General features: G+C 38.6%; 59 protein-coding genes (2 of these 59 running past the window's edge). 1 reads left to right on the top strand and 58 read right to left on the bottom strand.

What is annotated here, in order from left to right:
* The 53 genes from pnp to ACY3XC_RS08875 all read right to left on the bottom strand — a co-directional run.
* Positions 1–1,509: the 5' portion of a polyribonucleotide nucleotidyltransferase gene (gene pnp / locus ACY3XC_RS09135; RefSeq protein WP_464868250.1), read on the bottom strand. Its footprint begins 615 nt before the window's first position; the window shows 1,509 of its 2,124 coding nt (coding positions 1–1,509); it begins with the start codon at positions 1,507–1,509; the stop codon falls past the left edge of the window.
* Between the two features lie 229 nt (positions 1,510–1,738).
* On the bottom strand, positions 1,739–2,008 hold the full coding sequence (rpsO, locus tag ACY3XC_RS09130) for a 30S ribosomal protein S15 (protein WP_179161203.1): 270 nt from the start codon (positions 2,006–2,008) through the stop codon (positions 1,739–1,741).
* 143 nt (positions 2,009–2,151) lie between these two features.
* Positions 2,152–3,120: a bifunctional riboflavin kinase/FAD synthetase gene (ribF, locus tag ACY3XC_RS09125; protein WP_464868249.1), complete on the bottom strand. Its 969-nt coding sequence runs from the start codon at positions 3,118–3,120 to the stop codon at positions 2,152–2,154.
* Positions 3,121–3,152: 32 nt separating this feature from the next.
* Complete coding sequence (truB, locus tag ACY3XC_RS09120; protein ID WP_464868248.1) at positions 3,153–4,073, bottom strand: tRNA pseudouridine(55) synthase TruB; 921 nt, start codon at positions 4,071–4,073, stop codon at positions 3,153–3,155.
* Between the two features lie 60 nt (positions 4,074–4,133).
* Complete coding sequence (rbfA, locus tag ACY3XC_RS09115; protein ID WP_179161206.1) at positions 4,134–4,505, bottom strand: 30S ribosome-binding factor RbfA; 372 nt, start codon at positions 4,503–4,505, stop codon at positions 4,134–4,136.
* A 16-nt stretch (positions 4,506–4,521) separates the two neighbouring features.
* The gene (locus ACY3XC_RS09110) at positions 4,522–4,803 is read right to left on the bottom strand and encodes a DUF503 domain-containing protein (protein ID WP_179161207.1); all 282 of its coding nucleotides are present in this window, start codon (positions 4,801–4,803) and stop codon (positions 4,522–4,524) included.
* Entirely contained in the window at positions 4,800–7,073 is a 2,274-nt protein-coding gene (gene infB / locus ACY3XC_RS09105; RefSeq protein ID WP_464868247.1) for a translation initiation factor IF-2, read from the bottom strand. Before infB ends, ACY3XC_RS09110 begins: the two co-directional genes overlap by 4 nt.
* Before the next feature lie 19 nt (positions 7,074–7,092).
* Positions 7,093–7,395 (bottom strand): YlxQ family RNA-binding protein, encoded by a 303-nt coding sequence (locus ACY3XC_RS09100; RefSeq protein ID WP_095247649.1) that lies wholly within the window; start codon positions 7,393–7,395, stop codon positions 7,093–7,095.
* A complete protein-coding gene (rnpM, locus tag ACY3XC_RS09095; RefSeq protein ID WP_179161209.1) occupies positions 7,392–7,676 on the bottom strand; it encodes an RNase P modulator RnpM in 285 nt (94 codons plus the stop codon). Before rnpM ends, ACY3XC_RS09100 begins: the two co-directional genes overlap by 4 nt.
* A gap of 17 nt (positions 7,677–7,693) precedes the next feature.
* Positions 7,694–8,815 carry a transcription termination factor NusA gene (nusA, locus tag ACY3XC_RS09090; protein ID WP_464868246.1) on the bottom strand — a complete coding sequence of 374 codons (1,122 nt, stop codon included), beginning with the start codon at positions 8,813–8,815 and terminating at the stop codon, positions 7,694–7,696.
* 39 nt (positions 8,816–8,854) lie between these two features.
* Positions 8,855–9,325, bottom strand: coding sequence for a ribosome maturation factor RimP (rimP, locus tag ACY3XC_RS09085; RefSeq protein ID WP_464868245.1), 471 nt, complete (start codon positions 9,323–9,325; stop codon positions 8,855–8,857).
* A gap of 213 nt (positions 9,326–9,538) precedes the next feature.
* Positions 9,539–13,861 (bottom strand): PolC-type DNA polymerase III, encoded by a 4,323-nt coding sequence (locus ACY3XC_RS09080; protein WP_464868431.1) that lies wholly within the window; start codon positions 13,859–13,861, stop codon positions 9,539–9,541.
* A gap of 157 nt (positions 13,862–14,018) precedes the next feature.
* A complete protein-coding gene (gene rseP, locus ACY3XC_RS09075; protein WP_464868244.1) occupies positions 14,019–15,278 on the bottom strand; it encodes an RIP metalloprotease RseP in 1,260 nt (419 codons plus the stop codon).
* Positions 15,279–15,295: 17 nt separating this feature from the next.
* A complete protein-coding gene (gene dxr / locus ACY3XC_RS09070) occupies positions 15,296–16,438 on the bottom strand; it encodes a 1-deoxy-D-xylulose-5-phosphate reductoisomerase (protein WP_464868243.1) in 1,143 nt (380 codons plus the stop codon).
* Between the two features lie 149 nt (positions 16,439–16,587).
* A complete protein-coding gene (locus tag ACY3XC_RS09065) occupies positions 16,588–17,376 on the bottom strand; it encodes a phosphatidate cytidylyltransferase (RefSeq protein WP_464868242.1) in 789 nt (262 codons plus the stop codon).
* 44 nt (positions 17,377–17,420) lie between these two features.
* Positions 17,421–18,200, bottom strand: a complete 780-nt coding sequence (locus ACY3XC_RS09060; protein ID WP_464868241.1) for an isoprenyl transferase — start codon at positions 18,198–18,200, stop codon at positions 17,421–17,423.
* Between the two features lie 218 nt (positions 18,201–18,418).
* Positions 18,419–18,976 carry a ribosome recycling factor gene (frr, locus tag ACY3XC_RS09055; RefSeq protein WP_179161217.1) on the bottom strand — a complete coding sequence of 186 codons (558 nt, stop codon included), beginning with the start codon at positions 18,974–18,976 and terminating at the stop codon, positions 18,419–18,421.
* On the bottom strand, positions 18,976–19,701 hold the full coding sequence (gene pyrH, locus ACY3XC_RS09050; RefSeq protein WP_179161218.1) for a UMP kinase: 726 nt from the start codon (positions 19,699–19,701) through the stop codon (positions 18,976–18,978). Before pyrH ends, frr begins: the two co-directional genes overlap by 1 nt.
* Positions 19,702–19,811: 110 nt before the next feature.
* Positions 19,812–20,693, bottom strand: a complete 882-nt coding sequence (gene tsf, locus ACY3XC_RS09045; protein WP_464868240.1) for a translation elongation factor Ts — start codon at positions 20,691–20,693, stop codon at positions 19,812–19,814.
* Positions 20,694–20,946: 253 nt separating this feature from the next.
* Positions 20,947–21,651 carry a 30S ribosomal protein S2 gene (gene rpsB / locus ACY3XC_RS09040; protein ID WP_179161220.1) on the bottom strand — a complete coding sequence of 235 codons (705 nt, stop codon included), beginning with the start codon at positions 21,649–21,651 and terminating at the stop codon, positions 20,947–20,949.
* A 191-nt stretch (positions 21,652–21,842) separates the two neighbouring features.
* Positions 21,843–22,622 carry a GTP-sensing pleiotropic transcriptional regulator CodY gene (codY, locus tag ACY3XC_RS09035; RefSeq protein ID WP_179161221.1) on the bottom strand — a complete coding sequence of 260 codons (780 nt, stop codon included), beginning with the start codon at positions 22,620–22,622 and terminating at the stop codon, positions 21,843–21,845.
* 54 nt (positions 22,623–22,676) lie between these two features.
* Entirely contained in the window at positions 22,677–24,080 is a 1,404-nt protein-coding gene (hslU, locus tag ACY3XC_RS09030) for an HslU--HslV peptidase ATPase subunit (protein ID WP_464868239.1), read from the bottom strand.
* Between the two features lie 16 nt (positions 24,081–24,096).
* On the bottom strand, positions 24,097–24,639 hold the full coding sequence (gene hslV / locus ACY3XC_RS09025; RefSeq protein ID WP_179161223.1) for an ATP-dependent protease subunit HslV: 543 nt from the start codon (positions 24,637–24,639) through the stop codon (positions 24,097–24,099).
* 250 nt (positions 24,640–24,889) lie between these two features.
* Positions 24,890–25,078 (bottom strand): hypothetical protein, encoded by a 189-nt coding sequence (locus tag ACY3XC_RS09020; RefSeq protein WP_464868238.1) that lies wholly within the window; start codon positions 25,076–25,078, stop codon positions 24,890–24,892.
* A gap of 25 nt (positions 25,079–25,103) precedes the next feature.
* Positions 25,104–26,411, bottom strand: coding sequence for an FADH(2)-oxidizing methylenetetrahydrofolate--tRNA-(uracil(54)-C(5))-methyltransferase TrmFO (gene trmFO / locus ACY3XC_RS09015; RefSeq protein ID WP_464868237.1), 1,308 nt, complete (start codon positions 26,409–26,411; stop codon positions 25,104–25,106).
* Positions 26,412–26,610: 199 nt separating this feature from the next.
* Complete coding sequence (gene topA / locus ACY3XC_RS09010; protein ID WP_179160859.1) at positions 26,611–28,689, bottom strand: type I DNA topoisomerase; 2,079 nt, start codon at positions 28,687–28,689, stop codon at positions 26,611–26,613.
* 341 nt (positions 28,690–29,030) lie between these two features.
* Positions 29,031–29,897: a DNA-processing protein DprA gene (dprA, locus tag ACY3XC_RS09005; RefSeq protein WP_464868236.1), complete on the bottom strand. Its 867-nt coding sequence runs from the start codon at positions 29,895–29,897 to the stop codon at positions 29,031–29,033.
* 69 nt (positions 29,898–29,966) lie between these two features.
* Positions 29,967–30,869 (bottom strand): succinate--CoA ligase subunit alpha, encoded by a 903-nt coding sequence (gene sucD / locus ACY3XC_RS09000; RefSeq protein WP_179160861.1) that lies wholly within the window; start codon positions 30,867–30,869, stop codon positions 29,967–29,969.
* Positions 30,870–30,892: 23 nt separating this feature from the next.
* Entirely contained in the window at positions 30,893–32,053 is a 1,161-nt protein-coding gene (sucC, locus tag ACY3XC_RS08995) for an ADP-forming succinate--CoA ligase subunit beta (RefSeq protein WP_464868235.1), read from the bottom strand.
* 221 nt (positions 32,054–32,274) lie between these two features.
* A complete protein-coding gene (locus tag ACY3XC_RS08990; RefSeq protein ID WP_464868234.1) occupies positions 32,275–33,051 on the bottom strand; it encodes a ribonuclease HII in 777 nt (258 codons plus the stop codon).
* Positions 33,052–33,144: 93 nt separating this feature from the next.
* Complete coding sequence (gene ylqF, locus ACY3XC_RS08985; RefSeq protein WP_464868233.1) at positions 33,145–34,020, bottom strand: ribosome biogenesis GTPase YlqF; 876 nt, start codon at positions 34,018–34,020, stop codon at positions 33,145–33,147.
* An 18-nt stretch (positions 34,021–34,038) separates the two neighbouring features.
* On the bottom strand, positions 34,039–34,590 hold the full coding sequence (gene lepB, locus ACY3XC_RS08980; protein ID WP_464868232.1) for a signal peptidase I: 552 nt from the start codon (positions 34,588–34,590) through the stop codon (positions 34,039–34,041).
* Between the two features lie 82 nt (positions 34,591–34,672).
* Entirely contained in the window at positions 34,673–35,017 is a 345-nt protein-coding gene (rplS, locus tag ACY3XC_RS08975; protein ID WP_095247673.1) for a 50S ribosomal protein L19, read from the bottom strand.
* A 147-nt stretch (positions 35,018–35,164) separates the two neighbouring features.
* Entirely contained in the window at positions 35,165–35,905 is a 741-nt protein-coding gene (gene trmD, locus ACY3XC_RS08970) for a tRNA (guanosine(37)-N1)-methyltransferase TrmD (protein ID WP_464868430.1), read from the bottom strand.
* Positions 35,905–36,423, bottom strand: coding sequence for a ribosome maturation factor RimM (rimM, locus tag ACY3XC_RS08965; protein WP_179160866.1), 519 nt, complete (start codon positions 36,421–36,423; stop codon positions 35,905–35,907). The genes trmD and rimM overlap by 1 nt, the downstream gene beginning before the upstream one ends.
* A 14-nt stretch (positions 36,424–36,437) precedes the next feature.
* Positions 36,438–36,824 carry a YlqD family protein gene (locus ACY3XC_RS08960; RefSeq protein ID WP_464868231.1) on the bottom strand — a complete coding sequence of 129 codons (387 nt, stop codon included), beginning with the start codon at positions 36,822–36,824 and terminating at the stop codon, positions 36,438–36,440.
* An 86-nt stretch (positions 36,825–36,910) separates the two neighbouring features.
* Positions 36,911–37,141 (bottom strand): KH domain-containing protein, encoded by a 231-nt coding sequence (locus ACY3XC_RS08955; protein WP_464868230.1) that lies wholly within the window; start codon positions 37,139–37,141, stop codon positions 36,911–36,913.
* 5 nt (positions 37,142–37,146) lie between these two features.
* Complete coding sequence (gene rpsP / locus ACY3XC_RS08950; RefSeq protein WP_179160869.1) at positions 37,147–37,419, bottom strand: 30S ribosomal protein S16; 273 nt, start codon at positions 37,417–37,419, stop codon at positions 37,147–37,149.
* A gap of 108 nt (positions 37,420–37,527) precedes the next feature.
* Entirely contained in the window at positions 37,528–38,880 is a 1,353-nt protein-coding gene (gene ffh / locus ACY3XC_RS08945; RefSeq protein WP_464868229.1) for a signal recognition particle protein, read from the bottom strand.
* A gap of 12 nt (positions 38,881–38,892) precedes the next feature.
* On the bottom strand, positions 38,893–39,225 hold the full coding sequence (locus ACY3XC_RS08940; RefSeq protein WP_179160871.1) for a putative DNA-binding protein: 333 nt from the start codon (positions 39,223–39,225) through the stop codon (positions 38,893–38,895).
* Positions 39,226–39,310: 85 nt separating this feature from the next.
* Positions 39,311–40,300 (bottom strand): signal recognition particle-docking protein FtsY, encoded by a 990-nt coding sequence (gene ftsY, locus ACY3XC_RS08935; RefSeq protein WP_179160872.1) that lies wholly within the window; start codon positions 40,298–40,300, stop codon positions 39,311–39,313.
* A gap of 20 nt (positions 40,301–40,320) precedes the next feature.
* Positions 40,321–43,887, bottom strand: coding sequence for a chromosome segregation protein SMC (smc, locus tag ACY3XC_RS08930; RefSeq protein WP_464868228.1), 3,567 nt, complete (start codon positions 43,885–43,887; stop codon positions 40,321–40,323).
* Positions 43,888–43,941: 54 nt separating this feature from the next.
* The gene (gene rnc / locus ACY3XC_RS08925) at positions 43,942–44,685 is read right to left on the bottom strand and encodes a ribonuclease III (protein WP_133369426.1); all 744 of its coding nucleotides are present in this window, start codon (positions 44,683–44,685) and stop codon (positions 43,942–43,944) included.
* Between the two features lie 166 nt (positions 44,686–44,851).
* A complete protein-coding gene (locus ACY3XC_RS08920) occupies positions 44,852–45,085 on the bottom strand; it encodes an acyl carrier protein (protein ID WP_095247684.1) in 234 nt (77 codons plus the stop codon).
* A gap of 69 nt (positions 45,086–45,154) precedes the next feature.
* Positions 45,155–45,898, bottom strand: a complete 744-nt coding sequence (gene fabG, locus ACY3XC_RS08915; RefSeq protein ID WP_179160874.1) for a 3-oxoacyl-[acyl-carrier-protein] reductase — start codon at positions 45,896–45,898, stop codon at positions 45,155–45,157.
* Positions 45,895–46,842: an ACP S-malonyltransferase gene (gene fabD / locus ACY3XC_RS08910; RefSeq protein ID WP_464868227.1), complete on the bottom strand. Its 948-nt coding sequence runs from the start codon at positions 46,840–46,842 to the stop codon at positions 45,895–45,897. Before fabD ends, fabG begins: the two co-directional genes overlap by 4 nt.
* A gap of 14 nt (positions 46,843–46,856) precedes the next feature.
* Positions 46,857–47,861, bottom strand: coding sequence for a phosphate acyltransferase PlsX (gene plsX / locus ACY3XC_RS08905; RefSeq protein WP_464868226.1), 1,005 nt, complete (start codon positions 47,859–47,861; stop codon positions 46,857–46,859).
* Positions 47,858–48,442, bottom strand: a complete 585-nt coding sequence (gene fapR / locus ACY3XC_RS08900) for a transcription factor FapR (protein WP_179160877.1) — start codon at positions 48,440–48,442, stop codon at positions 47,858–47,860. Before fapR ends, plsX begins: the two co-directional genes overlap by 4 nt.
* Positions 48,443–48,559: 117 nt before the next feature.
* Positions 48,560–50,608 (bottom strand): ATP-dependent DNA helicase RecG, encoded by a 2,049-nt coding sequence (recG, locus tag ACY3XC_RS08895; protein WP_464868225.1) that lies wholly within the window; start codon positions 50,606–50,608, stop codon positions 48,560–48,562.
* A gap of 1 nt (position 50,609) precedes the next feature.
* The gene (gene sdaAA / locus ACY3XC_RS08890) at positions 50,610–51,488 is read right to left on the bottom strand and encodes an L-serine ammonia-lyase, iron-sulfur-dependent, subunit alpha (protein WP_464868224.1); all 879 of its coding nucleotides are present in this window, start codon (positions 51,486–51,488) and stop codon (positions 50,610–50,612) included.
* A gap of 31 nt (positions 51,489–51,519) precedes the next feature.
* Complete coding sequence (gene sdaAB / locus ACY3XC_RS08885; RefSeq protein WP_464868223.1) at positions 51,520–52,182, bottom strand: L-serine ammonia-lyase, iron-sulfur-dependent subunit beta; 663 nt, start codon at positions 52,180–52,182, stop codon at positions 51,520–51,522.
* A 95-nt stretch (positions 52,183–52,277) separates the two neighbouring features.
* On the bottom strand, positions 52,278–53,960 hold the full coding sequence (locus ACY3XC_RS08880; protein WP_464868222.1) for a DAK2 domain-containing protein: 1,683 nt from the start codon (positions 53,958–53,960) through the stop codon (positions 52,278–52,280).
* 36 nt (positions 53,961–53,996) lie between these two features.
* Complete coding sequence (locus ACY3XC_RS08875; RefSeq protein ID WP_179160882.1) at positions 53,997–54,359, bottom strand: Asp23/Gls24 family envelope stress response protein; 363 nt, start codon at positions 54,357–54,359, stop codon at positions 53,997–53,999.
* A 360-nt stretch (positions 54,360–54,719) separates the two neighbouring features.
* On the opposite strand from ACY3XC_RS08875, the gene rpmB reads away from it, so the two are divergent.
* The gene (rpmB, locus tag ACY3XC_RS08870) at positions 54,720–54,908 is read left to right on the top strand and encodes a 50S ribosomal protein L28 (RefSeq protein WP_095247692.1); all 189 of its coding nucleotides are present in this window, start codon (positions 54,720–54,722) and stop codon (positions 54,906–54,908) included.
* 98 nt (positions 54,909–55,006) lie between these two features.
* Here the strand turns inward: rpmB and spoVM are convergent, their stop codons facing one another.
* The 5 genes from spoVM to pknB all read right to left on the bottom strand — a co-directional run.
* On the bottom strand, positions 55,007–55,090 hold the full coding sequence (gene spoVM, locus ACY3XC_RS08865; RefSeq protein ID WP_035445740.1) for a stage V sporulation protein SpoVM: 84 nt from the start codon (positions 55,088–55,090) through the stop codon (positions 55,007–55,009).
* Between the two features lie 94 nt (positions 55,091–55,184).
* Entirely contained in the window at positions 55,185–55,832 is a 648-nt protein-coding gene (locus tag ACY3XC_RS08860; protein ID WP_464868221.1) for a thiamine diphosphokinase, read from the bottom strand.
* Between the two features lie 58 nt (positions 55,833–55,890).
* Entirely contained in the window at positions 55,891–56,535 is a 645-nt protein-coding gene (rpe, locus tag ACY3XC_RS08855) for a ribulose-phosphate 3-epimerase (protein WP_464868429.1), read from the bottom strand.
* A 2-nt stretch (positions 56,536–56,537) separates the two neighbouring features.
* Positions 56,538–57,419 carry a ribosome small subunit-dependent GTPase A gene (rsgA, locus tag ACY3XC_RS08850; RefSeq protein ID WP_464868220.1) on the bottom strand — a complete coding sequence of 294 codons (882 nt, stop codon included), beginning with the start codon at positions 57,417–57,419 and terminating at the stop codon, positions 56,538–56,540.
* A gap of 18 nt (positions 57,420–57,437) precedes the next feature.
* Positions 57,438–57,671: the final stretch of a Stk1 family PASTA domain-containing Ser/Thr kinase gene (gene pknB / locus ACY3XC_RS08845; RefSeq protein WP_464868219.1), read on the bottom strand. The gene runs 1,728 nt beyond the window's last position; only the last 234 of its 1,962 coding nucleotides appear in the window; its start codon lies beyond the right edge, outside the window; the stop codon is at positions 57,438–57,440.

The raw sequence follows: 57,671 nt of genomic DNA, 5'->3' as shown, positions 1-57,671 counted from the left end.
TACTCCCTTAGCCGTTCCTGCAACTTTAAAATCCATATCGCCAAGGTGGTCTTCCATTCCTTGAATATCGGATAAAACAGTGTAATATTCACCTGAAGCTACAAGGCCCATTGCAATACCTGCAACTGGTGCTTTAATTGGAACACCTGCATCCATCATCGCTAATGTACTTGCACATATACTTGCTTGAGAAGTAGAACCATTTGATTCTAGAACTTCAGAAACAAGGCGAATCGTATATGGGAAGTCCTTTTCATTTGGTATTATTGGTTCTAATGCCCGCTCACCAAGAGCCCCGTGTCCTATTTCACGACGGCCTGGTCCACGGATTGGTCCAGTTTCACCAACGCTAAATAAAGGGAAGTTGTAATGGTGCATAAAACGCTTTTCTTCTTCGATACCCAAACCATCAAGAATTTGAACATCACCCATTGCACCTAAAGTACAAATACTTAAAGCCTGCGTTTGTCCACGTGTAAACAATCCTGAACCGTGAGTCCGTGGTAAAATACTGACTTGTGAAGATAATGGTCGTATTTCATCAATTTTTCTGCCATCAGGACGTACCTTTTCAACAGTAATTAAACGGCGGACTTCACCTTTAACAATCTTATCCAAAATTTGTTTTACTTGCTTCAGATCATCGTCTGTTGCCTCGTTCTCTTGGAACTTAGCCATAACTCGATTTTTAACTTCTTTAATGGCATCTTCACGTGCATGCTTTTCTTGAACCTGAATGGCAGTTACCATTTCAGCTTCGCACATTTCTCTAACTTCAGCTTCTAAATCTTTATCAAGTTCATAAAGAATAACTTCTCTTTTTTCCTTGCCAGCTTCAGCCATAATTTTTTCTTGGAATTCAATGAGACGTTTGATTTCTTCATGTCCATACATGATAGCTTCTAGCATTACTTCCTCAGAAACTTCATCTGCGCCAGCTTCAACCATGTTAATCGCATCTTTAGTACCTGCAACGGTTAAATGAATGTCACTTTTTTCAGCTTGTTCTACGGTTGGATTAATGACAAACTCTCCGCCAACTCTACCAACGATTACACCAGCAATTGGTCCCTCGAATGGAATGTCAGATGTACAAAGTGCTAAAGAAGATCCAAACATTGCTGCCATCTCTGACGAACAATCCTGATCCACACTCATGACAATACTGATAACTTGGACATCATTACGGAACCCATCAGCAAAAAGCGGACGAATTGGGCGGTCAATTAAGCGGCTAGCTAGAATAGCTTTTTCACTCGGACGGCCTTCCCGTTTAATAAAACCTCCAGGTATTTTCCCCACCGCATATAATCGTTCCTCATAGTTACATGTTAATGGAAAAAAGTCTAAGTTTTTTGGTTCTTTTGAAGCAGTAGCTGTACTTAAAACTGCGGTATCTCCATAACGGACCATCACGGCTCCATTTGCTTGTTTAGCTAGTTGTCCAATTTCAACGGTTAATTTGCGTCCAGCCCAATCCATGGAATACTCATGTTTCGTTTGTTCCATATCCTTACCCCTCTCTATCTAAATCACTTTAGAGGATAATGCGAAATAATATCGCTCTAATCATCTAATATAAAAAAAGCGTTTAACGCTTATGTTATCAATACAAATATACTAATAGTATGCACAATTTTTCCGCGACTTAAAATATGTATATAAGATTTTGTGTTGCTCTTATGATTTTTCTTTTTTTAACCTAACAAAAAAGCGGGAAAAATCCCGCTTCTTTTGATTATCGACGAAGTCCAAGCTTATTGATTAATACACGGTAACGTTGAACATCTTTATTACGTAGGTACGTTAAAAGATTACGACGCTTACCAACCATTTTCAACAGACCGCGACGTGAGTGGTGGTCCTTCTTATGAGTACGTAAGTGCTCATTCAAATTGTTGATTGATTCAGTAAGGACAGCGATTTGAACCTCTGCAGATCCAGTATCGGCTTCATGAGTTTTATACTCATTGATAAGTTCGTTTTTACGTTCTTGAGTGATTGCCATCCTATTCACCTCCTAAATTTACTATCCCCTGTTACTGAGCAAGCGTCGGTGACTCGACTTGCCAAGCAAAGGTTATTTTTAGTACGTTAATAAGAATACAACGTTTCACGTCAAAATGCAAGTTATAACCTAAGAAAAGGCTATTATTCGCAATTATTCGGTAAGTGTTTGTCGATTTTATTAAAATAATTAATAGCATTCTGTTTGTCTTTTTGGATTTGGGAGACTAGTTCTTCGATTCCGGAGAATTTTTGTTCTTTTCGCAGGTATTGATGCCATTCGACCGTTACTTGTTCACCATAAATATCTTTGTTAAAGTCAAACACATGGACTTCAACTGACACCTTTAAAGCTTCCTTATTAAAGGTTGGTTTATAGCCTACATTGCATACACCTTCGTACCAGTCTTCACCTATCTTGATTTTCACAGCGTAAACACCAAGCGGGGGTAAAATATATTCATCCTTTGTTTCAACATTTGCGGTTGGGAATCCAATCGTTCTGCCTCTTTTATCTCCATGGACAACTATACCTGCTGTCAAATAAAATCTTCCTAGTAATTCTGGCAGCTCTGCTGTTCTTCCATCTTTTATATATTGACGAATTCGCGTTGAACTAACCTTTTCATTTCCACTGGTGAATTTTTCAACAACCGTGAAAGTAAACTCTTCTCTTGAATGAAAAGGCAGTACCTCCATGGTGCCCTTTCCCATCCGACCGTATGAGAAATCAAATCCTGCAACCACATGCTTTACATTTAAATCAATTACATACTGATCGATAAATTCTTGTGGCAGCAGGTTAGCAAATTCTGTTGTAAAATGGACAATGAAAAGATAATCAATGCCTAATTCCTCAATGATTTTTATTTTCTCAGCTAAGGGTGTTATGTATTGAACATGCTTGTCATTTTTCCCTAGGACTACCGATGGGTGAGGGTCAAAGGTCATAACTGCAGAGTTTAGTCCTTTTTGATGTGCTTGTTTTTTCGCCTCAAGTATTACCTTTTGATGACCAAGATGAACACCGTCAAAATAACCAAGTGCCATGGATAATGGAGGTATCTCAGTTTTATCTATATTAAATGGGAATTTTAGCTTTATTACTTCCAATTGAAACTCACCTTTTCTTAACAGTAACCTTTTTAACCCTGATCATTACGCAAAACTTTAACTGGTTTTAAGAGCCCTGGCTTGTTCGGATGTTCCGAATAAATGGCAAGAGCATTCCCCTCTTCCGTTTGAGCGATAATAGGTCCGTTACTATTTATTAAATAATCTGGTATTGGTAAAAGTGCACCATTTTTCACTTTCTCTGCTACTTTATCATTTATTATGTATTTCGGCAAATGAGAAAGTGCCATTTCTAAAGGTCTTAAACAGGTTGAAATTGTACTTGTTTCCATTAACTTTTCTATTTGTTCAAACGTCAGGCAATCATCAATTGTAAATGCTGCTGATTGGACTCTAATTAAATTTGACATATGTGCCGGATATCCAAGACTTTCGCCAATCATTACGGCTAATGTCCTAATATAAGTTCCCTTACTGCAGCTTACTCTAAATCGAAAAGAAATGGTTTCCCCTGAAAACTCTTCTCTCTCATCAAGCAGCTCTATTGAATAAATGGTCACCTTTCTTGTAGGACGTTCCACTTCAATTCCTTTGCGAGCATATTCGTAAAGCCTTGTTCCATTCACTTTTACTGCAGAATACATTGGAGGCGTTTGCTCGATTTCACCAGTAAATGATTCAAGAACCTTAAGAATATCTTTCCTGCTGAAGGTATCAACAACCTTTTTCTCCTCAACCTTTTCTCCGGAAGCATCTTCGGTTGTAGTGGAATAACCAAGGGTTACTTCGCCTTCATAGCTCTTTCCGGCGTCAGTTATGTATTCAGCTACTTTAGTTGCTTTCCCTATACAGATAGGAAGCACTCCAGTTACATCTGGGTCAAGCGTTCCTGTATGACCTACTTTTTTTGTTTTTAATATTTTTCTTAATCTAAATACACAATCATGCGACGTTAGCCCAGCCGGTTTAAATAAAGGTATGATTCCTTCCACCCTTGGTCACTCCAATTCTATTTTGTTTCGAAAAAAAAGGATAGACATTTGTCTATCCATTTATTCTTCTTCATTTTTTTCCATGCTTCTTTCTTCATGGTGCAATTGGTGAATAAGAGAGTTAATTCGATTTCCGTAATCCATTGACTCATCCCATTCAAAAAGGATTTCAGGTGTTTTGCGCAAGCGAATACGATGTCCAATTTCGGTTCGGATAAATCCTTTCGCCTTTGCAAGACCTTTTAGTGTGTTTTCCTTTTGTTCCTCATCGCCCAAAACAGAAATATATACTTTTGCTTGTTGTAGATCTCCTGTTACTTGAACATCAGTAACCGTCACAAATCCGATCCGGGGATCTTTAATTTTTCGACCGATGATGTCACTTAGTTCTTTCTTCATTTGTTCTCCAACACGATTTGCTCTGTGGCTCATTACTTCACCTCTTAATTTAAAGCCATTCTATATCGGTGATTGTTCTTTCTATTTCAGGGAAAGAATCAATTAATTTAAGTGCATTTTGCAGCTCTAGTTCAGTCATTACCCGGTTGGATGTTACTGCAGCAATTGCTATTTTTGTTCTCTGCCACATATCCTGATAATCAACCTCTGAGACAGACACGTTAAATTTTTGTTTTAACCTTGTGAGAATACGCTGCAGTACAGCACGTTTCTCTTTTAGAGAATGAGCATCGTAGATGATACATTCACAAAGTGCTAAACCTACAATCATTTACGTTCAATTTCTTCCATTACGTATGCTTCAATAATATCTCCTTCTTTAACATCATTGAAGTTTTTAATGGTAATACCACATTCATAACCTTGTGCGACTTCTTTGGCATCATCTTTAAAACGTTTTAATGCATCGATATTTCCTTCAAAAATGACAACACCATTACGAATTAAACGAATTCCGCTATCACGAGTAATTTTCCCGTCTGTCACATAAGAACCTGCAATGGTTCCAACCTTTGAAACTTTAAAGGTTTGACGAATTTCTGCTTGACCAATTACTTTTTCTTTAAATTCAGGGTCAAGCATACCTTTCATAGCAGCTTCAATTTCTTCGATTACCTTGTAAATAATGCTGTGAAGTCGAACATCAACCTTTTCTTGCTCAGCTGCGCGCTTTGCATTTACATCAGGACGAACGTTAAAGCCAATCACAATCGCATTTGAAGCAGAGGCAAGAGTAATATCTGATTCATTAATGGCACCAGCACCACTATGAATAATTCTGATATTAACACCTTCAACGTCAATTTTTTGCAGTGAAGCGGCAACAGCTTCAGCGGAACCTTGAACGTCAGCTTTTAGAATGATATTTAAATCCTTCATCTCACCCTGCTTTAACTGTTCAAATAAATTATCAAGGCTGACAATTGATTTCTCACCACGCTGTGCTGCCAATGCTTGCTGTGCACGTGCTTCACCGACTTGACGAGCTGTTTTCTCATCGTCAAATACAACGAAACGGTCACCAGCTTGTGGAACATCACTTAACCCTGTGATTTCTACAGGTGTAGACGGTCCAGCCTCTTTCACACGGCGTCCTAGGTCATTTACCATTGCACGAACACGACCATATGTGTTTCCTACAACAATAGGGTCACCTATTTTTAGTGTACCATTCTGAACGAGCAAGGTAGCCACTGATCCACGGCCTTTATCTAATTGTGCTTCAATTACTGTTCCAACTGCTTTACGATTAGGGTTTGCTTTCCATTCTTCTACTTCACCAACAAGAAGAATCATTTCCAACAAATTATCGATTCCTTCTCCTGTTTTCGCGGATAGTGGAACAAAGATTGTATCTCCGCCCCAAGCTTCTGAAACTAAACCATGCTCGGTAAGCTCCTGCATAACACGATCGGCGTTAGCAGCTTCTTTATCCATTTTATTAACCGCAACGATAATTGGAACCTCGGCAGCCTTTGCATGGTTAATAGCTTCAACTGTTTGTGGCATTACACCATCATCAGCTGCTACCACAAGGATGGTGATATCCGTGATTTTCGCACCACGTGCACGCATCGTAGTAAAGGCAGCATGTCCCGGTGTATCAAGGAATGTTATCTTTTTACCATTTTCAACAACCTGGTAAGCACCTATATGCTGAGTAATTCCCCCTGCTTCACCTTCTGTTACCTTTGTATGACGAATGGAATCAAGCAAAGTGGTTTTACCATGGTCAACGTGACCCATAATCGTAACTACAGATGGTCTTTCTACAAGGTTTTCAGATTCATCTTCTGTAAAATAAACTTCAAGGTCAGTTGTATCGATTTTAATTTCCTCTTCAACCTCAACCCCGTATTCGCTCGCAATTAATTCAATCGCATCTTTATCTAATACCTGATTAATGGTCGCCATAACTCCCAGTAAAAACAGCTTCTTGATAATTTCAGAAGGTTCACGGTAGATTTTTTTTGCCAGTTCTCCAACAGTCAATGAATCGCTAAAAGTTATTTTAGCAGGAAGCTCTTTCACTTTCCTTACTTGTTGCTGTGTCTGTTGAACCGGTGTATGGTTCTTTTTCCGGTTGTTATTATTATTGCGATTTTGGTTATTATTATTAAAAGGTTTTTTATTCCCTTTTCCAGCGCTGAAAACTTTATTTTCCTTAGACTGGAATTGTTGATTTTGCTTTTTAGTGTCAGCCGTTTTTGGTGGAGAGGCCACTTTCACCTTGCTTGGTGTAGAAGTTTTTGCGTCGTCATCCTCAAAAGCTTTTGGACTTGTTTTACTTTGCACTTGTGGTTTAACTCCCTGCTGCTGTGGATTCTGATTCTGGCGATTTTGTTGTTGTGGTCTAGCTTGCTTTTGCCCAGGATTGCTTTGGTTTTTATTATAAGTTGCGTCTAGCTTTACAACTGCAGCATCCTCAATTGTTGCCATATGATTTGAAACTTCTATGTTCATTTCTTTCAATTTAGTGATTACATCTTTACTAGAAATATTGTGTTTCTTTGCATACTCATAAACACGTATTTTACTCATATTTTCACCCCCGCTAGAATTAATCGAGCAACGTCATCAGTTTTTTCGCAAATCCATTATCCAGTACAGCTACAACTACGCGGGCTTCTTTGCCAATCGCTTGGCCTAGAAGGTGGCGATCTTCCACTAGTTTATAGGGAACTTCGTATGACTTACATTTATCTGTAATTTTTTTTGTCGTATTTGCAGATGCATCTGCCGATAATAAAACGAGTTTTGCTTTTCCGCTGCGTATCTCCTTAACAGAAAGCTCCTCACCCGAAATGATTTTCCGTGCTCGATTGGCTAAGCCAAGTAACGACATCCATTGATTTGTATTCATATAGACTGCCTGTTTTCCTTTTCTATCAATTCCAATAGTTCTTCATATAATGATTCTTCGATAGTAACCTGTAAATGATTAGATAAGGTATTTTTCTTCTTGGCTAGTAGGACTGCTTCTTTGTCCTTAGAAAGATATGCACCTCTGCCCGACTTTTTCCCAGTTAAGTCGATAGATACTTCTCCTTCTTTAGAGCGAACGATGCGAACGAGTTCTTTTTTCGGCTTCATTTCACCGGTTGCGACACACTTACGCATAGGAACTTTTTTACGATTGTTCACGATCATTCACCTCACTATTATTCCTTTTCTTCTTCTTCGTTAAAGTCAACATCAACCTGATCATCAAAAAGTCGAATCATTTCTTCACGTGGATAGATTCCTAGTTCACGTGCTTCTGTTTCAGATTTGATATCTATTTTCCAACCTGTTAACTTTGCTGCAAGGCGGGCATTTTGACCGCGTTTTCCAATAGCTAGAGAAAGCTGATAATCTGGAACAACAACCGTTGTCGCTTTTTCAGATTCATTTACCATAACATCTAAAACCTTAGATGGGCTTAAGGAATTTGCAACAAAAATCACAGGATTATCGGACCATTTAACAATATCAATTTTCTCACCTTTTAATTCATTTACAACGGCTTGTACCCTTGTACCTTTTGGACCTACACATGATCCAACCGGGTCTACCTCATTGTTATCTGAATGGACAGATATTTTTGAACGGTCACCAGCTTCACGGGCAACTGATTTTATCTCAACCGTACCATCATAAATTTCTGGTACTTCGATTTCAAATAATCTTTTTAGCAATCCAGGATGGGTACGAGAAACAAAGATCTGTGGACCTTTGGTTGTCTTCTCTACCTTTGTAATAAATACCTTTATACGGTCATGAGGCTTGTAACGCTCATTTGGCATTTGTTCATTTACTGGCAGCAGAGCTTCAATTTTCCCAAGGCTGACATAAATAAATTTCGAGTCAAGTCTTTGAACAATTCCTGTCATGATATCTTCTTCACGATCAATAAACTCGGAATAAATGATACCTCTTTCTGCTTCTCTAACTCTTTGTGTCACGACTTGCTTGGCCGTTTGGGCAGCAATTCTGCCGAAGTCCTTAGGTGTTACTTCCATTTCAACTACATCTTCAACAACATAGTTTGGATTTATGTTTCTTGCATCTGCTATGGATATTTCAAGTCGAGGATCAAAAACCTGATCCACTACTTCTTTCCTTGCAAATACTCTCATTGAGCCAGATTGCAAATTTAAATCAATCCGAACATTTTGGGCTTGGTTGAAATTACGTCGATATGCCGATACAAGTGCAGCTTCAATCGCGTCAATTAAAACATCTCTAGAAATGCCCTTTTCTCTTTCTAGTATCGTAAGAGCATCTAATAATTCGCTGCTCATTTGATTATATCCCCCTATCCATTATATATTTATCTTTCATTATGAAAAAATAACTGCTAGTCTTGCACTAGCCACTTTTTCAACCGGAATTTCAATTACTTTTTTACGGGTTTTGATTTTCATCTCTACTTTTACTGTCTGCCCGTCATACTCAAGTAATTTCCCTTCAAAACCTTTTTCACCGTCAATCGGCTCGTATGTTTTTATGAACACATTTTTACCAATTGCCTTTTCAAAATCTTTTGCTTTTTTAAGCGGTCGCTCTGCACCTGGAGAAGATACCTCAAGAAAATAATTTTGGGTTATCGGGTCAAGCTCATCGAGTTTTTCACTAAGCCGTTCACTGACAATGCCACAGTCCTCTATATCAACACCGTTTTCTTTATCAATATATACGCGCAGAAACCAGTTTTTCCCTTCTTTTACAAACTCGATTTCCACCAATTCTAATCCTAGCTCCTGGATAATTGGCTGCGTTAGCTCTTCTACTACTTCCGTTACTTTGCTCATGTTTAACCTCCTTTACCGACATTCTCACCCATATTATTGGTAATTCACGGAAAGTTTTATAAATAACTCTTCAAAAAAAACTGTATACAAAAACGAAAGAGCGGGTTTCCCCACTCTTGAACACGAGAGTATTTCTTAGTATTTCCAATAAAACTATACCATAACCAAATTTTATATGCAAACAGCAACGCATTCTATATAGGTTTTCACTATCTAGAATAGCGATAGCTGATTTTGTTCTGGTAATGATCCTAGGCAGCCTTGCTTGTCTAAATATTCTAGTATAGTTTTTGACACTTTACCACGTTGCTGCAAATCTTCTTTAGAAAGAAACTCTCCATCTTGTCTTGCCTTTACAATATTATAAGCGGCATTTGTTCCAAGACCTGGTATGGAGTTAAATGGAGGTATCAATGTATTTCCTTCAATGATGAACTCAGAAGCATCCGATTTATATAAATCGTAATTTTGGAAAGAATAACCCCTTTCCACCATTTCAAGTGCTAGTTCGAGAACTGTTAGTAAGTTCTTTTCCTTGTTTGACGACTCAAGTCCCTTTGCATTAATTTCTTCAATTATTGCCCGAATAGATTCAGAACCACGGGACATTGCACCAATATCAAAGTCTTCGGCACGAACTGTAAAATACGCTGCATAGTATATCAACGGAAGATGTACCTTGAAATAAGCAATTCTAACTGCCATTAACACGTACGCGGCTGCGTGGGCCTTTGGAAACATATATTTAATCTTTTTACAAGAATCTATATACCATTCAGGCACTTCATTTTTACGCATTTCTGCTTCCATTTCGTCATTGAGGCCTTTCCCTTTACGGACAGATTCCATTATTTTAAAGGCAAAAGATGGATCTAGTCCTTGGTATATCAGATAGACCATAATATCATCCCGACATCCAATAACTTCACTTAGGTTACAGGTTCGGTTATGAATTAATTCTTGTGCATTTCCCAGCCATACATCTGTTCCATGTGATAAACCTGAAATTTGAACTAATTCAGAAAAAGTCGTAGGTTTTGTGTCCTCTAGCATTTGACGGACAAAGCGTGTACCAAATTCTGGTATCCCAAGGGTACCGGTTTTACACATAATTTGCTGTTCAGTAACACCTAATGATTCGGTGCCGCTAAAAATTTTCATTACTTCTGGATCATCCGTAGGAATGGTTTTTGGATCCATCCCACTTAGGTCTTGAAGCATTCTGATGACAGTTGGATCGTCGTGACCAAGTATATCTAGCTTTAAGACATTATCATGTATAGAATGGAAATCAAAATGAGTCGTCTTCCATTCCGAATTTCTATCATCAGCAGGAAATTGAATCGGTGAAAAGTCATAGACATCCATATAATCAGGGATAACAATGATTCCGCCAGGATGCTGACCCGTCGTTCTCTTTACACCGGTACAGCCCGTGGCAAGTCTTTCAATTTCTGCTTGGCGTAATTGTAAATTATTGTCCTGCTGATATGCTTTAACATAGCCGAATGCCGTTTTATCTGCAACAGTACCAATCGTACCCGCACGAAAAACATTATCTTCTCCGAAAAGAACCTTTGTGTAGTTATGTGCCCGCGGCTGATACTCTCCGGAAAAATTCAAATCAATGTCGGGAACCTTGTCCCCTTTGAAGCCCAGGAAGGTTTCAAACGGAATATCGTGTCCGTCTTTTTTGTACTTTCCGCCACATTGCGGGCAGTCTTTATCAGGTAAATCAAAACCAGATCCAACCGAACCATCATTGAAGAATTCTGAATGTTTACAGGTTGGGCAGACATAATGAGGAGGTAAAGGATTTACCTCGGTAATCTCTGTCATAGTGGCAACTAAGGAAGAACCTACTGAACCACGCGAACCAACAAGGTACCCATCATCTAATGATTTTTTTACAAGCTTATGGGAGATTAAGTAGATTACCGCAAATCCATGACCAATAATACTCTTCAATTCTTTTTCAAGGCGTGCCTCAACGATTTCCGGAAGTTGTTCTCCGTATATCTTCTTTGCCATTGAATAACTCATTTCTCGCATTTCTTCATCGGCGCCTTCAATTTTCGGGGTGTATAAATCATCTTTAATCGGCTTAATGACATCAATCATATCTGCTATTTTGTTCGTATTGTCTATAACAATTTCTTTCGCTTTTTCTCCACCAAGGAATGAAAAAGCTGCAAGCATTTCATTTGTTGTCCTGAAATGGACATCAGGGAGTTTGTGGCGATTTAGCGGGTTCGCTCCACCTTGGGAGTTAACTAAGATTTTACGATAAATCTTATCGTTCTCATTTAAATAATGGACATTACCCGTTGCAACAACAGGAATCCCTAATTTATCGCCAAGCTTTACAATATTACCAATAATATCTTCTAGTGCCTTTTCATCACGAACGAGTTCCATCTCAAGCAATGGAGCATTGACTTCCTTCGGCATTACCTCAAGGTAATCATAGAATTGCGCAAATGCTTCCACCTCATCTGGAGATTTTTGCATCATCCCCTCGAATACCTCTCCTTTATTACAGCCGGAGCCAACAAGAATTCCTTCTCTGTATTTTTGAAGAATGGACCTTGGCAGCCTTGGTACCCTATAGAAGTATTCAATATGAGCAATGGATACAAGTTTAAATAAATTCTTCAAACCCGCTTCCGTTTGTGCGAGTATAGTACAATGATAAGGACGTGCCCGCTGATATGCATTTCCTTTTCCCATGTTATCGTTAAATTGATCATGGTACTCTATTCCTTTTTCAGAAGCATCCTTTAGCATTTTTAACAGTAAATATCCAGTCGCCTCTGCGTCATATATGGCTCTATGGTGCTGGGTTAATTCGATATCAAATTTCTTCGTTAATGTGTTTAAACGATGATTTTTCATTTCGGGGTAAAGGAATCTACCTAGTTCAAGCGTATCAATAACTGGATTTTTTGCCTTTTCAAGGCCAATGTTTTTATACCCTACATTTAGAAACCCCATATCGAAGGATGCATTATGTGCAACCAGGACACCGTCTCCTGCCCAATCATAAAACCTTTGGATTACCTCTCCAACTTCTGGAGCATTTTGTACCAAATCGTCTGTAATCCCTGTTAAATTGATGGTTGTTGCTGATAGTCGATGATGCGGGTTAGCAAATGATTCAAACCGGTCAATAATTTCCCCATCTCGTATTTTTACTGCCGCTAGTTCAATAATCGTGTCATATACGGCTGAAAGACCTGTCGTTTCAACGTCGAATACAACAAATGTATCTTCTGCCAATAAACGATGGGCGTCATTATAGGTAATCGGAACACCATCATCCACAAGATTTACTTCAACACCATAAAGAATTTTAATATCATTTTTCTTTCCAGCGCTATACGCCTCTGGAAAGGATTGAGCAACAGCATGATCCGTAACCGCAATCGCTTTATGGCCCCATTTCTTTGCTTGAGCAATGAGCGCTCCTACAGGAGTGACAGCATCCATTGAGCTCATTGGCGTGTGTAGGTGCAGTTCTACTCGTTTTTGATTTTCAGGCGCCGTATCCTTACGGCCAGCAGGCTTAATTTCATTTATATCATTACCAATCATAACTAAATCACGTACAAATGTATCATTTTGGATACTGCCTCTAACTCTTACCCACATTCCTTTTTTGATGAGCTGGTAAAGGGCTGCATCTTCTTTGTCGCGAGAGAACATCTTAACCATAAGTGAGCTGGTGTAATCGGTAATCTTAAACGTTAATAGCGTACGGCCACTTCTTAGTTCCCTTGTCTCCGCATCAAAAATAAACCCTTCAACAGTGACTCTGCGTTCTTCATCTACAATCTCAATCATACTTCTTAGGTCTTGATCATCCTTAATGGTTAGCCCGATTGTGAGAGGCCCTTCTGGAGCAGCTCCACCAGCATCTTTCTCAGCTTCTTTCTTTTGTAAATCAGCTAAGGCCATCAGTCCGCGTTCCTGATCTTCTTTTTGTTTCGCTAATAAGAATTGTTGATATTCGTCATTCTTTTCTCCGCTCTGAATATCAGTTTCAACACTTAAGCTGGGAAATCCATATGATTGATAAAGACTAGTAATCAGCCCTCCATATTTCCTTTTTAAGGCCATTCCTTCTGTCTCATTACGTACTGATACCGTCAGTTTATTCCCGCTAAGTACCGGCATCTGTTCATTTAGTAATTTTAACATTGGCGGTGAGATGCCATCGATTTGCTGAATACTGTAATTCCAATACTCCAGAAGCAATTCAGGTTGGAAGCTTGGATTTTCGACTTTTAATTCATAGGAAATCTTTGCGATACTAGAAAACTTTCTTTCAAGCTGCGTAGTAAAACGAAGATATAAACTAAAAGGAAGAATTTTTTCTAGTAAAAATTGAAAATGCCATTTACGTGTCTTTTTTTCTACAATAAATCTTTCAATTTGTGCATTTTGAAATTGTGCTACTACAGCGTCCTCTTTTAATTCTAGTTGCTGGAGCAAGAGTAAGAATCGCTCTTTTTTGCCAGAGGCATGTTCGCTCATCATTCCCTCTCCCATCTATATAAAATCTTTCTAATCATCTCAGTTTCAAAAGCTAATTATAACATATTTTACTTTCTTATTCGGGTTTATTCGACAGAAAACTATATCCAAAACAGTAAAAAAAAAGGGTTCATAAACTGAACCCTTTTTAATGAATTTACAAGAAAAATCTTTGGATATCATTCCATGTAACAACCAGCATGAGGAGCATTAAGAGTGCAAATCCAATAAAGTGGACCATTCCTTCCTTATGTCGATCTATTGGCTTTCCTCTTACAGCTTCAACTGCAAAGAACATTAGCCTTCCGCCATCAAGTGCTGGTATTGGCAGGAGATTCATGATTCCTAGGTTAATACTTAAAATAGCTGCCCACTTCATCACATAGTAAATTCCTGATTGAACTACTGTATCAGTGGAAGCATATATTCCAACAGGTCCAGAAAGCATGTCAATTGAGAACTGACCCGTAACTAGCTGTCCAAGCATGACAAAAATTTGTTTTGTCCAAAAATATGTTTCAGTAAAACCAGCAGTAATAGCTTTTAATGGAGATTTTTCTATTGGACTGTATACGCCAATTAGACCTATCTTTTCTCCTTCAACACTCTGCTCTTTCGGAGTTACAGTGATTTCCTGATCTTTACCATCACGGCTTATAGAGAAATCAAGTTTTTCATTAGGATTTTCTCTGATAATTTCTACGACATCAGACCAACTGGAGATTTCAGCGCCATTAATACTTTGAACAATATCTCCTTCTAATAATCCAGCTGCATTTGCAGCACCATCAGGCGTAATGACACCTAATTTAGGCTCGTTAGTAGGAACACCTTGTAAAAAGGCAATAATAATGAACAAAAAGAATGCCAAGACGAAATTCATCATCGGACCAGCAAAAATGGCCATAGTTCTCTGAGGCAGCGTTTTTGAAGCAAATTGACGATCATAAGGGGCCAATTGTGTTTCTATCCCATTTTCTACCGTAACAGCTGTCGGACTTATAGGAAAGGTTTGCAAGCTTTCTTCCTCGTCCTCTGGATATCCCTTAATGAACAGCTTATGTTCAATATCAGCATACTCCACTTCCACAATTCGACAATCAGGATACTTTTCTTTATTGTTCAAAATAATTTTATTTACGTTATTATCTTTGTCAAACAAGAGCCCAATCCTATAACCAGGTTTTAGTTCAACACCCTCTGGGTCTTCACCAGCCATCCGAACAAACCCGCCAATTGGCAGTAACCTAATTGTATACGTAGTTTCCCCTTTTTTATGAGTGAAAACCTTTGGACCAAAGCCGATTGCAAATTCGCGGCACAAAATGCCAGCTCGTTTCGCAAAAACCAAATGGCCTAATTCATGGAAAAATACTAAAGCACCAAAGATAACGATAAAGGCAATAACTGTAGTCAAACTAAAAACCACCTTTTTTATAGAAGTGAATTTACATATTGTCTTGTTTCTTTGTCCACCTCTTGAATAATGGATAAGTCAGGATTTTTTATTAATTCGTGCTTGTTTAATGCCTTCTCAATCATATCCTCAATTTGTAAGAAACTAATCTTTTCATTTAAAAAAGCAGCTACAGCAACTTCATTTGCTGCATTCAAAACTGTAGGCATTGTTCCGCCTTGTTTGCCAGCCTCGTAGGCAAATTGCATACAGCGAAAACGATTTACGTCCATTTCCTGGAAATGCAATAGACCAATTTTAGCTAAATCCAGCCTTTGAGAAGTAGGTAGAGGCAGCCGGTCTGGATAGGAGAGTGCATATTGAATCGGTACTCTCATATCTGGTGTTCCAAGCTGTGCTATTATGCTGCTGTCATGAAATTCTACCATAGAATGAATAATGCTTTCTTTATGGAGCAGCACATCAATTTTTTCATAAGGCATGTTGTACAGCCAATGAGCCTCAATCACCTCAAGCCCTTTATTCATCATCGTTGCAGAATCTATTGTTATTTTTGCTCCCATTGACCAATTGGGATGATTTAAGGCTTCTCTGATCGTAACTCCTTCTAACTCATTACGTGTACGGTCACGGAAGCTGCCACCAGATGCCGTCAAAATCAATCTTTCTACATTCTTTTCCTTTTCACCCTGTAAGCACTGAAAAATTGCAGAATGTTCACTATCCACAGGAAGTAATGCCACGCCATTTTTCTCCACAGCCTCCATAACAAGATGACCAGCCGTAACAAGTGTCTCTTTGTTGGCAATCGCAATGGTTTTACCCGCCTCAATTGCATGTAAGGTAGGGTTTAAACCAACACTTCCAATTACAGCATTTACTAAGATATCAGCTGAAGGATATACTGCAGCTTCTACGAGACCCTCTTCACCAAAGGTGAACTTAGTATTAGGAAATTCTGCTTTTAATGTATTACAGTCTTGGTACACTTGTACAGAAACTAGCTCTGGCTGAAATTCATGAATCATTTTTCTTGCTAAATCTAAATTTTTCCCTATCGAGATGGCAACTAATTTAAATTCAGATGGATGTTCACGAAGTATATCTAAAGTTTGGGTGCCAATCGAGCCAGTAGCACCCAGAATGCTAATCTTTTTCAAAAAAAATTCAACTCCCTAACTTAGAAAAGCGGAAGCGCCTTGTCCAGGGGCGACAGGCATAAGACAAGCGCTGACAGAAGGCGTTTTTTGCCTTCCGAAGTGATTGGCTTATGCCCCCGAGCCCCTAGGCGCTGCAGCTAGACAGTAATCTACCACAAGTGAAAAAAGTGTAATAATGGCAGTACAAATAATAAACTATCGAAACGGTCAAGGATTCCACCGTGTCCTGGTAATATATTTCCTGAATCCTTTACATTAAAATGTCGTTTAAAAGCTGATTGGACAAGATCCCCTATTTGTCCAAAGATAGACAGGACAACCGTTACTCCCATTAATGTAAGGATTGTAGCATTGATTTCAGAAAATACTGCAAACAATACAGCAACAATTAAGGCTGAAACCACTCCACCTATAGATCCCTCAACCGTTTTATTCGGACTTATTTCCGGCCATAGTTTGTTTTTTCCAGTGGCTTTACCGATAAAATAAGCACCTGAATCAGTAGCCCATATCATAAATAATGAGTAGAAGATATAGACTATACCCGCATCACGAGTTTCAATAAAGAAGTAAAATCCAATTCCCACATAAATGGCTGATAAAACAGAAAAACCTGCATCTTCGAAGGTAAATCGATTCTTTGTTATCACGGTATTGGCCAATAACAAAAGGATAAAAGCAATACCCAGTTCTGTTTTTGTATAATTAAAAGTATTTACTATATCATAATACTGCTCTGGAAAAAGAATAACCCAGAGAAATAAAACAGTCAGCAGTCCATGAACAGAAAAAATACTAAGTTTTTTCATTTTTAATAACTCATACAATCCCACAGTTGCGAGGAAATATGTTAGGAGGACAAAAGGCAGTCCACCATAAAAAACAATAGGTAAAAATAAAGCAGCTGCTACAACTCCTGTAATGATTCTTTGCTTCATCTAAGATTTCAACACCTTTATAGTACTTGAGAGAGAGATACTTTTTAGATTCCGCCAAAACGACGTTGACGGTTTTGATATACTTCAATTGCTTCAATCAGATGTTTTTCTCTGAAATCTGGCCATAATACATCCGTAAACCAAAATTCCGAATATGCTAATTGCCATAACATAAAATTACTTAGCCTGATTTCGCCACTGGTACGAATCAACAAGTCCGGGTCATTGAGGTTAGAAGTCATCAGATACGAAGAGAAAATCTCTTCATTTAACTCGCCTTCTTTTAGTATTCCACTTTTATAATCATTTAAGACTTTTTTAGTGGCATCAATAATTTCGGATCGACTGCCATAGTTAAGTGCAAAGTTTAATACAAGTCCATCATTATTCTTTGTATCCTCAATCGCTCTTTGAATTGCGTTTAATGTATGTACCGGAAGTTGGTCTTTATACCCCATCATCGTTACTTGAACATTTTCTTCAATTAATTCAGGCAAAAAGGTTCCTAAAAATTCTTCTGGAAGCTTCATTAAATAATCCACTTCGTTTTTTGGACGCTTCCAATTTTCAGTTGAAAAAGCATATAACGTAAGTGTTTTGATTCCAAGATTGTTGGCTAACTTCGTTATCTTACGCACGACCTTCATACCTTCATGATGTCCGGCAATTCGTGGCAAGGCTCTCTTCTTAGCCCAACGTCCATTGCCATCCATAATAATCGCAACATGTTCCGGTACCGGCAATTTTTTAACCTTTTCTATATTTTCTCGGAGTATGGAAGAGTTATTGTTTTGATTCTTCCAAAGCCTTATTTTATTAAACATAACATTGCTCCTCCAAATTAAGATAATCATTTCCTCCGATAATAGATCATGCCCACAGAGACTGTGTTGAAATATATGAAGAATGCTGATTTTTGCATGCTTTTATCATACCAAAAAAGTAAAAATATATCTTCTACTAAATAAGTTATGTACTTGTACAAGAAATAAGAATGCCGAATAGTTAAAAAACCCCCTAAAAAAGAGGGTTCTCACAATAATTAAACTTCCAAGATTTCTTTTTCTTTGTCTTTTGTTATTTGGTCAATCTTACTTATGTGCTCGTCTGTTAGTTTTTGGATATCATCTGAATAACCTCTAAGGGCGTCTTCCGTAATTTCTCCGTTTTTCTCTAGCTTTTTCAAATCATCGTTACCGTCACGTCGAATATTACGAATCGCTACTTTTGCCTCTTCGGATTCTTTCTTCACTAATTTCACTAGTTCTTTTCGGCGTTCTTCAGTCAATTGGGGGATGGCCAGTCTAATGACCACACCATCATTTGATGGATTTAACCCTAAATCAGATTTTAGTATCGCCTTTTCAATATCACCAAGAATAGATTTATCATAAGGCTGGATGACAAGGAGTCTCGCTTCTGGAGTAGAAATTCCAGCCATTTGATTCACTGGTGTCGGTGCTCCATAATAATCAATTGTAATTCTATCTAGTAAAGAAGCACTCGCTCTCCCTGCACGAATACTAGCAAGCTCACGGGAATATGCTTGAATTGCTTTAAGCATTCTATCCTTCGTTGCTGAAACCACTTGTTTTGGCATTAATTTTTCCCCCTAACAATCGTTCCAATTTTTTCACCCATTACTGCACGTTTAATATTTCCTTGTTCCATTATCGAGAAAACAATTAGTGGAATATCATTATCCATACATAATGAAGATGCAGTTGAATCCATAACAGCTAATCCTTCTTTGAGTACATCAAGGAAAGAGAGGTCGTCATACTTGGTTGCATTAGGATCAATGCGCGGGTCTGCAGAATACACACCATCAACATTATTTTTTGCCATTAAGATGACTTCTGCGTCGATTTCAGCTGCACGTAAAGCCGCAGTTGTATCGGTTGAGAAATACGGATTTCCTGTTCCGGCTGCAAAAATAACCACTCTCTTTTTTTCTAAATGTCTCATTGCTCGACGTCTAATATATGGTTCTGCAACTTGACGCATTTCAATTGAAGTTTGTACTCTTGATTCAATTCCCAGGTGTTCTAAACTGTCCTGAAGTGCTAAAGAATTCATTACAGTGGCTAGCATCCCCATATAATCAGCAGTTGCTCTGTCCATTCCCATCTCACTGCCTATTTTACCACGCCAAATATTACCTCCGCCAACAACAACTGCCACCTCAACACCAAGTTCTGCAATTTCCTTTACTTGTCCAGCGATTGATTTAATTACGGATGGTTTAATACCAAAGCTTGATTCTCCAGCAAGTGCTTCCCCGCTTAATTTTAGAACGACGCGTTTGTACTTAGGACCGCTCATATGAACCTCCTTATTATGTATATTATTATAAAAACCCTTTAAAAATAGGGAACACATCGTGTTCCCTATTCAAAACATATTTTGCGTATCGTACCTTATAACCAAACCTATTACTTTTTATTAACTTGGTTCATAACTTCTTCAGCGAAGTTGTCTTCACGCTTTTCAATACCTTCGCCCACTTCATAGCGTACGAATTCACGTACAGAAGCGCCTTTTGACTCAACGAACTGACGAACTTTTTGGTCAGGATTTTTAACAAAAGTCTGGTCAAGTAGGCAAACATCTTCAAAATATTTTCCAAGACGGCCTTCTACCATTTTTTCTACGATTTTTTCTGGTTTTCCTTCGTTAAGAGCTTGTGTAGTTAAAACTTGACGCTCACGCTCAACTTCTTCTTGAGAAACTTGATCACGAGAAACATATAAAGGTCTTAGAGCAGCAATGTGCATTGAAATATCTTTTGCCGCCTCCGCTTCAGTTGTACCTTCAAGAACAGTTAATACACTAATACGTCCACCCATGTGAAGGTAAGCACCAAAAGCATCATTATCCGTTTTTGATACTACAGAAAAGCGGCGAAGTGATAATTTTTCACCAATTTTAGCAATAGCAGCATTGATATAATCTGCTACAGTCACTCCATTAATCGTTTGTGCAGAAGCTTCTTCAACTGTTGCTGGTTTGTTAGCAAGCAAGTGTGCAGCTAATTCTTTTACTAGGCTTTGGAAAGCTTCGTTTTTTGCAACGAAATCAGTTTCAGAGTTTACTTCTAAAATAACTGCTTCGTTTCCTTCAGCAACAACATATGTTAAACCTTCTGCAGCAATACGGTCGCCTTTTTTCGCAGCTGAAGCAATTCCTTTTTCACGTAAGAAATCAATTGCTTTTTCCATATCACCATTTGTTTCTGTTAACGCCTTTTTACAATCCATCATTCCTGCGCCTGTTTTTTCGCGTAGTTCTTTTACCATTTGAGCAGTAACTGCCATGATTTTTTCCTCCTTTAATTCCTATGTACATACTAATAGCTTAGCCATTGAATGCTAAGATTAACCTTTAAAAAAAGGTGATAAAGGGTCTCCCTCTTATCACCTTTTTTTAGTTTAAACTATTTGACTTACCCAGCTCCATCGCCTAGCCCCTCGAGGTCAAAAGCCAATCACTGCAGAAGGCAAAGAGCGCCTTCCACAGTGCTTGTCTTTTGCTATGCCTGAGGCTAACCAAGGCGATTCCGCTTTTCTATTACGCTTCTACAGCTACTTCTTCACCTTGTTTTGCTTCAAGGATAGCGTCAGCCATTTTACCTGTTAAAAGCTTAACCGCACGAATCGCATCGTCATTCGCAGGAATAACTACATCGATTTCGTCTGGATCACAGTTAGTATCAACAATTCCTACGATAGGAATGTTCAATTTTTTTGCTTCAGCAACTGCGATACGCTCTTTACGAGGGTCAATGATGAAAAGTGCATCTGGAAGCTGCTTCATATCTTTGATTCCGCCTAAGAACTTTTCAAGGCGTTCTTGTTCTTTCTTTAATTGAACTACTTCTTTTTTAGGTAATACTTCGAAAGTACCGTCTTCTGACATTCTTTCAATATCTTTTAAGCGACCGATACGCTTTTGGATTGTTTCAAAGTTTGTTAAAGTACCACCCAACCAACGTTGGTTAACAAAGTACATACCTGAACGAGCTGCTTCTTCTTTAACAGAATCTTGAGCTTGTTTCTTAGTACCAACAAAAAGGATCGTTCCGCCATTAGCAGCTAGATCTTTCACCCAGTTATAAGCTTCTTCAACTTTCTTAACTGTTTTTTGTAGGTCGATGATATAGATACCGTTTCTCTCTGTGAAGATATATTTCTTCATTTTTGGGTTCCAACGGCGAGTTTGGTGTCCAAAGTGTACACCAGCTTCAAGCAATTGCTTCATTGAAATTACTGACATGTTTTTTTCCTCCTATGGTTTCGTTTTCCTCCGCTTAGTCTCATTTTTAAACAGCAACTGTATAAACAGCACCGGCTGCTTAAATCAACAAGCGTGTGTAATAACACCGTTAAATAATATAGCACATGTGCGAATAACAATCAAGTTCTACTTTCAAAAAAAATCCCCAGTAAGACCGGGGATTCGTTTCATTAGTTAGATCTTAATTTATCAAGTTCAACCAGGAACTTATCATTTAGAACTTTAATGTATGTTCCTTTCATACCAAGAGAACGAGATTCAATGACTCCAGCACTTTCAAGCTTTCTTAAAGCATTAACAATTACAGAACGAGTAATACCAACACGATCTGCAATTTTCGAAGCAACTAACAAGCCTTCGTGTCCATTTAGCTCTTCAAAGATATGTTCAATCGCTTCAAGTTCACTGTAAGATAATGAACTGATTGCCATTTGAACTACTGCTTTGCTTCTTGCTTCTTCTTCGATTTCCTCAGACTTTTCACGTAGGATTTCCATACCAACAACCGTTGCACCATATTCAGCAAGAATAAGGTCATCATCATGGAATTTCTCTTGTAATCTTGCAAGTATTAAAGTACCGAGGCGCTCACCGCCGCCGATAATTGGAACGATTGTAGTTAATCCTTCACGGAATAAGTCTCTATTTTCTACTGGAAATGCAGTATATTGGCTTTCAACATCAAGGTTTGAAGATGTTTCTGAAATATTAAATAGACCATTCGTATATTCTTCAGGAAATTGACGATCCTCTAGCATCTTTTTCATGCGATCATTTTCTATTTGCTGATTAATCGCATAGCCAAGAAGTTTTCCTCGGCGGCTAAGAATGAAAATATTTGATTCGATAACTTCACTTAGAGTTTCAGACATTTCTTTAAAGTTTACCGGCTTTCCTGCTGCCTTTTGTAATAACACATTAATTTTTCTAGTTTTTGTAAGTAAATCCATTTGTTTCTTCCTCCTAATTAACTGGAACCATTATTAAGTTTTATTGATATATAATTATAAGATAAATTGGCTTAAATCTTTATTTTTTGATATTGCTCCAAGCTTATCGTCAACATATTGCGGAGTAATGGCAACCTTCTCCATTAAAATATCAGGTGCTTCAAACGATAAGTCTTCTAATAATTTTTCTAATATCGTGTGAAGTCTTCTTGCACCGATATTATCTGTATTTTGATTCACTTCGAAAGCAACTTCAGCTATTCTACGAATAGCATCGTCAGAAAATTCAATTTGTATACCTTCTGTTTCCAATAATGCTTGATATTGTTTAATTAAAGCATTATCAGGTTCAATCAAAATTCTAAAGAAATCTTCTACCGTTAATTTCGTTAATTCAACACGAATCGGCAGACGTCCCTGTAATTCTGGTATTAAATCCGATGGTTTTGACATATGAAAAGCCCCAGCGGCGATAAATAAAATATAATCTGTTTTTATTGATCCATATTTCGTCACAATCGTAGAACCTTCAACGATTGGTAAAATATCTCGTTGGACTCCTTCACGAGATACATCTGCTGAAGAACCGCCAGTGTTTTTGCTGGCTATTTTGTCAATTTCATCAATAAAGATGATACCAGTCTGTTCAGCACGGTAAACTGCTTCAGTGGTAACCTCATCCATATCAATCAACCTTGCAGCTTCTTCATTCGTTAATACTTTCCTTGCCTCGCGTACTGTTAATTTTCTTTTCTTTCGTTTCTTTGGCATAAAGCTGCTGAGCGCATCTTGCATGTTCATCCCCATTTGTTCCATCCCTGAACCTTGAAGCATATCAAACATGGAAGGTGATTGTTCTTCAACTTCAACCGTAACCATCTCTTCTTCTAATTGACCAAGAGCAAGCTTTTCCCTTACTATCTTACGTTTTTCAGTAACAGAGTAATCCTCTTGTTGAGTATCCTGATCTGGAGCTGCATTGCCGCCGCCAAATAACATTTCAAGTGGATTTTTATAATTTTGTGCTTTCTTTGCTGATGGAACAAGTAAATCAACTAGCCTAGCATTTGCGTTTTCCTCTGCACGTTCCTTCACAGACAACATCCTATCCTCTTTAACCAATCTGACAGATGTTTCAACGAGGTCACGAACCATAGATTCCACATCACGGCCCACATAACCGACTTCTGTAAATTTCGTAGCCTCTACTTTAACGAATGGAGCACCAACCAGTTTCGCAATTCTTCTGGCAATTTCCGTTTTACCAACACCCGTTGGACCAATCATTAAAATATTTTTAGGAATAATTTCTTCGCGGAGTTTTTCGTTTAACAAACCTCGTCTATATCGATTTCTAAGTGCAACCGCAACTGCCTTTTTTGCATCCTTCTGACCAATAATATATTGATCAAGTCTCTCAACAATTTGACGCGGTGTTAGGTTATCTGTTTTAGCCATTTTAGGTTCCCTCCCGTTAGAGCTCTTCCACGATAATGTTGTGGTTTGTATATACACATATTTCTGCAGCTATTTCTAAAGAAGCCTTTGCAATTTCTTTTGCTGAAAGATGGTCACCTGCATATTTCTTTAGAGAACGTCCAGCTGCTAGCGCATAATTACCACCAGAACCAATTGCGAGAATTCCATCATCAGGCTCAATTACTTCACCTGTTCCTGATATTAGGAGTATATCTTCCTGATTCATAACAATTAACATGGCTTCTAGTTTTCTTAGGACCTTATCGCTTCTCCACTGTTTAGCAAGCTCAACAGCCGCTCGTTGGAGGTTTCCATTATATTCTTCTAATTTCCCTTCGAACATTTCAAAAAGGGTAAAGGCATCGGCTACAGATCCAGCAAAACCAGCTAATACTCTTCCATTAAATATCTTTCTAACCTTTTTTGCTGTGTGCTTCATCACTACAGCATTACCAAATGTGACTTGACCATCACCTGACATTGAACATTGACCATTATGATGGATTGCAAATATCGTCGTGGCATGAAATTGGTTCATCTTTCTTCCTCCTCTTGCATTTTACTAATGGCTCTTTTCTAAGAAAAGAGCATGCAAACTTAATTTCGAGCACAAAATAGTTTGTTCCTCGTTAAAATCGGCTTTAGGATTTTAACAACAATCTTTACGAAAACAGCCTGACTAGTAAACCTATGTAACAAGAGATTGTCATAAGTAGACAAGTGCATTACACTAGAATAGTATGAAAACTTTATTCATTTATTCCCTTTTATATATGGGCATATACGTTTCAATTGATTCCATTAAATCCGACTTGTTCACCCATGAACAAGATGAATTTACACAAAGCATTATGGGATTGTCCAATTGTATATTGTGATAAAGTTCTCTCCATTTGTAAATGGTTGTGAAAGAACGTTACTAAATCAGTCACATTTATTAATATGTCCACCTCACAAAGGCTACTAAAGCGTAACACACTTCTTTTCCCCTTGCAATAAATTTTACAAAACTTTCACAAAGTTCTGAATTGTTTCCAAGGCTCTGTTTGCATGTTGCATATTTCGTTCCTGTTTTCCCTTAATTTTTTCAGGCAATTCCGGAAACAGTCCAAAATTTGCATTCATTGGCTGGAAATTCTTTGCGTTAGCTGTGGTGATATAACGTGCCATACTTCCAATTGCAGTTTCAACAGGAAATTCGATTGGATTATTTCCTTGGGCTAATCTAGCAGCATTTATTCCAGCAGCTAGTCCACTTGCAGCCGATTCTACATATCCTTCCACACCTGTCATTTGACCAGCAAAAAACAGATTTTCACGTTCCCTAAATTGATAAGAAGCTTTAAGAACCTTTGGTGAATTGATAAAGGTATTTCGATGCATAACCCCATAGCGGACAACCTCTGCATTTTCAAGTCCTGGTATTAACTGCAGGACTTCTTTTTGTGGACCCCATTTCAAATGTGTCTGGAACCCAACAATATTATAAAGGGTTCCTGCTGCATCGTCTTGTCGCAGCTGCACAACCGCAAATGGTCTCCTTCCTGTCTTTGGATCCTCTAAACCAACTGGCTTTAATGGTCCGAATAACATTGTTTTCTTGCCTCTTTGTGCCATGACCTCGATTGGCATACAACCTTCAAAAAAGATTTCCTTTTCAAATTCCTTTAGAGGTACGGTTTCTGCTGTAATTAGAGCTTCATAAAAGGTGTTGAATTCTTCCTCCGTCATTGGACAATTTAAATAAGCTGCTTCACCTTTATCATATCGTGATTTCAAATAAACCTTATCCATGTTAATGCTGTCTTTTTCAAGAATTGGTGCTGCAGCATCATAAAAGTAAAGGTAATCCTCACCCGTTAAAGATTTTAGTTGTGCGGATAATTCGGGACTTGTTAATGGACCCGTTGCGATTACCGTTATCCCCTCAGGAATTTCTGTCACTTCTTCATTAATGACCGTTACATTCTCATGGTTTCTTACCATTTCTGTCACTTTAGCAGCAAACTCATGACGGTCAACCGCCAAGGCGCCTCCTGCCGGGACCGAGCATGCATCAGCAGCAGCGATAATAACAGAATCGAGCAATCGCATTTCTTCCTTTAATACACCAACCGCATTCGTCAAGGTATTTGCTCTTAAGGAATTGCTGCAAACTAATTCAGCAAACTTGTCTGTATGGTGAGCGGGTGTTTGTTTGACTGGTCTCATCTCATAAAGTCTAACTTTAACACCACGTTTTGCAATTTGCCACGCAGCCTCACTCCCAGCCAAACCAGCTCCGATTACATTTATTGTTACATCGTTCATGTTTAACCTCCTGATTTTTCAAAGCTGATGTTCCATAAATCTAGCTTTACTTTTTACTATGATTACTTTTCCCTCTTTTTAGCCCATCTTGCATTGTACTATACGAATCAAAAACAAAAAAGTTTTATGTTTACAAAAAAAAACGCGGTAGTGCTGGAGCTTGATTAAAAAATAGGAAAAGAGTGAGCTGTGCTCACCCTTAACTTTGTGGTTCTTCTTTGTAATCACATTCCGTGCATTGTACTTGGACGCCTTTTTTTAATTTCTTTTCAACAAGCGTTCCTTCACATTTAGGACAGGCTCTTGGTAAAGGTTTATCCCAGGAAATAAATTCGCATCCCGGAAATGTGTCACAGCCGTAAAAGATTCTTTTCTTCTTACTTTTACGCTCAATGATATTTCCTTCTTTACATTTTGGACAAGTAACGCCAATTTCTTTTACAATGGCTTTTGTATTACGGCAATCCGGGAAATTGCTGCATGCCATAAATTTACCGTATCTGCCCATTTTAAATACCATTGGGCTTGTGCATAATTCACAATCCTCGCCTGCTGGCTCATCCTTAATTTCAACAGACTGCATCTCTTTTTCTGCAATAACAAGATGTTTCTCAAATTCTTGATAAAAACCATCAATGATTTCAACCCAGCGAACTTTACCATCCTCAACATTATCTAAATCCTGCTCCATTTTGGCAGTAAAATCAGCATTGATAATATCTGGAAAGAATTCAAGAATCAATTCATCAACAATTTCACCTAATTCAGTAGGGACAAATCGTTTATTATCTAGTGTGACATATCCACGCTTTTGGATTGTATCCAAAGTTGGCGCATAGGTGGATGGACGTCCAATGCCTAGTTCTTCAAGTGTTCTAACCAATCTAGCCTCTGTATACCTTGGCGGCGGCTGTGTAAAATGTTGTTTTGGTTCAATATCCTTTTTGAACACAACATCGCCTTCTTGTAGATTTGGAAGCATTTTGTCACGTTCTTCAACCTGATCATCTGAACCTTCCACGTATAGCTTCATAAATCCAGGAAACTTTATTTTTGATCCGGTTGCACGGAATATGACATTTCCATTCTGTAAGTCAACGCTCATTGTATCCATAACAGCCTGGGCCATTTGACTGGCTAAGAATCGTTCCCAAATTAATTTATAGAGACGAAGTTGGTCTCTTGATAGAAATTGTTTCAAACTATTTGGTTCGCGTAATGTACTTGTCGGGCGGATAGCTTCGTGAGCATCCTGTGCATTTGATTGTTTTTTCTCTTTTCTTTGTTCTTCTTTTAAGTATTCCTGGCCATATTCCTGAAGAATATAATCCGCAGCCTCTTTTTGAGCTACTTCGGATATACGAGTTGAGTCTGTTCTCATATAGGTGATAAGACCAACTGTTCCAGACGAACCAAGCTCAATTCCCTCGTATAATTGCTGTGCCAGCATCATGGTTTTCTTAGCACGGAAATTGAGTTTTCTAGCCGCTTCCTGCTGAAGGGAGGAAGTGATAAACGGTGGAGAAGGATTTCGTTTACGCTCTTTTTTAGTTACCGAAACCACCTTGAAATTATCGCCTTCCATTTTTTTGAAAATCTCTTCAACATCCTGTTTTGATTTCAGTTCTGTTTTTTCTTTGTTAGCTAAAGAGAAATAAGATGCACTAAAATGATCCTTTCCCTTAACCAATTCCCCTTCAATTGTCCAATATTCTTCAGGGACAAATGCTTTTATTTCCTTTTCTCGTTCGATGATTAATCGGACTGCAGTAGATTGAACTCGTCCTGCACTTAATCCTTTTTTCACTTTTTTCCAAAGAAGCGGGCTAATATTATATCCAACTAAACGATCTAGAATCCTTCTAGCCTGCTGAGCATCGACTAAATCCATATTGATTGGACGCGGGTGCTTAAAGGATTCTTTAATTGCTTCTTTTGTAATTTCATTAAATACAACGCGGCAATCTGAATGTATATCTACATTTAAGCTATGTGCAAGGTGCCAGGCAATTGCTTCCCCTTCGCGATCCGGGTCAGCCGCGAGAAAAACTTTCTTTGCTTTTTTTGCGGCTGTTTTTAATTCCTTTAATACTGGACCTTTGCCGCGAATCGTAATGTATTTCGGTTCGTAACTATTTTCAACGTTTACACCCATTTGACTTCTAGGTAGATCCCGTACATGCCCCATGGATGCTTTTACTTTATATTTATTGCCTAAATAGCGTTCAATTGTTTTCGCTTTTGCGGGTGATTCAACAATTACAAGAAACTCTGACATGCAAATTATCCTCCTCAAGTACTTACAAAAACCTTATCCCTGATTTTTTCCATTTATATGATCATTTTTTAAAAATTGGAAAAAGTATTCATAATTAATACCTCTTATTCTTAAACAAATAACTATTGATGTCAATAACGACGAAACCGTTTACAACTAGTTAATGATAATAATACGCCAAATTATTCCTATTTACACATTCTTTTTTTCAAATATCTGTTGGAAAATGTATAACATATTAGAAATAATTTCAAGCTTTTTTAGCATAAATCTCCAATAATATGAAAAAAACTTTAAAAAACTGCGAATTTATTTTAAATAAAACTGAAATTTAATTAAAGTTATAAACGAAGTTCATCTAAAATATCCTCGCTGCTCATTACAGGTTTTGCCCCCTGCTGAATTAGGTCATTTGTACCCGATGAATACGGATTAAAGATACTTCCAGGCAGTGAAAAAACTTCACGGCCTTCATTGACCGCATAATTAGCCGTAATCAGAGATCCACTTTTTCGTTTTGCTTCTATTATAAATGTCCCGTTTGACATCCCGCTGATGATTCGGTTGCGGGCTGGAAAATGCCATCGTTCTGGCTTCGTATTTGGCGGATATTCTGAAACAACTAGCTGTGTTTTCATCATTTCTCTTGCTAATTCAGTATTTTCCTTAGGATATATACGATTCAATCCACCAGCTATTACAGCAATGGTATCTCCGCCATTCTTCATTGCGTTCTCATGCGCGAGAGTATCTATACCATTAGCTAAACCGCTGACAATAACCACTCCTTTTTCCACTAATGGCGGAAACAGTAACCGAATGGCACTCTTACCATACTGGGTTGCCTGTCGGGAACCTACTACTGCAAGCTTTGGCTGTTTTGCAAGTAAAGAGAGATTTCCTTTTGCAAATAACACCCAGGGTGGCTGATAGATTTCTTTTAATAGGCTGGGATAATTTTCATCAAGGATTGTTATAGCCTTTATTCCGTTTTTTTCATATTGTCGGATTTGTTCAATTACGATTTCGGATTGTAAAAAAGTTGTGGAAGGAAGGTTTGTGTGTGCAGTGGAAGAGAATAAGTTTTGTTGGATGTAACGCGGTTTCATTTGGAGAGATGGGTCTCTCATTATATATTGTAAAACTGCACTCCACGAAATACCTGGGTAGTGCATTAAAGCAATGAGTTTTTCTCTAATATCATCCATACTTTGCCTCCATTATTAACGAAAAAAGAAGAAATAGTCCCTCGTTTGAAGGGACTATTTCTACTATTCTTAGTGTGTTATACACTTATCATATATACCTTGTTCTTTTAGGACTTCAATTAACGTTTCACCCATAACAGATGGTGTGTCAGCAACTTTAATTCCGCATTCATTCATAACACGAATTTTCTCATCTGCTGTACCTTTACCGCCTGAAATGATCGCACCAGCATGGCCCATACGCTTTCCAGGAGGTGCTGTACGGCCGCCGATGAAGCCGACAACAGGTTTAGTCATATTTGCCTTTACCCACTCAGCCGCTTCTTCCTCAGCTGTACCGCCAATTTCACCAATCATGATAACGGCATATGTTTCCGGATCTTCATTAAATGCTTTTAAGACATCGATGAAGTTTGTGCCATTAACTGGGTCGCCGCCGATTCCCACAGCAGTAGTTTGACCAATTCCTGCTTGTGTTAACTGATGAACAGCTTCATACGTTAATGTTCCAGAGCGGGAAACAACGCCAACATGACCTTTTGTATGAATGTATCCAGGCATGATACCAATTTTACATTCATCTGCCGTGATAACACCTGGGCAGTTAGGACCTACCAAGCGCGTCTTTTTGCCTTCCATATAACGTTTAACCTTAACCATATCTAATACTGGAATGTGCTCAGTAATACAGATGGCTAAATCTAATTCAGCATCAACCGCTTCGATAATAGCATCGGCTGCAAATGGTGCTGGAACATAGATAACAGAAGCAGTAGCGCCTGTAACAGCAACAGCCTCTTTCACTGTATTATAAACTGGTACTCCTTCAACCTCCATGCCGCCTTTTCCAGGAGTGGTCCCAGCAACAATTTGTGTTCCGTATTCAAGCATTTGTTTTGTATGAAAAAGGGCAGTTGAACCTGTAATCCCTTGAACAATTACTTTTGTATCTTTATTAATAAAAACGCTCACGTTAATTCCCCTTTCTTTCGATCCTATTTCACAAGTGAAACGATTTTTTGTGCACCGTCAGCCATTGATTCTGCAGGAGTGATAGCCAAACCAGACTCAGCAAGAATTTTCTTACCTAAATCAACGTTTGTTCCCTCTAAACGCACAACAAGAGGTACACTTAGTTGAACCTGCTTAGCAGCCTCTACAACACCCTCAGCAATGACATCACATTTCATGATTCCGCCAAAAATATTAACAAAAATACCTTTTACGTTTGGATCAGAAAGGATAATTTTGAATGCTTCTGTAACTTTCTCAGCTGTTGCACCGCCCCCAACATCAAGGAAGTTTGCCGGATCGCCGCCATAGTGCTTAACAATATCCATTGTTGCCATTGCAAGGCCGGCACCATTTACCATACAGCCGATATTTCCATCTAATGAAATATAACTTAAATCATATTTAGATGCTTCGATTTCCTTTGGATCTTCTTCTTCAAGATCACGGTATTCAAGTATATCTTTTTGACGATATAAAGCATTTGAGTCAAAGTTTAACTTTGCATCTAATGCCATTACTTTTCCATCTCCAGTTACAACCAATGGGTTGATTTCGGCGATTGAACAATCCTTTTCAATGTAGGCATTATATAAGCCCATCATGAATTTAACAGCTTGATTTACTAGCTCTTTTGGAATGTTGATATTGAATGCAATGCGGCGTGCCTGATATGGCATTAAGCCAACAACCGGATCAATTTCTTCTTTGAAGATTTTCTCCGGAGTTTTTTCTGCTACTTCTTCAATTTCAGTTCCGCCCTCTTCAGATGCCATAAGCACAACTTTTGAAGTAGCACGGTCTAAGACAAGGCCCACGTAATATTCTTTTTTAATATCGCAGCCCTCTTCAATTAATAGTCGCTTTACTTCTTTACCTTCAGGACCTGTTTGGTGTGTAACCAAAGTTTTTCCGAGGATTTCGCTTGCATATGTACGCACTTCTTCAAGGTTTTTAGCAACCTTTACTCCGCCGGCTTTACCCCTGCCGCCAGCATGGATTTGCGCCTTTACTACACATACTTGTGTACCTAATTCCTTTGCGGCTTCCACTGCATCTTCAACACTGAATGCCACTTTGCCATTAGGAACACTTACCCCATATTTTCTGAGGATTTCTTTCCCCTGATACTCATGGATATTCATTTCCCATCCTCCTATCAAACTCTTTAAAAAATTGACTCCGTTTTCATTTTATAGAATGACAGATACCTTGTCCACCATTATGCGTAAAAAAATTATTATCCTCATAATATTATGAATTCTCACGCCCTGAAAATAAAGCGCTTTCATAAAATATGAAGCCAAAAATTAACAACTAATTACTTTTTAACAATAACAAAACAAGCAATAAGCAGCTTGTTTTGTTATTGTTCTTGAAACATGTCCTTAATTGGCGCAAAGCTCTTTCGATGATAGGGCGTAATACCATGTTTTTGAATCGCCAAGATATGTTCTTTTGTCCCATACCCCATGTTACGCTCGAAGCCATATTCCGGAAATCCAGCTGATAATTTTATCATAAGAGAATCTCTTACCACTTTTGCTACGATGGAAGCTGCCGCTATCGAAACGCTCTTCGCATCCCCTTTTATGATTGGCTCAACAATATAAGGTGTTTCTAGCTTTACAGCGTCAACCAGTAAAATCTCTGGATTTATAGTTAGTGAAGCAATTGCCGCTTTCATCGCCTTTTTAGTAGCTTCGTAAATATTGATTGAATCAACTTCAGCTGCATCAATCATTGCGACACTAACAGCTATTGCTTTACTTCTAATGATTTCATCATATTCAGTCCGCTTTTTCTCTGAAAGTTTTTTTGAATCATCAATACCTGGTAAGTAAAAATCCTTTGGTAAAATAACTGCCGCTGCTGCTACTGGACCTGCAAGAGGCCCCCTGCCTACTTCGTCGACACCTGCAATATACTTATATCCCTGTCCACGCCATTTATTTTCATAAACATTCATTTCAAGAAACTTTTCCTGAAGTTGTCGTTCTTGTTCCATTTTCCTATGCCATTTATGTATTAGATGTTGAACCCCTTTACGCTCGTCCTGCTGGAGTTTTTGGAATATAGGGTCACTTTCAGCCTTGATGCCATTAAGCTGCTGTTCTATTTCTGCTATTGTCTGTACTTTCATTTTCTTCACCCGTTGTAATAATACCTTCTCCTGCGTTTATTTACAATGACCAAAAATAAACAAAAAAACTCACCGCATGGAGAGTTCATTTGTTTATTTATTTTCAATTTTATCCGCTATATCGCTAGGTCTTTCGAAAGTCACCGGTCCAAATTTCTCAGATCTAATTTCTCTAATAACTAACTCTGAAACTTTATCATAGTCAACGACTCCCCCAGCCCCAAGACAGCCTCTAAGCTCACCAATTTGGTCAAACATATCCACGACGTTTTCTGGGACTGATTCAAGCTTATAGCGTTCCTTAAGTCTCTCTGGATAATTCTCTTCTAAAAACTTAATCGAAAAAACAACGAGGTCCTGCAAATTCAGAAGAGTGTCTTTGATTGCTCCCGTTACAGCTAACTTCTTTCCAACCTCTTGGTCTTCAAACTTTGGCCATAGAATTCCCGGGGTATCTAATAACTCTAACTCTTTTCCTACTTTAATCCACTGCTGCGCTTTTGTTACTCCTGGCATATTTCCTGTCTTTGCAATGTTTTTCTTTGCAAGTCGATTGATTAATGTTGATTTTCCGGCATTGGGGATTCCAACAATCATGGCACGAATGGCTCTTGGATTGACAACACCCTTTGCTCTTAATCGATCAAACTTGTCCTTTAAGATTTCATGGGATGCCTTTACAATATCCTTCATACCCTCTCCAGCTTGAGAGTTAATAGCGATTGCTTTTATTCCTCTCTTAGCAAAATAGGCAATCCATTCTTTTGTGATTGCTTTATCTGCTAAATCGGCTTTATTTAAGAGGACCAGTCTTGGTTTATGTTGAATAATTACATCAATCATTGGGTTGCGAGACGAATATGGAATTCTTGCATCCACCAATTCGTAAATAATATCTACTAGTTTTAATTTTTCCGTGACTTCTCTTCGAGCCTTTGCCATATGGCCTGGAAACCATTGGATTGTCAAAGCAGCCACCTCCTAAATCTATTTCACGATGTGTGCATCTTTTAATGGCCAGTAAACAATACTTGTTTTACCGATTATTTTGTCCAATGAGATAGTTCCAATATGCCTGCTGTCTTTACTGAAACGACGGTTATCCCCCATTACGAACAATTCACCTTCTGGTACTGTTTCTACACCTGCAGGAGTTTCTTCAAGCGTAAAGGGATCGGTTAAAGGACCTTCGACTTTCTTCTTATACTCATCCAAATAAGGTTCTTCGTACGCTTTTCCATTTACATATAAAGTATCATCTTTATATTCGATACGGTCACCTGGAAGTCCGATGACTCTTTTTATATAATCCTTCTGTTCAGGCGCATGAAAGACGATAATATCAAACCGTTTTGGCTCACCTATATTATAGCTTAGCTTGTTCACTATCATACGGTCTTGGTGTTGCAGCGTGGGCATCATCGATAGCCCGTCTACTACAATTGGTGCAAAAAGAAAGTAACGAATGACAGCTGCCAATACAACTGCAATCAAAAGCGCCTTCGTCCATTCCCAAAGTTCATTTTTCTTCTTAATCATCTTTTGTTCCCCACCAATCACAAAAAAATGTTTGATAAGATATGTACGAAAAAAGAGCTTGCAAAGCAAGCTCCTTCTTTTATTATCGAATTTCTTTAATACGAGCTTTTTTACCACGAAGCTTACGTAAGTAGTATAGCTTAGCACGGCGAACTTTACCGCGGCGCAATACTTCAAGCTTCGCAATTTTAGGTGTGTGTACAGGGAAAGTACGCTCAACGCCTACTCCGTAAGATACCTTACGAACTGTGAAAGTTTCGCTAATGCCACCACCACGACGCTTAATCACTACACCTTCGAATAACTGAATACGCTCACGAGTACCCTCGACAACCTTAACGTGTACACGTACAGTATCACCAGGACGAAACGCAGGTAAATCAGAACGAAGTTGTTCTTTTGTGATTTCTTCAATCAAATGTTGCATCGTTTTCATCTCCTTCCAACAGACGCTCATGCACATCTACTATCCTATTTCATTGCAGCGGAACATCTTTATAAGACCATACTGAATACGTTACTCAGCTCAAGTCACAAGTAGTATCTTAACATAAAAGACAACTTCATGCAATATCTACTCATATTCTTTTTTTATTTCATTCAGCCATTTTTCCTGTTCCTTGCTTAATTCTATTTTTTCTAATAGGTCTGGCCTCCTAAGGAGTGTTCGTCGTAAAGCTTCCTTGTTTCGCCATTCTTCAATTAATCGATGATTTCCTTGCAGGAGGACCTCTGGGACCTTCATTCCACGAAAGTCAGATGGTCTAGTATAATGTGGATGCTCCAAAAGACCCGTGCTGAAAGAATCTTTCATATGTGACTCTTCATTTCCTAAGACCTCTGGTAAGAGACGAACGACACTATCAATCACAACCATCGCTCCAAGCTCTCCACCAGTTAACACATAATCACCGATTGATATTTCATCACTTACCACATGTTCACGTATTCTCTCATCGTATCCCTCATAATGGCCGCATACGAAAATAAGATGTTTCTCTTTCGCTAATTCCTCTGCTAGTTTTTGATCATACCGTTTTCCTTGAGGACAAAGCAGGATCACTCTTGAGGCATTACTTTCCGCTTGTTCCTTTAATGCTGCAACTGCATCAAAGAGAGGCTGCGGCTTTAAGACCATACCTGCCCCACCGCCATAGGGGTAGTCGTCTACGGTTTGATGTTTATTATCAGCATAGTCACGGAAATTGACAATATTATAGTGAACAGCAGCTTTTTCAGCAGCCTTATGTAAAATGGAATGCCCAAGCACTCCTGAGAACATCTCAGGAAATAACGTCAGTACATCTATTTTCATCATGAAAGCAGCCCTTCCATTGGTTCAATTAAGATAACCTTTTCCTTCACATCTACTTTTTTCACAACATCCTCAATATAAGGAATCAATATTTCCTTGCCTGCAGGTGATTTAATTACCCATACGTCGTTAGCACCGGGAGATAATATCTCCATAACCTTACCAATTTCCTCACCGCCAGTTGTAGCAACCAAGCATCCGATAATTTCATGGTAATAATATTCATCTTCTTCAAGATTTCCAAGTTGGGATTCTGGCACCTTAATAATTCCGTCCCTAAACTTTTCAACCTCGTTGATATTTTCAAATCCCTCAAAGGTAAGTAAATTAAAATTTTTGTGACTTCGGTGGGTTTTTACCTTTAATTCAATCGGCTTACTAGATCCAGGCATAAACAAATACAATATATTCCCCACTTTATACCGTTGCTCTGGGAAATCAGTTTTAGAAATTACCCTTACTTCACCTCTGATTCCGTGTGTATTGACGATTTTACCAACATTAAACCATTTTTCCATTCTTTTCGTCACCTCTATCTTATTTCCTCAATTATGCCGTCTTTTATAATAATGGTTGTTTGCTCCATTACTTCATCCCAATTGTCGCCCGCCTTTACTTCAACAAGGGCTTGTACTTCTTTTTGCTTTAATTCACTGCCTAATGGTAGCATATGTAGTTGTTCAATTTGAAACTCATAAAGCTTTTCTTTATCATGGCGTTTTTGCAGTTCTTTTTCAAAGTGACTCTTAAGTGCGCTCGATTGATACTTTTTGGCTTTTTCTAACTTTTTCAACTCAAATTGAAGCTGCTCATATTCTTTTTGCATCTGCAGCTTGCCTGCAAAATATTTATCAAGCAGCTTCTGTTTGCTTTGTTCCGTTAAGATTTGCTTCACGATAACAGTTTGAATCAGTTGCATAAAATTGCTCCTCCTCCAAGCTTCTGTTTTTCTGATAGCAAAAAAGGGAGGAAATTCATTCCTCCCTTTCATCTAGATGCAAAAAGCTATTCACCAATTTCTAGAAAAATTTTCTTTTGTTGTGATGATCCTGCTGCATATACAACAGTCCTTATGGCCTTTGCAACACGCCCTTGCTTTCCAATCACCTTTCCCATATCTGTCTTATTCACAGTTAGATGAAAAGTGATTCGTTGATCTTCTTCGTTGACAAAAACATTCACATCTTCTGGAAAATCAACAAGGGGCTTAACAATCGTTTCAATTAATTGCTTCATAGTAATTACTTGCTGTGCTTAGCATTATGGAATTTTTCCATGATGCCTTGGTTTGAGAAAAGGTTACGAACTGTATCAGATGGTTTAGCACCGTCTTGTAACCATTTAAGAGCCAAATCTTCGTTAATTTGGATTGCAGCTGGCTGCGCAACTGGATTGTAAGTTCCAATCACTTCAATGTAACGTCCGTCACGAGGAGAACGAGAATCTGCTGCTACGATACGATAGAAAGGAGTCTTTTTAGCTCCCATACGCTTTAAACGAATTTTTACTGCCATTTTAAATAAGCACCTCCGAATAGTTTCACACAAGATAGTATATTATCAATTATTAATTCATTTGTAAAGTGTTTTTTCTTTACAGTAGTATTGCCAATTTTTTCAGCTTTAAAACGGCTTAAACGGAAATTTAAATCCGCCTTTTTTCTTGCCCTTTTGCTGCATTCCTGTCATTTGTTTCATCATCTTCTTCATGTCCTCAAACTGTTTTAATAAGCGGTTAACCTCAGGAACAGTTCTGCCGCTCCCTTTGGCAATCCTCTTTTTACGGTTTGAATTCAAGATCTCCGGATGTTCTTTTTCTGCTTTTGTCATTGATCGAATGATTGCTTCCACATGTGCAATTTGTTTTTCTTCGATTTGAACATTGTTCAAACCTTTAATTTTATTTGCACCAGGCATCATTTTTAATAGTTCATCAAGCGGCCCTAAATTACGGACTTGTCCCAGCTGCTCCAAAAAGTCATCAAGCGTAAAAGTAGCCGTCCGCATCTTTTGTTCAAGCTCTTTCGCCTTTTCCTCATCAACATTCGCCTGCGCTTTTTCTATTAGCGTTAAGACATCACCCATACCGAGGATCCTTGAGGCCATGCGTTCAGGATGAAAAGGTTCAATTGCATCCATTTTTTCGCCTAAACCGACAAACTTAATCGGTGTTTGGGTAACAGCACGAATCGAAAGCGCAGCTCCTCCACGTGTGTCACCGTCAAGTTTCGTTAAGACTACCCCGGTCAAACCAAGCTGTTCATTAAAGCTTTGGGCAACATTAACGGCATCTTGACCAGTCATCGCATCCACAACAAGGAAAATTTCGTCCGGTTTCGTAAGTTCTTTAATATCCTTCAGTTCACCCATTAATGCTTCATCGACATGCAAACGTCCAGCAGTATCAATAAGGACGTAGTCATTATGATCTTCCTTTGCTTGCGCAATAGCTTGCTTTGCAATTTCGACCGGGCTAACTTGATCGCCAAGAGAAAATACAGGTATATCTAATTGTTTTCCCAGTGTTTGAAGCTGTTTAATGGCAGCAGGACGATAAATATCAGCGGCTGCTAGCAGAGGCTTACGGTTGTACTTTTTACGAAGCAGGTTGGCAAGCTTTCCTGTAGTCGTCGTCTTACCGGCCCCCTGTAGCCCTACCATCATAATGACTGTTGGCGGACGATTAGAGGCAGCAATTTTGCTTTGTTCACCACCCATTAACTCCGTTAATTCTTCATTAACGATTTTAATGATCTGCTGGCCTGGTGTTAAGCTTTTTAGTACTTCTTGTCCTACTGCACGTTCGCTGACTTTTTTTACAAAATCCTTGACGACCTTAAAGTTAACGTCAGCCTCGAGTAACGCAAGACGGACTTCACGCATCATTTCTTTTACATCCGCTTCCGTAACTTTACCTTTTCCACGGATTTTTTGAATCGTATTCTGCAGTCGGTCGGCTAATCCTTCAAACGCCATTCATGCCGCCTCCTAATCTAATTTCTCAAGCTCGGCAACCATTTCCATCATCGCCTGCTTTGAAGGGTGTTCTTCGTTAAGCACTTCTTTTACATGCCTTAATAACTTGCTGCGCTCTTGAAATTTCTGAAATAGTAATAGCTTTTCTTCATACTCCTCAAGCATAGCTTCCGTACGTTTGATGTTATCATAGACAGCCTGACGGCTTACATCGTACTCTTCAGCGATTTCTCCAAGTGAGTAATCATCTAAATAATAGAGGGACATATAGCTTTGCTGCTTTGGTGTTAACAACGAATAATAGAAATCATAGAGATAATTTATTCGCGTTGTCTTTTCAAGCATGCGTATACCTCCCTTGTTAAGTGAAAAGCCTTTACAAATGTAGTTTACACAGTCATACACAGTCTGTCAAGAAAATATCTTTACATCAATTTACAGCATTATCCACTTGATCAGCGAATAAACCATATACATATTGCTCTGCGTTAAATTCCTGAAGATCATCCATTTTTTCACCAAGACCTACGTACTTTACAGGAATCTTCAATTCATTTCGAATGGCCAAAACAATACCGCCCTTTGCTGTCCCATCCAATTTTGAAAGAACAATCCCACTCACATTCGTGACCTCTTTGAAGGTTTTTGCCTGAATGAGCGCATTTTGACCAGTGGTTGCATCTAATACAAGCAGGACTTCGTGTGGTGCACCTGGTACCTCCCGTTCGATTACCCGTTTGACCTTTTCAAGTTCTTTCATCAAGTTAACTTTATTTTGTAAGCGCCCCGCTGTATCACAAATCAATATGTCCACTTTCCTCGACTTAGCAGCCTTTATCGCATCAAACATTACCGCAGCCGGATCAGAACCTTCTGCCTGTTTAATAACGTCAACGCCGACTCTTTCTCCCCATACCTCTAACTGTTCGATCGCACCAGCACGGAAAGTATCACCAGCGGCTAATAGAACTGATTTCCCTTCACTTTTAAACTTATGACCAAGTTTTCCGATTGTCGTAGTTTTTCCTACACCATTAACACCAACAAATAAGATAACAGTAAGCCCATCCTCTTGAATATTCAATTTGGATGATTGCTCCTCACCAGCATTGTAAATTTCGACTAACTTCTCCGAAATAACACTTTGAACTTCCCCTGGGTCTTGTATATTTTGGCGTTTGACTTCCATCTTCAACTCTTCAATTAGTTTCATGACTGTATCGAAGCCTACATCTGCTTGTATTAAGATTTCTTCTAATTCCTCGAAGAAATCTTCATCCACTTTGCGGTACCTTGCAACAAGGTCATTCACTTTTCCAGAGAAGTTGTTTCTTGTTTTCGAAAGACCATCTTTAAATTTCTCTGTAACACTTTCCGTTTGTTTCGTGATTTTCTCTTTTAATTTTTTAAAAAAACTCACCTTTCTTCACTTCCTATCCTTTAAGTTTCGACAAGCTCCTTCGTATCCTCAAGTCGGACAGAAACAAGCTTTGAGACACCTGATTCCTGCATGGTTACACCGTATAAAACATCTGCTTCTTCCATTGTTCCTTTTCTGTGAGTGATGACAATAAACTGGGTTTCTTCACTAAAACTCTTTAAATATTGACTAAATCTAAAAACGTTTGCTTCATCAAGAGCTGCTTCCACCTCGTCTAAAATGCAAAATGGAACTGGGCGGACTTTTAAAATGGAAAATAGCAAAGCAATGGCTGTTAATGCTCTCTCACCACCCGATAATAATCCAAGATTTTGCAGTTTTTTACCAGGCGGCTGTGCAACGATTTCTACTCCCGTATTTAATAAGTCCTCCGGCTGCGTAAGTTTTAAATCTGCTCTTCCGCCGCCAAATAATGCGCGGAACACAGGTTCAAAATGCTCACGAATTCCAGTAAAGGTCTGTTCAAAACGTTTTTTCATTTCTATATCCATTTCATCAATAACCTGATAAAGAGTATCCTTCGCCTCTTGAAGGTCGTTCTTTTGTTCATTCAGAAATTCATAACGTTCAAAAACTCTCTCATATTCTTCAATGGCTCCAGTATTCACACTGCCGAGTTCATCAATCGCCAGTTTTATCAGCTTTACTTTTTTCCTGGCTTCTTCCACTGGCAAGGTTAGTGGATATTGTTCCTTTGCACCCTCAAAGGAAAGCAAATATTCTTCTCTAAGATGTGCCAGTTTGTTTTCAAGTTCAACGTCTAAACGATTAATCTTTACTTCTTCATCCTTTAAAACTTCTACCATACCCTTATGAAGCCTCTTGATTTCCTTTGCTTCAAGCTCATCATCTTCAAGGGCTGAAAGCATGTGGATACGTTCCTGCCTTCTTGAAGATATAAGGGCAATCGTTTGTTCCTTATCCTGCTGCTTACGTTTTGCGGCAACTTCCAACTGTTCTTCACCGGATGTACTGCCTTCCATCTCAGAGGTTAGCAGCATCAAATCCTCTGTATATAGAGCCAGCCTCTCTTCACTTTCGTTTAAATCTTCTACTATCAAAGCTAATCGTTCTTTTGTATTTACGAACTGCTCATTTTTAGCTGCATACTCGACCTTTAAATCTGTTATTTCCTTTGTTAGTGTTTCTTTTGATGAGATATCATTTGTTTTTTGTTCTGTTAGTTTTGCAATTTGTTTATCTAAAGTTTCTAGCTTACCTTTAAAGCTAGTCATTGCTTCAAAGAGATCACTTTTACGATTGTTTAAGGATTTCAGTTCCTCTGTCAATTGGCCTTTTTCAAGATCATACATCGCCAAGCGATTATTAATATTCTTTTCATCGAATTCTGCTTCCCTTTGATCACCCTTTAACGTTTGTTCCTCTTGTCTTAATTCTTCTCCAAACTTTCGCATTGACTCTAGTTCTTGTTCTTGTGATTTAATATCTTGTTTTAAAGACTTAACCAAGTTTTCTAAACTAGAGGTTTTATCACTCATTACGATAAGTTTTTCTTTCAACTCTTCAAGCTCGCCTTTTCTTGTCAATAAAGAGCTGGTTTTTTGCTTTTGTGCCCCGCCAGTCATCGAGCCTCCTGGGTTGACAATATCTCCATCCAACGTCACAAGCCGACAACGATACTGGAGGATTTTGGCCAGTTCGTTTGCGCCCTTTAAATCTTTCGTTATAACAACATTACCTAAAAGACTACTGATGACCTCGGTATATTTTGGATCGAAGCTTACTAAATCGACGGCACTCCCCACCAATGATGGATGGTTTTGAATGGAGTGTTGTTGTGAGGACGACAACACTCTGCCTTTTATTACGCTTAATGGTAAAAAAGTAGCTCGGCCGAATGAATTTTGTTTTAAGAAGGTGATAGCTGTCCGGGCATTTTGTTCCGTATCCACGACGATATGCTGCAAGGCACCGCCTAATGCTGTTTCAAGTGCTGTCTCGTATTCTTTTGGCACTTTGACTAGCTCAGCTACAGCTCCTTCAATCCCTGGAAGCTTATTTCCACGGGCTTTTAGTACTTCTTTTACCCCTTGAAAGAAACCTGAATAATCTTCTTCCAGCTCCTCAAGCATTTCTTTCCGTGATTTTGCCTGTTGAAGAATTTGATAGGCTTGATATAAGGTCTTTTCCTGCTTCTGATAATTGTTTTGAGCATTTTCAAGTTTTCGCTGCTTCTCCCTGAAACCCGTGACTTGATTTGATAGATTGCTTTGTACTTCATCTAGCGCTGATTGAATTTGTAACCTCTTCGTTTGAGAAACTTGTCTTTCCTCGATGAATTTTACATTTTCAGAGTCAAGGCGAGTGCTCTTTATTTCCTGCTGTTCAAGCTGCTGGTCGATATATTTCAGCTCGTTTTTCGCTCCAGCTTGGTCATTTATCAGTTCGATATATTCACTTTTTAAGGTTTCAATTTTTTCATCAATATTTTCCGTGAATAACGCTAATTTTTCCTGTTTTTCTTTTAACTGATTTTGAAGAAATTTCACTTGTTGTGTCAGCTTTTTTACTAGTTCATCCTGTATATCTTTATTGCTTTTTAATTGAAAGATTTTATCCGTAAGTTCAGTAATACTTTTTTCAAGCTGAGCTCTATTTTGAGAAGCATTTTTCTTACGTTCTTTTAATACTTCTTTCCTGCCTTCTAGCTTTTCTAATTCTTCACTAGCATGCAGGAGAACATTTTGCAAATCAGTAATTGACTCATCGAGCGCAGCTATTTGATTCCTTGTTTCTTCTATTTTTGCTTCCTTTATCTGTAACTTAGACGAAAGCTTAATTTCTTCTTGCTGGTGTTCTTCGAGCTGAGTTGAAAACCGGGTCCACTTTTGATGTAAATCTTCAATATCGTACACCGTTAAGGCTACTTCTATTTTTTCAAGCTCTTCTTTTTTCTCTAAGTAATCCTTTGCCATTGAAGCCTGTATCTTTAATGGTTCAACTTGTCCTTCAAGTTCGTGTAGTATATCATTTACTCGATTTAAATTATCCTGTGTTTCTATTAGTTTAGATTCTGCTTTTTTCTTACGATTTTTATATTTTAATACACCTGCAGCTTCTTCAAAGATTGTTCTTCGGTCCTCAGCCTTACTGTTGAGAATTTCTTCTACTTTCCCTTGGCTGATAATCGAGAACGCTTCTCTGCCAAGACCCGAGTCCATAAATAAATCAACAATATCCTTTAATCTGCAAGGCTGTTTATTAAGTAAATATTCACTATCCCCAGAACGGGTGACCCTTCTCGTTACACTTACTTCATTGTAATCAATTGATAATCCTTCATCTTGGTTATCAAGAGTCAGGGTCACTTCCGCATAATTTAACGGCTTTCTTGTATCGCTTCCCGCAAAAATGATATCTTCCATTTTAGAGCCTCTAAGTGATTTAGCAGATTGCTCACCCAATACCCAGCGAATTGCATCTGTTATATTACTTTTCCCACTTCCGTTTGGGCCGACTACAGCAGTGACTCCTTGAACAAAATCCACCCCAATACGATCTGCAAAAGATTTAAAGCCAATGATGTCCAACCGTTTTAAAAACATATCCTTATCCTCCCTAAAGCTTGGCCGGAATCTTCCTTAGCATTCTTATGTTGTTTAACTATGATGTTTTTGCTTTAAAACCTCCAGCGCCATTTGGGCGGCATGCTGTTCTGCTTCTTTTTTTGATTTACCCGTACCGATGCCTAATTCTTCACCATTTAAAGAAACTCTCGAAACAAATTCTTTACTATGGGCAGGACCTTTTTCAATTAATACTTTATATTCAATCAAACCTGTCCCATCTCTCTGGATTAATTCTTGAAGCTGGCTCTTAAAATCCATCACATGAGAAAAAGCACCCTCATTAATTTTAGGGAAAACCACTTTGTCTAGAAATTCAATTACTACCTCAAGTCCCTTATCCAGGTATAACGCACCAATAAATGCCTCAAATACATCAGCTAAAAGCGCTGGGCGTTCCCTTCCCCCAGTCATTTCTTCTCCTTTTCCCAACAAAATTAATTTGCCAAAGCAAAGTTCGTTTGCCAAGATTACTAGCGAAGGCTCACATACGATAGCTGCACGCAGCTTTGTTAGCTCCCCTTCACTCATCATTGGATATTTCTGGAACAGGAATTTCGACACAGTGAGTTCTAGTACAGCGTCCCCTAAAAATTCAAGCCTCTCATTGTCTTCATAAGGCTTTCTGCGATGCTCATTCACATAGGATGAATGAGTAAAAGCTTGTTTTAAAAGCTTTTCATTTTCAAAATGAATACCGATCTTGTCCTGAAAATCCTTAAATTGATTTTCTTTTGCGCGATTGTTCATTTCTTTTTCCTTACCTTTTCTGCGCATTAAAGTCTCCACCTTGCATATTTTTTACACACATACCTATCAATAGTTTAAGTAATCTCCAGTCAAAACGCAAAGAAACTTGGCAGTATTTTTGCAATTTGCCAAGTTCTATAATACAGAAAGAAGCTCCGTTTGAAAACGGAGCTTTTGAAAGAAATCCAACGAATTAATTCTTGCTATTTATGTAAGTAACAGCATCACCAACTGTGCTGATTTTTTCAGCATCATCGTCAGAAATTTCCATATCAAACTCATCTTCTAATTCCATAACTAGTTCAACTACGTCAAGGGAATCAGCACCAAGATCATCTTTGAATGAAGCTTCGAGCTTAACTTGTGATTCATCTACACCTAAACGGTCAACGATGATTTTTGTAACACGTTCTAATACCTCTGCCATTGTAGTTCACCTCCCCTCAAGCTATTATAGAGTATTTCGATAAAATAATAAATGTATAAAAAAATATTTTTACATTACCATTCCACCGTTAATGTGAAGCGTTTGTCCTGTAATATATGAAGCATCATCGGAAGCCAAGAAAGCTGTCATTTTAGCAATATCTTTAGGCTCACCTAAACGAGCTAGCGGAATTTGCTTTAACATCTCACCTTTTACCTCATCCGATAATTTATCTGTCATATCAGTGGTAATAAAGCCTGGTGCAATCGCATTTACTGTAATGTTACGAGAAGCAAGCTCTTTTGCTGTCGTTTTCGTTAAACCAATGACACCGGCTTTTGCTGACACATAGTTAGCTTGTCCCGGATTACCACTTACACCAACAACTGAAGTGATATTAATGATACGCCCCACACGCTGCTTCATCATTTGGCGGGTAACGCCTTTTGTACAAAGAAAAACGCCTTTAAGATTAATGTTAATCACATCATCCCATTCATCTTCTTTCATTCTCATTAATAAATTGTCTTTTGTGATACCCGCATTATTAACAAGTATATCCAATTTACCAAAACGATCTACTGTTTCTTTAACCATAGCAGATACTTCTTCACTATTGGATACATCACATTTTATCGCAAATGCTTCTTTCCCAATAGCTTTTATTTCATCTACCACTTCATTCGCTTTACCTTCACTGCCAGCATAGTTGACTGCGACATTTGCTCCCTGTCTTGCAAGCTCGAGGGCAATTTCTCTTCCAATCCCTCTGGACGCACCCGTTACTAAGGCAACTTTTCCTTCTAAAGTCATAGATTTTCCTCCTTCAATACCTCGATTACAGATTGACAGCTTTCCTCATCCGATATCGAGTACGTTTTGACACTGCGGTTGATTTTTTTAATTAACCCTGAAAGTACTTTCCCGGGACCAATCTCAATAAATGTATCAACACCTAAATCAATCATTTTCACAACAGAATCTTCCCATAATACAGGTGAGTATAGCTGTTCAATTAAATTTTCCTTAATTTCTGATGCTGAAGTCATTGGATTTGCCGAAACATTTGCAATCACTGGAATATGCGCATCCTTCATATCAAGACCATCTAAAACCTCACGTAATTCTCCAGCAGCAGGTTTCATTAATGAAGAATGGAATGGACCGCTGACTTCCAAAGGAATCGCTCTTTTTGCACCGGCTTCTTTCGCTTTTACCCCTGCAAGCTCAACACCTTTTCGTGATCCTGAGATAACAATTTGACCTGGACAATTCAAATTCGCAAGAGAAACTGGGAAGCCAGAGTCACTTACTTCAGCTGTTACTTCGGAAAGAGGTTCACGAGCAAGTCCTAAAATAGCTGCCATCGAACCTTCACCATTCGGAACTGCTCCTTCCATAAATTCTCCTCTTTTTCTCACTGCAAAGACGCCATCCTCAAAGGTAAATGCCCCAGCTGCTACAAGTGCTGTATATTCACCTAGACTATGTCCAGCAACGTAATCAGGCTTGATTGCAGATTTTTTGAATCTTTCTAGAATGGCCATACTTGTTGTTAATAGTGCTGGCTGTGTATTAACCGTTTTGGTCAATTCTTCTTGAGGTCCCTCAAATATAAGTTTACTTAATTCAACCGAAAGTGTTTCGTCTGCTTTATTAAAATATTGCATTACCTCAGGAAACTGCTCAGCAAGTTGCTGTCCCATACCCACTGTTTGTGAGCCCTGCCCTGGAAATACAAACGCTATTTTTCCCATTTGTGCACCCCTTCCTACACTTCTGAATTAGATGTCTTCTCATTTTCAATCGTTTTTTTAATGAGCCCGACAACATCCTTTTCAACCATTTCTCTTGTTTGACGAATCGCGCTAAAAATTGCTTGTCCGTTTGAGGAGCCATGCGCTTTGATAACGGGGGCCTTAATGCCAAAAAGACCTGCACCGCCATACTCAGAATAGTCTAATGTGTTTTTTAAAATCTTGAATTCAGGTTTTAATACTGCGGCAGCAAGTTTACTTTTTACGCTGCTCATTAGCGTGGTTTTTAACATTTTAAACATAGACAGCGCTGTACCCTCTACGGTTTTCAACACCATATTACCAGTGAAACCATCCGTCACAACCACATCCGCTGCGCCATCAAGTAAATCCCTGGCTTCTACATTTCCAATAAAATTTAGATTTGCCTTTTTCAAAAGTTCAAATGCCGCTTTTGTTAGGTCATTCCCTTTCTTTTCTTCCGTCCCGATATTTAGAAGACCAACCCGAGGGTTAGCTGTTCCTCTAACTTTTTCACAATAGATGGAACCCATTATAGCATATTGAAGCAAATGCTCAGGCTTGGCGTCTACATTTGCCCCGACATCCAATAATAGAAATCCTTCTCCGCCAATGGTTGGTAAAGTAGGTGTTAGTGCTGGCCGTTCTATTCCCTCAATCCTGCCTACAACAAACAATCCTGCAGCCATTAATGCACCTGTATTTCCTGCTGATATACAAGCATCTGCATTCCCATCCGCTACTTGTTGCGCAGCTAATACCATGGAAGCCGTTTTCTTGCGCCGAACAGCTCTCACAGGTTCGTCCGTTCCGAGTATGACCTCCGTTGTATGTAAAATACTTATCCGTTCCGGATTTGTTAAGTATTCTTTAATTTTGGTTTCATCCCCAACTAAGGTTATATGTATATCTGAAAAAGCTTCTACAGCTTTCATTGCACCGATTACGATTTCTTTAGGAGCATGGTCGCCACCCATTGCATCGATTGCTAACTTCATCTATTCTCATCCTTTAATGATTTTTCTGAACGGTACATTTCGAATTCACCTTTAAAAACAAGCTCGTTATTTACAAAACTTGTCACCTCGACAATGGTCCTGCCGATGCCGTCATCTATTTTAATAACTTTAGCTTTGGCAATCACTCGTTCACCTTGTTTAACTGAGCGTTTAAATTGTATGTTTGCTTTTGCTGTTAACGCCAATTCATCATTAATGACCGCTGTAGCAAGAGAATTTGCCTGTGCGAAAACATGATGGCCTCTGGCTATCTGGTTCCGAATAAAGACATGCTCCTCTTTCACATCGAGAATTGAAATGGCACTATGATCTAAATCAATATCAATAATTTCTCCAATTACTTCCTCGATCGGCAGAGATCGAACCTCATCTTCAAATTTTTTCTCTGCAACATATTTTATTCTTTCCCGCAATTCAGGAATCGACAATTCTAAACGATCAAGGCGAATTGTTTGCACACTTACTTGGAATTTATCTGCAAGGTCTTCATCGGTTATAAAAGGATTTTCCTTTATGGTCTCTTTTAACATTTGCTGACGTTCTTTTTTTGTTCTTCTCATAATCAAACACCGTCCGAGCTATTATGACTAGGTACTAATAGTAGTATAAAATTAGAAAAAGCAGATTGCAAGAATAAGTTTATATTCTTGCAATCTGCTTGAAGTTGTTTTTTTTGATTAATCTAGTTTTTCACCTTCTAAAACACCTGTTTCATCGAGCTGACTTCTAAGGAATTCATATTCTTTTGCACTCCAAAAGGCCTTCGACTGGATCATGATGGAAGCGTCGTTTCTAGCTGTTTCGAGTGTACGGTAATCATGAACCATATCTGCCAGCTTAAATTCTGGGACCCCACTTTGTTTTTTCCCAAAGAAGTCACCAGGTCCCCGTAATTCAAGGTCCTTTTCACTTAAAACGAATCCGTCATTTGTATCGGTCATAATTCTCATTCTCTCCTGACCGACTTCAGACTTTGGATCGGCTAACAAAATACAATAGGATTGGTCACTGCCTCTGCCTACTCTTCCTCGGAGTTGATGGAGCTGGGAAAGTCCAAACCTTTCGGCATCATATATAACCATCATTGTGGCGTTAGGAACATTGACTCCTACTTCTACAACTGTTGTTGATACCAGCACTTGTACCTCATTACTACTAAATGCCTTCATAATCGTATCTTTTTCTTCCGAGCCTAATCGTCCGTGCATAAGTCCAACCTTATAACGATTTTGAAAGTGATGAGTTAGAGTGGTATGGACGTCAATGGCATTTTGGACATCCAGCTTGTCTGATTCTTCAATTAACGGGCAAATCACATAAGCCTGATGCCCCTTTACCAGTTCCTTTTCTACAAAAGAAAGGACTCTTCCCAACATATCCGGTTTTGCCCAGTAGGTTTCGATTGCTTTACGACCTGCAGGCATTTCATCGATGAGTGATACATCCATCTCACCAAATACAGTAATCGCAAGCGTTCTTGGTATTGGAGTTGCCGTCATGAACAGAACATCAGGATTTTCTCCTTTTTCCCGTAACACTCTTCTTTGTTCAACACCAAAGCGGTGCTGTTCATCGGTTATCACAAACCCTAATTTCTTAAAAGAAACCTCATCCTGAATAAGAGCATGTGTCCCTATTAAAATATCGACTTTTCCTTCAGCTAAGTTTTGAAGAATTTCTCTTCTCCGTTTTCCCTTAACAGAACTCGTTAATAATTCACAATTAAGTCCAAAAGGTTCTAATAGTCCCTTGAGAGATTCAGCGTGCTGTTCTGCTAAAATTTCTGTCGGAACCATTAATGCCCCTTGGTAACCTGCTGTAAAACTAGCATATAATCCAATTGCAGCCACCACCGTTTTCCCTGAACCCACATCACCTTGCAGGAGGCGATTCATTCTAAGCGGGGATTTTAGGTCTGTTAAAATCTCCGTTACAACCCGATTCTGCGCATTTGTCAACGGAAAAGGCAGAGATTGAATAAATTCCTCAACCTTTGTCACATGATAGTTTTGTTGTATTCCAGGAGCATGCTCCCGTTCAAATTTACGTAATGCCTGCATTTTTAGCTGAAATAGTAAAAATTCTTCATAAACTAAACGACGGCGCGCCTGTTTTACGTCTTCTTGGTTAACTGGAAAATGCATGGTTTTCATAGCATCATTGCGGTTTAGCAAACGGTACTTTTGTATCAGAGAGAATGGCAGACTTTCTTCTATATATTTGCCAAATTGTTGAAAGGCAATCGAAATAAATTTCCGCATTCCTTTCGTCGTAATTTTTCCTTTAAGTGAGTAAACAGGCTCAAAGTCTTGTATTTTTGCATTTTGTCCGACCTGCATTTCACTAGCTGTAATCGTTTGACGATGGGCATCCCACTTACCTGTAACGGTAATCGTTTCATTCATGATTATTTTACTTTTTAAGTACGGCTGGTTAAAGAATACAACTTTAATAAGATATTGCCCGACAAACATCCTAATCATCAACTTCGATTTCTTCCGGCCAAAATATGTAAGAGAAGGTTCACTATGAACCTTCCCTTCTACAGTAATTTTCTCTTCATGCTGAACTTCTGTAAGTTCACGAAGTCGATAATCTTCATAACGGTAAGGAAAATACTCTAATAAATCCTGAACTGTATATATTTTCATTTCCGCTAAACTCTCAGCTGTTTCTTCCCCAATGCCTTTTATTACGGTAACTGATTGTTTAAGATAATGATTCACTTTAGACGCGCGGAATACCGAAGATCTTGGCTTCGAGTTCACGACCTGTCGGAGTTGCCGCCAACCCTCCCTGTGCAGTTTCTTTTAAAGCTGTCGGCATCGTTAGTCCTATTTTATACATGGCATCAATGACTTCATCACATGGGATCCTGCTAGTAATACCCGCTAATGCCATATCTGCTGCCAACATCGCATTTGCGGCTCCCATTGCATTTCTTTTTACACACGGTACTTCTACCAAACCGGCGACAGGATCACATACCAGCCCAAGCATATTCTTTAGTGTAATCGCCATTGCTTCTGCACATTGCTCTGGTGAACCGCCTGCCATTTCAACAATAGCTGCCGCAGCCATTCCTGAAGCTGAACCAACTTCCGCCTGACAGCCGCCGGCTGCACCTGAAATCGAAGCATTATTAGCAACGACAAAGCCAAAAGCTCCCGCCGTGAAAAGAAATGCAACCATTTCCTCTCTAGTAGGATTTAGTTTTTCTTTCACAGCAAATAATGTTCCAGGCACAACTCCTGCAGAACCTGCAGTTGGTGTAGCGCATATTGTTCCCATCGCGGCATTGACTTCGTTCGTCGCTACAGCTTTACTTACGGCATCAAGAACAGTTTTACCTGATAAGAAGTTACCTTTTTCAATATATTTTTGTAGAAGAACAGCATCCCCTCCTGTTAGACCAGAGTGAGATTTTACTCCTTTAATTCCCCGTTCAACCGCTTCCTCCATGACTCTTAAATTTCTATCCATAAAAGAAAGTACTTCTTCCCGGCTGCGTCCGGTGACATCCATTTCTTGCTCAATCATAATTTCTGAGATTTTTTTATTTTTGCTAATTGCAAGCTCTACTAACTCAGCAACGTTTCGAAACATATGCCATCCCCCTCGTTGTTATCTGGTATGTTTAATCCACTATCTTAGTAACTTTTAGAATATTGGGCAGTAGTTCTAGCTCATGAAGGATTTTATTTTCGATGTTTTGGTCAACTTCAATGGTCATCAGTGCAAGCTTTCCAGCTTCTTTTCTTGCAACTTCCATATGCCCAATATTGATTTCGTATTTTGCCAGTATATTTGATACACTAGCAATTGCGCCAAAACGATCATTATGGACCACTAAAATGGCTGGATGGTTTCCAGATAATTTAAGTTCAAAACCATTTAACTCTGTCACTTCAATTTTTCCGCCGCCAATTGAAATTCCAACTAGCTCTAATTCGCCTTTATCATCGCCAATAATCACTCTAGCGGTATTAGGGTGGTCAGTAATCGCGTCTTCTTCTATAAATCGGAGTTTGATACCCCGTTCGTTCGCTATATCTATTGCATTTATGATTCTTACGTCATCGGTATCAAAATCTAATAAACCACCAATAATCGCTACATCTGTCCCATGTCCTTTATACGTTTTAGCAAATGAGCCATATAAAGAAATATTTGCCCATTTTGGCTCCCTGCCAAATAAACTCCTAGCGACTCTGCCAATCCTGGCAGCCCCAGCTGTATGTGAGCTGGATGGTCCAATCATTACAGGTCCGATTATGTCAAACACACTTCTGTATTTCATTCGTTTCTCCCCCTAGGACAAATAAATCTCTTTGGTATCCACCTATATTTATAACACAGAAAAAAGAAGGGTTATTACCCCTTCTATTTTATCACTTATTCAATTGCAAAGATAAATGAATATAATGGTTGTTTTCCATTATGAAGTTCAACTTCAACATCCTCGAAATGCTCGCCGGCAAAGGTTACAAGGTCATTTACCTCATCCTCGGTAACGTCTTCACCATAGATGATGGTTAATATTTCCGAATCCTCATCCACCATCTTAGAAAGCAACTCTTGCGCAACTCTGCCTTTATCTTTGTTTTTTACAACTATTTTGCTTTCGGCAATTCCCATGAAATCATCTTTCTCAATTTCTAATCCATCGATTTGCGTATCGCGAACTGCAAAAGTAATTTGACCTGTCTTAACATGCTGCATTGCTTCCGTCATCGATGCTTCATTTGTTTTAACATCTCCTGCTGGATTAAATGCTAAAAGGGCTGAAAGACCTTGTGGAACTGTTTTAGACGGAATTACATAAATTTCTTCATCTGATACATCAGCAGCTTGCTGAGCAGCCATAATGATATTTTTATTATTCGGAAGAATAAATACCTTTTTCGCATTCACTTCTTTAACGGCCTTAACAATATCTTCTGTACTCGGATTCATTGTTTGTCCGCCTTCAATTACTGCATGTGCCCCGATACTCTTAAATAACTCAGCTATTCCGGAACCCATTGATACGGTTACAATTCCATACTCCTGCTGTTCTTTTGGTACTTTTGGTTTATCAGAAACTAAAGGTGTGTGCATTTCTCCAACAATATTGGAATGCTGCTGCCTCATGTTTTCAATTTTGATATTGATTAAGCTTCCGTACTTTTGTCCATAGCTTAGACAATCACCCGGCTGTTCAGAATGAATATGTACCTTGACAACCTCTTCATCCGCAATAACAAGTAAGGAATCTCCAAGCTTACTTAGATCATTCCGGTAAACCTGTTCGTCAAAAGGATGCTTTGTCAGTTTTGCCTCTTCAAACTTCACCATAAATTCTGTACAATAGCCGAATACTATATCTTCTGTATTCATATGACTTTGGACACTTTTATGATGTTCTGCACTGACCATTTCATCCATCGAAGGATAGTTTTCCGGTGAATCCGGAAGCTGCTCGCCTTTTAATTCAGCAAGGAATCCTTCATAAACAAATACAAGCCCTTGCCCGCCACTGTCAACTACTCCAACTTCCTTTAAAACAGGAAGCAGGTCAGGTGTGCGTTTAAGTGATGCTTTTGCCTCTATTAAAACTTCTTCCATAATCTCGGTAATATCGTTAGATTTTTGGGAAGCAAGAACACCTCTTTTTGCTGAATCCTTTGCCACCGTTAAAATCGTACCCTCCACTGGCTTCATTACTGCTTTATAGGCAGTTTCGACACCCGACTCCAAAGCCGCTGCGAATTCTTTTCCAGTGATTGCTGCTTTTGTTTCAATTGCTTTAGAGAATCCACGGAATAATTGGGAAAGGATTACCCCGGAGTTACCTCTAGCACCCATAAGTAAACCCTTTGATAAAGCTACTCCAACTTTTCCAATATGTTCCTGTACATTATTTTTAACTTCCTTTGCCCCTGAGGTCATTGATAAATTCATATTCGTTCCAGTATCACCATCGGGCACAGGAAAAACGTTTAATGCATCAACCATTTTTGCGTTGGCTCCTAAATGATTCGCACCTTGAATCACCATCTCTGCAAAACGTTTTCCATCTAAAGCTGTAATAGACACAAACTTTCCTCCTCTACTTGCGGTTCGTTACACCACTTAAGGGTTCGTTACACGAACTCCCTGAACGTAAATATTTACCGAGTCAACGGCAAGTCCAACGGTCTTATCAAGTGTGTATTTCACCTTTGATTGCACGTTATGAGCAACCTCGGAAATCTTTGTTCCATAGCTGACAATTATATACATATCAATATGTACTTCTTCATTCTCTTGGCGAACAATAACTCCACGAGTAAAATTTTCTCTTCTTAAAATTTCTGTAAGACCGTCTTTTATTTGACTCTTTGATGCCATACCGACAATTCCATAACAATCGATAGCGGCACCTCCAGCGATGGTTGCGATTACTTCATTTGAAATATCAATCTGTCCGTACTTAGTTTTTAATTCGATGGACATGAATCGTTCCCCCTTTTGGAAATTGCTCCTTGACTAAGGCTCTTTAAAAAAGAGCTTGCATACTTAATTCAAAAGTGCAAATTAACTATTTTCGCGTTAAAATCGGCTTTAAGATTTTAACAACAAATTTAGGACACTACCTTGACTAAAGTCATTTTACTATAGTCAAGAAAAATTTGAAAGCGATACTTTATTCTTATTGACTACATAATCAGTAAACATGCATGTCAAGGTATTTTTCTTGAAACGTTTAACAATCACTATTGCATTCAAACAGGTTGTATGATAAATTATTAAAGTATCTTTAGACAATAACGTAAATGCTGTATAAAGCTTTTTGGTAATAAGGAGGGAATCATTATGCCACGTAAATGTGTTGTAACTGGAAGAAAAACAACATCTGGTAATACACGTTCACACGCTATGAACGCTAACAAGCGTACATGGGGTGCTAACCTACAAAAAGTACGTATTCTTGTTGATGGAAAGCCTAAACGTGTTTGGGTTTCTACAAGAGCGTTAAGATCTGGTAAAGTGGAACGCGTATAATATGTGAGGGCATCCTATAAGGGTGCCCTTTCTTACTATCTTACCCATCTATCCCTCAAAATAAAAAAGCACCCATAAATAGGTGCTTAGACATTCTTCTATTCATTCTTTTTAAATGCACCAATCATCGCTCGGACAAGTCCACCTAAAAACTTTGGCAGTTTAATTGTATAAAACTTCATTATGTCCCTCCTCACAATCTCACACATCTAAACTTCTCTCGTACGCCTTTACTATTTTATTCATACGGACGAAATCAGTACCTCTTAAATCGTATTAATCATTACTTCTTATCACTAATAATATGCCTTCTGAAAATGAAAAAGTACCATTATCACTAATAAGTTCATTGCTAATACATAATGTTGAGCCGATGGTAATATGACGATCTTTTAATGGATACTTAAATCCTTCAAGAGTGAGCCCTTTCACGTTAAGGGTTAGAGGAACAAAAGAAACATACTTTTTATCTGCCCTCTTACTCATTTTATAACTGCCGGGACCTTTTAATGATAGGATATTTTGATTATCGATTAGAAAAATTTTGACATGATTGTTTTCCAATAAAGGCTTGATTAATAATTGGACATTCGCTAAGAAATGGTCCAATCTGCCACCGCTTGCACCAAAGATTCGAATCAAATCAGGATCTTGTTTTATTGCCCAATTCAAAGCGAGCTCCATATCTGTTTCATTTTTTTCAGGCTTGTACCTTTTCATTTTCTTTACATGTCTTTCGATAACCCTATATTCTTCAATGGATACAGAATCAAAGTCCCCAAAAGCGATTTTCGGGGTAATATCCATATTTATTAGGCTGTAAACCCCTCGATCGACACCAATCCAAACCTCATTTTCACCTAAATATTCATTAAGATTAGGCAGAAGTTCATTAGGTCCCCCAGCTAAGATATTAATATTCACTCTAATTACCCCCTTTTTACTGCAAAAAAAGCCAGCAATATAGCCGGCTTTGTACTGTTTAACCTCTTATTAACGATATGGCAGCTGCGTAGTCCTCTTGATTATAAATAGCTGATCCGGCGACTAGTACATTTGCCCCAGCCTCCATACATAGTTTTGCAGTTTCAGGATTTACCCCGCCGTCAATTTCTATCTCAAGCTCTTTCCCTATTGAGTCCGCCATTTCCTTAACCTTCCTAATTTTAGGAAGGACTTCAGGTATGAACTTTTGTCCGCCAAAACCAGGATTTACGGACATTAACAACACCATATCAATATCTGCCAAAATATGCTGAATAGACTCAACTGGAGTAGCTGGATTCAAGACTACTCCTGCTTTTATTCCAAAAGATTTAATATGGTGAATTGTCCGATGAAGGTGTCGGCAAGCTTCGACATGGACTGTAATGTAATCTGCTCCTGCCTTAGCAAAATTTTCAATATATTGGTCAGGGTTTTCAATCATAAGATGAACATCTAGCGGAAGCTTTGTAACCGGACGAATAGCGTCCACAATTAATGGCCCTATTGTAATATTTGGAACAAAATGACCATCCATAACATCGATATGGATATAGTCAGCTCCTGCCTTTTCAACCGCGACTATTTCTTCACCTAATCTGGCGAAATCAGCTGAAAGGATGGAAGGTGCAATTTTCACCATCATTAATACCTCGGCTTTCTATCTTTTATTTCTTGGAGGAAATCAACATAATGTTGATAGCGATATTGAGTAATCGTCTGGGTTTCAACCGCAGCTTTCACTGCACATTTCGGCTCACTAATATGTAAACATGCTCTAAATTTACAATTTTCGCTTTCTCGTGCTATTTCCGGAAAGCAAGACGTAAGCTCTTCTGCCTCAATCGTAGTGAATTCCAATGAACTAAATCCCGGTGTGTCAGCTATTAGACCATTACCCACACTAATTAATTCAACATGTCGTGTAGTATGTTTCCCTCTGCCCAAATGTGAGGAAATATCATTTGTTTTTAGTTCAAGGTCAGGTCTCAGCACATTTAATAGAGATGACTTTCCCACCCCTGATTGACCGGCAAACACTGATATTTTATCTTCGACATGCGGGTTTAACGCTTCAATCCCTGCTTCTGTTTCAGATGAAGTAAGTAATACTTCATACCCCATTTTTCTGTATTGATTAGCGTATTCGGTAATGGCCTGCTTTTCCTTCTCATTGGTTAAATCCATTTTTGTAATACATATAAGTGGTTGAATATGATTATATTCAACTAGTACAAGAAAGCGATCAAGAAGCATGGTACTAAAGTCCGGTTCAACAGCGGAAAAAACAAGAATGGCTTGGTCGACGTTCGCAATCGGCGGACGTACAAGTTCATTCTTCCTTTCCTTTACTTCCATAATATAACCTTCACGAACATTTTCGGCTTGAAAAACCACTTCATCGCCAACAAGTGGTGTAATCTTGTTTTTCCGAAAAACACCTCTTCCGCGGCACTGAATCATTTCACCATCATGCAGTACATAATAAAACCCACTTAATGCTTTTACAATTTTCCCTTCAGGCATAGCCACACTCCTTGAAGTTTATTCTAAGTCTTGATAATTCACCGTTTCTTGCGCAATAACCCTATCATCAAGCTGGACTCTGTAACCGCCTTTACCATTGAATGGAATTTTCAATGTGATTGGGACTCTTGTTGTAGAAGTAATTTCAAAGTCATCCGCAGGCTCGGTCATACTATGGTTCATATCCTCAATATAAATTAGAACTCTCTGTTTTTCCCCTGGTACTATAGGATTGTAATCAATGGTTATATC

It is taken from the genome of Bacillus sp. CZDM1, from assembly GCF_055502545.1.
The sequence above is the reverse complement of the archived record's forward strand: the minus strand, read 5'-3'. Positions and strand labels throughout refer to the sequence as shown.

Excerpts from the sequence above, each read along its gene's own strand:
- rimM (WP_179160866.1), bottom strand. The coding sequence starts at position 36,423 with ATGGAAAAATGGTTTAATGTTGGTAAAATCGTCAATACACACGGAATC.
- frr (WP_179161217.1), bottom strand. The coding sequence starts at position 18,976 with ATGCCAAAACAAGTGGTTTCAGCAACGAAGGATAGAATGCTTAAAGCA.
- spoVM (WP_035445740.1), bottom strand. The coding sequence starts at position 55,090 with ATGAAGTTTTATACAATTAAACTGCCAAAGTTTTTAGGTGGACTTGTC.
- infB (WP_464868247.1), bottom strand. The coding sequence starts at position 7,073 with ATGAGTAAAATACGTGTTTATGAGTATGCAAAGAAACACAATATTTCT.
- rpsP (WP_179160869.1), bottom strand. The coding sequence starts at position 37,419 with ATGGCAGTAAAAATTCGTTTAAAGCGTATGGGAGCTAAAAAGACTCCT.
- nusA (WP_464868246.1), bottom strand. The coding sequence starts at position 8,815 with ATGAGCAGCGAATTATTAGATGCTCTTACGATACTAGAAAGAGAAAAG.
- codY (WP_179161221.1), bottom strand. The coding sequence starts at position 22,622 with ATGGATTTACTTACAAAAACTAGAAAAATTAATGTGTTATTACAAAAG.
- ACY3XC_RS08960 (WP_464868231.1), bottom strand. The coding sequence starts at position 36,824 with ATGCAACTGATTCAAACTGTTATCGTGAAGCAAATCTTAACGGAACAA.
- lepB (WP_464868232.1), bottom strand. The coding sequence starts at position 34,590 with ATGATTAAGAAGAAAAATGAACTTTGGGAATGGACGAAGGCGCTTTTG.
- topA (WP_179160859.1), bottom strand. The coding sequence starts at position 28,689 with ATGTCAGAGTTTCTTGTAATTGTTGAATCACCCGCAAAAGCGAAAACA.
- rbfA (WP_179161206.1), bottom strand. The coding sequence starts at position 4,505 with ATGAGCCACAGAGCAAATCGTGTTGGAGAACAAATGAAGAAAGAACTA.
- sdaAB (WP_464868223.1), bottom strand. The coding sequence starts at position 52,182 with ATGAAATACAGAAGTGTGTTTGACATAATCGGACCTGTAATGATTGGA.
- ACY3XC_RS09065 (WP_464868242.1), bottom strand. The coding sequence starts at position 17,376 with ATGAAGCAAAGAATCATTACAGGAGTTGTAGCAGCTGCTTTATTTTTA.
- rimP (WP_464868245.1), bottom strand. The coding sequence starts at position 9,325 with ATGAGCAAAGTAACGGAAGTAGTAGAAGAGCTAACGCAGCCAATTATC.
- fapR (WP_179160877.1), bottom strand. The coding sequence starts at position 48,442 with ATGAGAAGAACAAAAAAAGAACGTCAGCAAATGTTAAAAGAGACCATA.
- tsf (WP_464868240.1), bottom strand. The coding sequence starts at position 20,693 with ATGGCAGTTACTGCTCAAATGGTAAAAGAACTACGCGAAAAAACAGGC.
- dprA (WP_464868236.1), bottom strand. The coding sequence starts at position 29,897 with ATGGATGATATTAGAGAAAAACTCATTGCTTTAATGCACTACCCAGGT.
- fabD (WP_464868227.1), bottom strand. The coding sequence starts at position 46,842 with ATGGGAAAAATAGCGTTTGTATTTCCAGGGCAGGGCTCACAAACAGTG.
- trmFO (WP_464868237.1), bottom strand. The coding sequence starts at position 26,411 with ATGAACGATGTAACAATAAATGTAATCGGAGCTGGTTTGGCTGGGAGT.
- rpsB (WP_179161220.1), bottom strand. The coding sequence starts at position 21,651 with ATGTCAGTAATTTCAATGAAGCAATTGCTTGAAGCTGGTGTACACTTT.
- ACY3XC_RS08940 (WP_179160871.1), bottom strand. The coding sequence starts at position 39,225 with ATGCTTGAAAAGACAACGCGAATAAATTATCTCTATGATTTCTATTAT.
- ACY3XC_RS09100 (WP_095247649.1), bottom strand. The coding sequence starts at position 7,395 with ATGAATACAAATCAATGGATGTCGTTACTTGGCTTAGCCAATCGAGCA.
- ACY3XC_RS08875 (WP_179160882.1), bottom strand. The coding sequence starts at position 54,359 with ATGTCCATCGAATTAAAAACTAAGTACGGACAGATTGATATTTCAAAT.
- ffh (WP_464868229.1), bottom strand. The coding sequence starts at position 38,880 with ATGGCGTTTGAAGGATTAGCCGACCGACTGCAGAATACGATTCAAAAA.
- hslU (WP_464868239.1), bottom strand. The coding sequence starts at position 24,080 with ATGGCTAAAACAGATAACCTAACACCGCGTCAAATTGTTGAGAGACTT.
- ACY3XC_RS09060 (WP_464868241.1), bottom strand. The coding sequence starts at position 18,200 with ATGTTTAATAAAATAAGGCTTTGGAAGAATCAAAACAATAACTCTTCC.
- ACY3XC_RS09080 (WP_464868431.1), bottom strand. The coding sequence starts at position 13,861 with ATGAGCGAACATGCCTCTGGCAAAAAAGAGCGATTCTTACTCTTGCTC.
- sucC (WP_464868235.1), bottom strand. The coding sequence starts at position 32,053 with ATGAATATCCATGAGTATCAGGGGAAAGAAATCCTCAGAAAATATGGG.
- ACY3XC_RS08990 (WP_464868234.1), bottom strand. The coding sequence starts at position 33,051 with ATGAAAGTACAGACAATAGCAGAAATAGAACAGCAGCTTAATGGCATC.
- rpmB (WP_095247692.1), top strand. The coding sequence starts at position 54,720 with ATGCCACGTAAATGTGTTGTAACTGGAAGAAAAACAACATCTGGTAAT.
- rplS (WP_095247673.1), bottom strand. The coding sequence starts at position 35,017 with ATGCAACATTTGATTGAAGAAATCACAAAAGAACAACTTCGTTCTGAT.
- fabG (WP_179160874.1), bottom strand. The coding sequence starts at position 45,898 with ATGACTTTAGAAGGAAAAGTTGCCTTAGTAACGGGTGCGTCCAGAGGG.
- hslV (WP_179161223.1), bottom strand. The coding sequence starts at position 24,639 with ATGAACCAATTTCATGCCACGACGATATTTGCAATCCATCATAATGGT.
- plsX (WP_464868226.1), bottom strand. The coding sequence starts at position 47,861 with ATGAAGTTAGCAATCGATGCAATGGGTGGCGACCATGCTCCTAAAGAA.
- trmD (WP_464868430.1), bottom strand. The coding sequence starts at position 35,905 with ATGAAAATAGATGTACTGACGTTATTTCCTGAGATGTTCTCAGGAGTG.
- pyrH (WP_179161218.1), bottom strand. The coding sequence starts at position 19,701 with ATGAGCGGTCCTAAGTACAAACGCGTCGTTCTAAAATTAAGCGGGGAA.
- rpe (WP_464868429.1), bottom strand. The coding sequence starts at position 56,535 with ATGGTGAAAATTGCACCTTCCATCCTTTCAGCTGATTTCGCCAGATTA.
- rnc (WP_133369426.1), bottom strand. The coding sequence starts at position 44,685 with ATGCGCAGAAAAGGTAAGGAAAAAGAAATGAACAATCGCGCAAAAGAA.
- ACY3XC_RS08955 (WP_464868230.1), bottom strand. The coding sequence starts at position 37,141 with ATGAAGCAATTAATTGAAACGATTGTTAAGCCCCTTGTTGATTTTCCA.
- smc (WP_464868228.1), bottom strand. The coding sequence starts at position 43,887 with ATGTTTTTAAAACGGTTGGACATCATTGGCTTTAAATCTTTTGCAGAT.
- rsgA (WP_464868220.1), bottom strand. The coding sequence starts at position 57,419 with ATGCCTGAAGGGAAAATTGTAAAAGCATTAAGTGGGTTTTATTATGTA.
- ACY3XC_RS08920 (WP_095247684.1), bottom strand. The coding sequence starts at position 45,085 with ATGGCAGAGGTATTAGAACGTGTTACAAAAATCATCGTTGACCGTTTA.
- ACY3XC_RS09110 (WP_179161207.1), bottom strand. The coding sequence starts at position 4,803 with ATGATTGTAGGTTTAGCACTTTGTGAATGTATCATCTACGATGCTCAT.
- sdaAA (WP_464868224.1), bottom strand. The coding sequence starts at position 51,488 with ATGTTTCGAAACGTTGCTGAGTTAGTAGAGCTTGCAATTAGCAAAAAT.
- rpsO (WP_179161203.1), bottom strand. The coding sequence starts at position 2,008 with ATGGCAATCACTCAAGAACGTAAAAACGAACTTATCAATGAGTATAAA.